General features: G+C 72.6%; 46 protein-coding genes and 1 pseudogene (1 of these 47 running past the window's edge). 27 read left to right on the top strand and 20 right to left on the bottom strand.

The window, feature by feature from the left end:
- On the bottom strand, positions 1–304 hold the 5' portion of the coding sequence (locus ACWCV3_RS18230) for a hypothetical protein (protein WP_451224688.1). The gene continues 176 nt to the left of window position 1, outside the view; only the first 304 of its 480 coding nucleotides appear in the window; it begins with the start codon at positions 302–304; its stop codon lies off the left edge, out of view.
- 159 nt (positions 305–463) lie between these two features.
- Positions 464–743 (bottom strand): annotated as a pseudogene (locus tag ACWCV3_RS18225) (DUF6158 family protein).
- Positions 744–864: 121 nt separating this feature from the next.
- Here ACWCV3_RS18225 and ACWCV3_RS18220 point away from each other — a divergent pair.
- Both ACWCV3_RS18220 and ACWCV3_RS18215 read left to right on the top strand, forming a co-directional pair.
- Positions 865–2,361 (top strand): phosphatase PAP2 family protein, encoded by a 1,497-nt coding sequence (locus tag ACWCV3_RS18220; RefSeq protein ID WP_451224685.1) that lies wholly within the window; start codon positions 865–867, stop codon positions 2,359–2,361.
- A gap of 123 nt (positions 2,362–2,484) precedes the next feature.
- The gene (locus tag ACWCV3_RS18215; protein WP_451224682.1) at positions 2,485–3,306 is read left to right on the top strand and encodes a methyltransferase domain-containing protein; all 822 of its coding nucleotides are present in this window, start codon (positions 2,485–2,487) and stop codon (positions 3,304–3,306) included.
- A 71-nt stretch (positions 3,307–3,377) separates the two neighbouring features.
- Here ACWCV3_RS18215 and ACWCV3_RS18210 read toward each other — a convergent pair whose 3' ends face one another.
- Positions 3,378–5,312: a transketolase gene (locus ACWCV3_RS18210; protein ID WP_451224680.1), complete on the bottom strand. Its 1,935-nt coding sequence runs from the start codon at positions 5,310–5,312 to the stop codon at positions 3,378–3,380.
- A gap of 168 nt (positions 5,313–5,480) precedes the next feature.
- Here ACWCV3_RS18210 and ACWCV3_RS18205 point away from each other — a divergent pair, with 168 nt between their 5' ends.
- Complete coding sequence (locus tag ACWCV3_RS18205; RefSeq protein ID WP_451224677.1) at positions 5,481–5,831, top strand: VOC family protein; 351 nt, start codon at positions 5,481–5,483, stop codon at positions 5,829–5,831.
- Between the two features lie 8 nt (positions 5,832–5,839).
- Here ACWCV3_RS18205 and ACWCV3_RS18200 read toward each other — a convergent pair whose 3' ends face one another.
- The 9 genes from ACWCV3_RS18200 to ACWCV3_RS18160 form a co-directional block, all read right to left on the bottom strand.
- A complete protein-coding gene (locus ACWCV3_RS18200) occupies positions 5,840–6,385 on the bottom strand; it encodes a GNAT family N-acetyltransferase (RefSeq protein WP_451224674.1) in 546 nt (181 codons plus the stop codon).
- Between the two features lie 33 nt (positions 6,386–6,418).
- The gene (locus tag ACWCV3_RS18195) at positions 6,419–7,342 is read right to left on the bottom strand and encodes a S66 peptidase family protein (protein WP_451224671.1); all 924 of its coding nucleotides are present in this window, start codon (positions 7,340–7,342) and stop codon (positions 6,419–6,421) included.
- Positions 7,339–9,303: a prolyl oligopeptidase family serine peptidase gene (locus ACWCV3_RS18190; protein WP_451224668.1), complete on the bottom strand. Its 1,965-nt coding sequence runs from the start codon at positions 9,301–9,303 to the stop codon at positions 7,339–7,341. The genes ACWCV3_RS18195 and ACWCV3_RS18190 overlap by 4 nt, the downstream gene beginning before the upstream one ends.
- A 4-nt stretch (positions 9,304–9,307) precedes the next feature.
- The gene (locus tag ACWCV3_RS18185; protein WP_451224665.1) at positions 9,308–10,612 is read right to left on the bottom strand and encodes a M20/M25/M40 family metallo-hydrolase; all 1,305 of its coding nucleotides are present in this window, start codon (positions 10,610–10,612) and stop codon (positions 9,308–9,310) included.
- Positions 10,605–11,438, bottom strand: a complete 834-nt coding sequence (locus tag ACWCV3_RS18180; protein ID WP_451224662.1) for a M55 family metallopeptidase — start codon at positions 11,436–11,438, stop codon at positions 10,605–10,607. Before ACWCV3_RS18180 ends, ACWCV3_RS18185 begins: the two co-directional genes overlap by 8 nt.
- Positions 11,439–11,571: 133 nt before the next feature.
- Positions 11,572–12,291 carry a class I SAM-dependent methyltransferase gene (locus ACWCV3_RS18175; protein WP_451224659.1) on the bottom strand — a complete coding sequence of 240 codons (720 nt, stop codon included), beginning with the start codon at positions 12,289–12,291 and terminating at the stop codon, positions 11,572–11,574.
- Between the two features lie 76 nt (positions 12,292–12,367).
- Positions 12,368–14,785, bottom strand: a complete 2,418-nt coding sequence (locus ACWCV3_RS18170) for a SpoIIE family protein phosphatase (RefSeq protein ID WP_451224656.1) — start codon at positions 14,783–14,785, stop codon at positions 12,368–12,370.
- 141 nt (positions 14,786–14,926) lie between these two features.
- On the bottom strand, positions 14,927–17,335 hold the full coding sequence (locus tag ACWCV3_RS18165; protein ID WP_451224653.1) for an MFS transporter: 2,409 nt from the start codon (positions 17,333–17,335) through the stop codon (positions 14,927–14,929).
- A gap of 155 nt (positions 17,336–17,490) precedes the next feature.
- Positions 17,491–17,934 carry an SRPBCC family protein gene (locus tag ACWCV3_RS18160; RefSeq protein ID WP_451224650.1) on the bottom strand — a complete coding sequence of 148 codons (444 nt, stop codon included), beginning with the start codon at positions 17,932–17,934 and terminating at the stop codon, positions 17,491–17,493.
- A gap of 133 nt (positions 17,935–18,067) precedes the next feature.
- Between ACWCV3_RS18160 and ACWCV3_RS18155 the strand changes: the two genes are divergently transcribed.
- From ACWCV3_RS18155 to ACWCV3_RS18145, 3 genes are all read left to right on the top strand, one after another.
- Entirely contained in the window at positions 18,068–19,114 is a 1,047-nt protein-coding gene (locus tag ACWCV3_RS18155) for an Rv2578c family radical SAM protein (RefSeq protein WP_451224647.1), read from the top strand.
- Between the two features lie 142 nt (positions 19,115–19,256).
- Positions 19,257–20,813, top strand: coding sequence for an alpha/beta hydrolase (locus tag ACWCV3_RS18150; RefSeq protein ID WP_451224644.1), 1,557 nt, complete (start codon positions 19,257–19,259; stop codon positions 20,811–20,813).
- Positions 20,814–20,895: 82 nt separating this feature from the next.
- A complete protein-coding gene (locus ACWCV3_RS18145; RefSeq protein ID WP_451224641.1) occupies positions 20,896–21,405 on the top strand; it encodes an N-acetyltransferase family protein in 510 nt (169 codons plus the stop codon).
- Here ACWCV3_RS18145 and ACWCV3_RS18140 read toward each other — a convergent pair.
- Positions 21,375–21,971, bottom strand: a complete 597-nt coding sequence (locus tag ACWCV3_RS18140; RefSeq protein ID WP_451224638.1) for an adenylosuccinate lyase — start codon at positions 21,969–21,971, stop codon at positions 21,375–21,377. The genes ACWCV3_RS18145 and ACWCV3_RS18140 overlap by 31 nt on opposite strands.
- A gap of 346 nt (positions 21,972–22,317) precedes the next feature.
- Here ACWCV3_RS18140 and ACWCV3_RS18135 point away from each other — a divergent pair, with 346 nt between their 5' ends.
- The 9 genes from ACWCV3_RS18135 (at position 22,318) to pssA (ending at position 33,250) form a co-directional block, all read left to right on the top strand.
- The gene (locus ACWCV3_RS18135; protein ID WP_451224635.1) at positions 22,318–24,123 is read left to right on the top strand and encodes a 3-hydroxyacyl-CoA dehydrogenase family protein; all 1,806 of its coding nucleotides are present in this window, start codon (positions 22,318–22,320) and stop codon (positions 24,121–24,123) included.
- Positions 24,124–24,271: 148 nt separating this feature from the next.
- On the top strand, positions 24,272–25,081 hold the full coding sequence (locus ACWCV3_RS18130) for a TetR family transcriptional regulator (RefSeq protein WP_451224634.1): 810 nt from the start codon (positions 24,272–24,274) through the stop codon (positions 25,079–25,081).
- Between the two features lie 421 nt (positions 25,082–25,502).
- Complete coding sequence (gene ccrA, locus ACWCV3_RS18125; protein ID WP_451224631.1) at positions 25,503–26,843, top strand: crotonyl-CoA carboxylase/reductase; 1,341 nt, start codon at positions 25,503–25,505, stop codon at positions 26,841–26,843.
- Between the two features lie 10 nt (positions 26,844–26,853).
- A complete protein-coding gene (locus tag ACWCV3_RS18120; protein ID WP_451224628.1) occupies positions 26,854–28,899 on the top strand; it encodes a protein meaA in 2,046 nt (681 codons plus the stop codon).
- Positions 28,896–29,855 carry an HpcH/HpaI aldolase/citrate lyase family protein gene (locus ACWCV3_RS18115; RefSeq protein WP_451224626.1) on the top strand — a complete coding sequence of 320 codons (960 nt, stop codon included), beginning with the start codon at positions 28,896–28,898 and terminating at the stop codon, positions 29,853–29,855. The genes ACWCV3_RS18120 and ACWCV3_RS18115 overlap by 4 nt, the downstream gene beginning before the upstream one ends.
- A gap of 2 nt (positions 29,856–29,857) precedes the next feature.
- On the top strand, positions 29,858–30,370 hold the full coding sequence (locus ACWCV3_RS18110; protein ID WP_451224891.1) for a MaoC family dehydratase: 513 nt from the start codon (positions 29,858–29,860) through the stop codon (positions 30,368–30,370).
- 3 nt (positions 30,371–30,373) lie between these two features.
- Positions 30,374–31,579, top strand: a complete 1,206-nt coding sequence (locus ACWCV3_RS18105; RefSeq protein ID WP_451224623.1) for an acyl-CoA dehydrogenase family protein — start codon at positions 30,374–30,376, stop codon at positions 31,577–31,579.
- Between the two features lie 170 nt (positions 31,580–31,749).
- Positions 31,750–32,409 (top strand): phosphatidylserine decarboxylase, encoded by a 660-nt coding sequence (locus ACWCV3_RS18100; protein ID WP_451224888.1) that lies wholly within the window; start codon positions 31,750–31,752, stop codon positions 32,407–32,409.
- Complete coding sequence (gene pssA / locus ACWCV3_RS18095) at positions 32,396–33,250, top strand: CDP-diacylglycerol--serine O-phosphatidyltransferase (RefSeq protein ID WP_451224620.1); 855 nt, start codon at positions 32,396–32,398, stop codon at positions 33,248–33,250. The genes ACWCV3_RS18100 and pssA overlap by 14 nt, the downstream gene beginning before the upstream one ends.
- A gap of 197 nt (positions 33,251–33,447) precedes the next feature.
- Here pssA and ACWCV3_RS18090 read toward each other — a convergent pair whose 3' ends face one another.
- A complete protein-coding gene (locus ACWCV3_RS18090; protein WP_451224885.1) occupies positions 33,448–34,551 on the bottom strand; it encodes a glycerate kinase in 1,104 nt (367 codons plus the stop codon).
- A gap of 122 nt (positions 34,552–34,673) precedes the next feature.
- Between ACWCV3_RS18090 and ACWCV3_RS18085 the strand changes: the two genes are divergently transcribed.
- Positions 34,674–35,168, top strand: coding sequence for an NUDIX domain-containing protein (locus ACWCV3_RS18085; RefSeq protein ID WP_451224617.1), 495 nt, complete (start codon positions 34,674–34,676; stop codon positions 35,166–35,168).
- Between the two features lie 438 nt (positions 35,169–35,606).
- Here the strand turns inward: ACWCV3_RS18085 and ACWCV3_RS18080 are convergent, their stop codons facing one another.
- From ACWCV3_RS18080 to ACWCV3_RS18070, 3 genes are all read right to left on the bottom strand, one after another.
- Positions 35,607–36,116 carry a methylated-DNA--[protein]-cysteine S-methyltransferase gene (locus ACWCV3_RS18080; protein ID WP_451224614.1) on the bottom strand — a complete coding sequence of 170 codons (510 nt, stop codon included), beginning with the start codon at positions 36,114–36,116 and terminating at the stop codon, positions 35,607–35,609.
- A 10-nt stretch (positions 36,117–36,126) separates the two neighbouring features.
- Positions 36,127–37,626, bottom strand: a complete 1,500-nt coding sequence (locus tag ACWCV3_RS18075) for a DNA-3-methyladenine glycosylase 2 family protein (RefSeq protein ID WP_451224612.1) — start codon at positions 37,624–37,626, stop codon at positions 36,127–36,129.
- Between the two features lie 64 nt (positions 37,627–37,690).
- A complete protein-coding gene (locus ACWCV3_RS18070) occupies positions 37,691–38,557 on the bottom strand; it encodes a methylenetetrahydrofolate reductase (RefSeq protein WP_451224609.1) in 867 nt (288 codons plus the stop codon).
- 214 nt (positions 38,558–38,771) lie between these two features.
- Between ACWCV3_RS18070 and ACWCV3_RS18065 the strand changes: the two genes are divergently transcribed.
- Positions 38,772–40,841, top strand: a complete 2,070-nt coding sequence (locus ACWCV3_RS18065) for a hypothetical protein (RefSeq protein WP_451224606.1) — start codon at positions 38,772–38,774, stop codon at positions 40,839–40,841.
- A gap of 5 nt (positions 40,842–40,846) precedes the next feature.
- On the opposite strand, the gene ACWCV3_RS18060 is transcribed toward ACWCV3_RS18065, so the two are convergent.
- On the bottom strand, positions 40,847–41,521 hold the full coding sequence (locus tag ACWCV3_RS18060) for a TetR/AcrR family transcriptional regulator (RefSeq protein ID WP_451224604.1): 675 nt from the start codon (positions 41,519–41,521) through the stop codon (positions 40,847–40,849).
- A gap of 209 nt (positions 41,522–41,730) precedes the next feature.
- Entirely contained in the window at positions 41,731–45,471 is a 3,741-nt protein-coding gene (locus tag ACWCV3_RS18055) for a type I polyketide synthase (RefSeq protein WP_451224602.1), read from the bottom strand.
- Positions 45,472–45,781: 310 nt separating this feature from the next.
- On the opposite strand from ACWCV3_RS18055, the gene ACWCV3_RS18050 reads away from it, so the two are divergent.
- From ACWCV3_RS18050 to ACWCV3_RS18020, 7 genes are all read left to right on the top strand, one after another.
- The gene (locus ACWCV3_RS18050; RefSeq protein ID WP_451224599.1) at positions 45,782–46,774 is read left to right on the top strand and encodes an aldo/keto reductase; all 993 of its coding nucleotides are present in this window, start codon (positions 45,782–45,784) and stop codon (positions 46,772–46,774) included.
- Between the two features lie 58 nt (positions 46,775–46,832).
- On the top strand, positions 46,833–48,497 hold the full coding sequence (locus ACWCV3_RS18045) for a GH3 family domain-containing protein (RefSeq protein ID WP_451224596.1): 1,665 nt from the start codon (positions 46,833–46,835) through the stop codon (positions 48,495–48,497).
- A 16-nt stretch (positions 48,498–48,513) separates the two neighbouring features.
- A complete protein-coding gene (locus ACWCV3_RS18040; RefSeq protein WP_451224593.1) occupies positions 48,514–49,395 on the top strand; it encodes an alpha/beta hydrolase in 882 nt (293 codons plus the stop codon).
- The gene (locus ACWCV3_RS18035) at positions 49,388–50,575 is read left to right on the top strand and encodes an enolase C-terminal domain-like protein (RefSeq protein ID WP_451224592.1); all 1,188 of its coding nucleotides are present in this window, start codon (positions 49,388–49,390) and stop codon (positions 50,573–50,575) included. The genes ACWCV3_RS18040 and ACWCV3_RS18035 overlap by 8 nt, the downstream gene beginning before the upstream one ends.
- 19 nt (positions 50,576–50,594) lie before the next feature.
- Positions 50,595–52,337, top strand: coding sequence for a thiamine pyrophosphate-binding protein (locus ACWCV3_RS18030; protein WP_451224589.1), 1,743 nt, complete (start codon positions 50,595–50,597; stop codon positions 52,335–52,337).
- A gap of 68 nt (positions 52,338–52,405) precedes the next feature.
- Entirely contained in the window at positions 52,406–53,266 is an 861-nt protein-coding gene (locus ACWCV3_RS18025; protein ID WP_451224586.1) for an FAH family protein, read from the top strand.
- Complete coding sequence (locus tag ACWCV3_RS18020) at positions 53,263–54,492, top strand: hypothetical protein (RefSeq protein WP_451224584.1); 1,230 nt, start codon at positions 53,263–53,265, stop codon at positions 54,490–54,492. Before ACWCV3_RS18025 ends, ACWCV3_RS18020 begins: the two co-directional genes overlap by 4 nt.
- Here the strand turns inward: ACWCV3_RS18020 and ACWCV3_RS18015 are convergent.
- On the bottom strand, positions 54,477–54,830 hold the full coding sequence (locus ACWCV3_RS18015; protein WP_451224581.1) for an ArsR/SmtB family transcription factor: 354 nt from the start codon (positions 54,828–54,830) through the stop codon (positions 54,477–54,479). The two genes, ACWCV3_RS18020 and ACWCV3_RS18015, sit on opposite strands and share 16 nt — an antisense overlap.
- A gap of 194 nt (positions 54,831–55,024) precedes the next feature.
- Here ACWCV3_RS18015 and ACWCV3_RS18010 point away from each other — a divergent pair, with 194 nt between their 5' ends.
- Genes ACWCV3_RS18010 through ACWCV3_RS18000 form a run of 3 tightly spaced genes read left to right on the top strand, consistent with a single transcriptional unit; the run spans position 55,025 to position 57,573 of the window.
- Positions 55,025–56,446, top strand: coding sequence for an MFS transporter (locus ACWCV3_RS18010; RefSeq protein WP_451224578.1), 1,422 nt, complete (start codon positions 55,025–55,027; stop codon positions 56,444–56,446).
- Between the two features lie 15 nt (positions 56,447–56,461).
- A complete protein-coding gene (locus ACWCV3_RS18005) occupies positions 56,462–56,860 on the top strand; it encodes a 5-carboxymethyl-2-hydroxymuconate Delta-isomerase (RefSeq protein ID WP_451224575.1) in 399 nt (132 codons plus the stop codon).
- Entirely contained in the window at positions 56,857–57,573 is a 717-nt protein-coding gene (locus ACWCV3_RS18000) for an SDR family oxidoreductase (protein WP_451224573.1), read from the top strand. The genes ACWCV3_RS18005 and ACWCV3_RS18000 overlap by 4 nt, the downstream gene beginning before the upstream one ends.
- The last annotated feature ends 98 nt before the right edge of the window (positions 57,574–57,671 follow it).

Genomic DNA, 57,671 nt, shown 5'->3' with positions numbered 1-57,671 from the left:
CCCGGTCCTGGGCGTCCTGCTCCGCGTCGCCCCAGGCCGAGTCCTCCCCGTCCTGGCCCGTCTTCCCGGCCGAGCCCTCCGCGCAGTCCTTCGTGCCACCGCTGCGCGCCGGGCCGGTGGGCGGCGCGCTCAGGTACGGCGCTCCGGGCAGCGGGGCGCCGTGGGAGTCGCCCGGCGACCTGGGCGCGGAGGCGGCGGGGTCCCCGCAGGGCGCGGCCGACTCGGCGGACGCGGGGCCGGCCATGACGAGCGCGGCGCCGGCCAGGGCGGCGGCGGTGGAGAGGGCGCTAACGGTGCGGCGCATGGGGCGGGCTCCTCGGCGGTACGGCGGTCGGGGCACGCGTGCCGTGCCCTCGCTGCCATCAGAGCCCCCGGAGCGCCGCCCCGCCCGCCGCCGGACCCCATTCGCGGGACACGGACGCCGCCCAACGGGTGACACCGGCCCCGGGAGCCGCTCCGGATCTCACGCCTGCCCCGGCTCCCCGCAGCCGCGCTCGCGGGCGCCCTCACGGGTGCGGCCCGCGCTGACCAGGCGGCGCGGATTGCGGCGCAGGTACTCGCCCTCCAGCTGGGCCATGCGTTCGTTGTGGGCGCGCAGGGCGTCGTTCGAGCCGTACAGCAGGGTGTCGTGGCGTGTGCGGTGGATCGTCTCCAGCTCTTTCATGAGCTGCTGGTCGTCCAGTCGGCTGGGGTCGACTCCGGTCATGGTGGTGCCCCCGCTCGTCGTGTCCGCGGTCCTTCAGGTCCTGGTTGCAGGTCCACTGGTCCTGAGCTCCACTGTACGAAGATCCCGCTCCCGCGGCCTCCGCGCGGGTACCCCGACGGCGGCACAAGAAGAGCGCGCTTCGGGGTAGGGGGTCGAGCATGAGCGCAGATGTCGACCTCACCGCTGTCCAGGCCACCGGCCGCAACGTCCTGCGCCGGCTCCTCACTGCCGACGCCCGGCTCTTCGAGGCGGCCGCCCGGCGGAACTGGCCCGGCGCGCGCAAGGTGCTGCCCCGCCTGAGCCGGAGCGCCAACCACGGCGTGCTGTGGTTCGCGGCGGCCGGCGCGATCGCCGCCACCCGCACCCCGAGGGCGCGCCGGGCGGCCGTGCGGGGCCTGGCCTCGCTGAGCCTGGCCTCGCTGACCGTCAACACGCTCGGCAAGCGGTCGGTGCGCCGCACCCGCCCGGTGCTGGACCCGGTGCCGCTGTCCCGCCGGCTCAAGCGGCAGCCCATCACCACCTCCTTCCCGTCGGGCCACTCCGCCTCGGCCGCCGCGTTCGCGGCCGGGGTGGCGCTGGAGTCCCCGGCGTGGGGCGCGGTGGTGGCGCCGGTGGCGTTCTCGGTGGCGACGTCGCGGGTGTACACCGGTGCGCACTTCCCGAGCGACGTGCTGGCCGGTGCGGCGCTCGGCATCGGGGCGGCGTTCGTGGTGCGCAAACTGGTGCCGACTCGGGCGGCGGCCCGTCCGGTGGCCCGGCCGCGGGCGGACGCCCCGGCGCTGCCGGAGGGCGAGGGCCTGGTGATGGTCGCCAACCGCGCCTCGGGCACCGCGGACCGGGTGCGTGCGCTGCACGACGCGCTGCCGCTGGCGGAGATCGTGGAGTGCGAGCCGGCTCAGGTGCGGGCCGAGCTGGACAAGGCGGCGGCCCGGGCGCGCGTTCTCGGGGTGTGCGGCGGCGACGGCACGGTGAACGCGGGCGCCGAAGTGGCCCTGCTGCACGGGCTGCCGCTGGCGGTGCTGCCCGGCGGCACTCTGAACCACTTCGCGTACGACCTCGGGGTGGAGGACACGGCCGGGCTGGCCGCCGCCGTCCGCGCGGGCGAGGCGGTGCAGGTCGACGTCGGCAGGTTCACCGCCGACGGCCGCTCCGGAGTCTTCCTGAACACGCTGAGCCTGGGCGTCTACCCGGAGCTGGTGCGCGAGCGCGAGCACTGGTCGCCGCGGATCGGCGGCTGGGCGGCCGGGGTGCTGGGCGCGGTGAAGGTGCTGCGCGCGGACCGGCATCCGCTGGTGGTCGAGGCGTCCGGCAAGCGGCATCCGCTGTGGATGCTGTTCGTCGGCAACGGCGTCTACCGCCGCAGCGGCCTGGGCGCCGGGCGTCGTACGGAGCTGTCGGACGGCCCGCTCGACGTGCGGGTGGTGCACGGCAGCGGCTGGCCGGCGCTGCGTCTGCTGGCGGCTGCCGTGGCGGGCCCGCTCAGCCGGTCGCAGGGCCACGCGGCGGTCCAGCTCGGCCGGCTGCGCCTGTCGTGCCTCGCGCCGGGCACCCCGCTGGCGTACGACGGCGAGGTCACCTCGGTGTCCGGCACGGTGACGGTGGAGAAGCTGCCGGAGATCCTCACGGCGTACAGCCCCCGCCCGCACGTCTCCTGACGATCCGTCAGTCCGTATCGCGAAACGCGGATCTCAGTATCCGGTTCACAGGCGTACCGTTCGGCGTATCACGGCCGCGGTGTCCTCCGCCGCCGCGGCCGAATCGCCGAAGGGGCTGACGTCATGCCGGAGACCCGCGAGACCGCCGTCTACACCCATGGGCACCACGAGTCGGTGCTGCGTTCGCACACCTGGCGCACCGCCGCCAACTCGGCCGCCTATCTGCTCGGTTCGCTCGAACCGGGCATGCGCGTCCTCGACATCGGCTGCGGCCCCGGCACCATCACAGCCGACCTCGCCGCGCTGGTCCCCGACGGCCGGGTGACGGGCGCCGACCGCGCCCCCGGCGTCCTGGAGCAGGCCCGCGCCACCGCGGCCGCGCGAGGTCTGACCAACGTGGACTTCGAGGTCGGCGATGTGCACGCTCTCGACCACCCCGACGGCACCTTCGACGTGGTCCACGCCCATCAGGTGCTCCAGCACGTGGGTGACCCGGTGGGGGCGCTGCGCGAGATGGTCCGGGTGACCCGGCCCGGCGGGCTGATCGCGGTGCGCGACGCGGACTTCGCGGCCATGGCCTGGTACCCGGCCGTACCCGGCCTGGACGACTGGCGGGAGCTGTACCGGCGGGTGGCGCGGGCCAACGGCGGTGAACCGGACGCCGGGCGGCGCCTGCGGAGCTGGGCGCTGGCGGCCGGGCTGAGCGACATCGCGGCCACCTCCGGCACCTGGACGTACGCCACCTCCGAGGAACGCGCCTGGTGGAGCGGGCTGTGGGCGGACCGTACGCTCGCCTCCGCCTACGCGGACCGCGCGGTGGAGGGCGGCCACGCCACCCCCGAGGAGCTGCGCGCGGTGTCCGGGGCGTGGCGGGAGTGGGGGCGGCGGGAGGACGGCTGGTTCGCGGTCCTCAACGGCGAGATCCTGTGCCGCAAGCCCGCCTGAGCACGACGGCGGGCGCCGCGTTACGCGACGCACGCCGTCGGCAGGTTCCGGCCTGATCCGGACGAGAGGCCCTAGCTCACCACGGCCTCGCCGACCAGCAGTCGCGCGGTGGCCGCGATGTTCGCGGCGTCGATGCCGGCCGCGTGCAACTGCTCGTCCGGCGCGGCGGAACCCGGCATGATCCGGACCGCGAGGCGGACCAGGCGCGGTACCGGACGCCCGTCGGTGAAGGCTTCCATGACCGCGTCGCCGATGCCGCCCTCCTCGTGGTGGTCCTCGACCGTCACCAGCAGTCCGGTGTCGTCGGCGGCCCGGCGCAGCGTCTCCACGTCGACGGGCTTGACCGAGTACAGGTCGACGACCCGGACCCTGATGCCCTCCTCCGCGAGCCTGTCGGCGGCCGTCAGCGCCTCCCGCACGGTGACCCCGGCCGCCACGATCGTCAGCCGGTCCTCCTCGCTGGAGCGCAGCACCTTGCTGCCGCCGACGGGGAACTCCTCGTCGGCGTCGTAGATCACCGGGCTCTCGCCGCGCGAGGTGCGCAGGTAGCGGATGCCGTCCAGGTCGGCCATGGACGCGACGAGACGGGCGGTCTGGTTGGCGTCGCAGGGGTAGAGCACGGTGGAGCCGTACACGGACCGGAACATCGACAGGTCCTCAAGGCCCATCTGCGAGGGCCCGTCCTGCCCGATGGCCGCGCCCGCGTGCGAGCCGACCAGGTTGATCGAGGCGTCGCTGATGGAGGCCATGCGCACGAAGTCGTGGGCGCGGCTGAAGAAGGCCGCGAAGGTGGACGCGTAGGGCTGCCAGCCGCGTGCCGACATGCCGACCGCCGAGGCGACCATCTGCTGCTCGGCGATGAAGCACTCGAAGAAGCGCTCGGGGTGCTCCTCGGCGAAGACACCGGTGCGGGTGGAGTCGCCGACCTCGCCGTCCAGGGCGACGACGTCGCCGCGCGCGGAACCGAGTGCGGCCAGCGCCTTGCCGAAGGCGTCGCGGGTGGCGACCTCCTCGCCCTTGTCGAAGCGGGGCAGGGTCAGCGGCCCGTGCTCCCGCTTCCGCCCGGTCGCGGCGGGCGGCTCGCTGACGTGGACGCGGAGGTCGCGGGGACCGCCCAGCTCCTGGACGGCCTCCTCGGCGTCGGGCAGCGGCTTGCCGTGCTTGCCCTCCTGGTCCTCCACCGCGGCGACGCCCTTGCCCTTGAGGGTGCGGGCGATGATCGCGGTGGGACGGCCCTTGGTCGACTCGGCCTCGCCGTAGGCGCGGTCGATCGCGGCGACGTCGTGGCCGTCGACCTCCACGGTGTGCCAGCCGAACGCCTGGAAACGGCGGGCGTAGGCGTCCAGGTCGTGGCCGTGCCTGGTCTGGCCGCGCTGGCCGAGCCGGTTGACGTCCACGATGACGGTGAGGTTGTCCAGCCTGTCGTACGCGGCGGCCTCCGCGGCCTCCCAGACCGAGCCCTCGGCCATCTCGCTGTCACCGCACACCACCCAGACCCGGTAGTCGCAGTGGTCCAGCCGCTTGCCCGCGAGCGCGATGCCGACACCGACCGGGAAGCCCTGGCCGAGGGAGCCGGTGGCCGTCTCCACCCAGGGCAGCCGGCGCGGGGTCGGGTGGCCCTCGAGGCGGCTGCCGAGCTTGCGGAAGGTGAGCAGTTCGGCGTCGTCGACGGCACCGGCCGCCTTGAAGACCGCGTACATCAGAGGGGAGGCGTGTCCCTTGGAGAGGACGAAGCGGTCGTTGGCGGGATGGTCGGGGCGTTCGAAGTCGTAGCGCAGATGGTTGGCGAGCAGCACGGCCATCAGGTCGGCGGCGGACATCGAGGAGGTGGGGTGTCCGGATGCCGCGGCATCCGCGGCGCGGACGCTGTCCACCCGCAACTGCTGCCCGAGTTCGGCGAGTTCGTCGTTGTTCATGGGTCTCCTTTCCGCGGGTCCGAGTCGACTCGGACGGTCCTCGGCACACCGGGCGGGCCGCCCGGCCCCCGGCGAACCCCGGACCGTCACGCTCTGTGACCGACTGTGGGCGCCAGGGTGGCGTGGTTCGTCCGAGGTCTTCCGCGTAACCGGGGTGACGGCACCCAAACCACCTCCGCGTCACCCGGCCGCCGCGCGGGCCCGCGATGCGCGGCGACGGCCTGTGCGCACCCCGCCGGCCCAACTAGGCTCCTGGACATGGAGATTCTTGGCGCCACCCTGCGCATCTGCGTCGACGACCTGGAGACCGCGGTCCCGTTCTACGAGCGGCTGGTGGGCACGACAGCGCTGCGCTTCGAGCGCGGCGGGGTGCGAGTCGCCGCCATCGGATCGTTCCTGCTGATGAGCGGGCCGGAGGCGGAGCTGGAGGTGCTGCGCAAGGTGACGGCGACGATCGCCGTGAAGGACGTCGAGGAGGCGCACCGACTGCTCGACGACCTGGGCGCGCAGATCGTCGCGGGCCCGGTGCCGACTCCGGTGGGCCGGAACCTGCTGGTGATGCACCCGGACGGCACCATCTTCGAGTACGCCGACCAGTCGGGGGCCTGAGCGGGGACTCAGCTGCGCATCTCGGTGGTGAGGGCCCATCGCTCGTGGTCGCGCCACTCGCCGTCGACCTGGAGCATCGCGGGCGAGAACCCCTCCAGCCGGAACCCGGCACCCCGCGCGAGCGCGATGGACGCGGTGTTGCCGGGCTGCACGTTGATCTCCAGCCGGTGCAGCCCGAGCGGCCCGAAGGCGTACCCGATCACCAGCTCCAGCCCCTCCCGCATCAGCCCCCGCCCGGCCGCGTGCGCGAACGCCCCGTACCCGAGCGCCCCGCACTGGAAGCCGCCCCGGACGATGTTGTTGATGTTGATGAACCCGGCGATGCCCCCGCCGGCCCTCTCGCACACGAGGAACCCGGCCCGTCCCGGGTCCCCCGTCAGCCGCCCGGCGTAGGCGGCGTAGGCCTCGTCGCTGTCGGGCACCACCAGCCACGGCCGGTGCAGATCCTTGCTCTCCCTGGCCCGCGCGGTGAACTCGTCCCCGTCCTCCGGCCGGAACCGGCGGACGGCCACGCGGTGGCCCTGGGCGAGGTAGTGGGGTGCGGTGTGGGGCATCGGGCCAGCCTACGCCCGCCCCCTGGCCGGAGGTCACCGCAGCGCGGGCTCCTCCAGGGTCAGGGTGGCGGCGTCCGCGTCCAGTTCGGCCGCCATGCCGAAGGGGATCGTCAGGGCGTCCCGGCAGTGCCCGAACCCGGCGTCCTCCAGCACCGGGACGCCCAGCGGAGCCAGCCGGTCGGCGAGCATCGGGCGGAGGGAGTCGTAGGGGCCGCAGTCCTGCCACGAGCCGAGGAGGACGCCGCGGACCTCGTCCAGCCAGCCGGCGCGCAGGAGCTGGGTGAGGTAGCGGTCCAGGCGGTACGTCTCCTCACCGACGTCCTCCAGGCAGAGCAGTCCGCCGCGGGCACAGGGGCGGGCGTGCGGGGTGCCGAGCTCCGCCGCGAGGAGCGAGAGACAGCCGCCGAGGGTGGTGCCCCGGGCGCTTCCGGGGACGAGGGGTTGGCCCTCGGTGGTGATCCGCTGGACCTTCTCCGGGGCGAAGAGGGTGGCGTGCAGGTGGTCGCGGGCGCGTGCGCTGCCGATGAAGTCGATCCCGGCGGCCATCGGCCCGTGCAGGGTGACGAGGCCCAGGCGGGTGGCGAACGCCTCGTGCAGGGCGGTGATGTCACTGAAGCCCACGAACACCTTGGGGCCGGCCGCGCGCATCGCCTCCCAGTCGAGCAGGCCGGCCATCCGCTGGGCGCCGTAGCCGCCGCGCGCGCAGAGCACCGCGTCGACCGAAGGGTCGCACCAGGCCCGTTGGAGGTCCTCGGCCCGGTCGGCGTCGGTGCCCGCGAGGTAGCCGAACTGGCCGTGCCGGTCCAGCACATGGGGGGCGGCGACCGGGTCGAGGCCCCAGCCGCGCAGCACGGCGAGACCCGCGCGCAGCCGCTCCTCGGGCACCGGCCCGCTGGGCGCGATCACGGCCACCCGGGCGCCGGGAGCGAGCCGGGCCGGGCGGAGGAGTTGCTTCACGTGCCGAGCTCCAGTTCCGGGACGCCGGGCAGGTCGAATCCGAACACCTGCGCGTACAGCGAGAGTTCGGCTTCCAGCGCGCGGACCATGGTGTCGGCGCGGCGGAAGCCGTGGCCCTCCTGGGCGAAGGTCAGGTAGGCGTGCGGGACGCCCCGGCCCGCGACGCGGTCGAGGAAGTGCTCGCACTGCTCGGGCGCGCAGATCACGTCGTCCAGCCCCTGGAGGAGCAGGAAGGGGGCGGTGAGCCGGTCGGCGCGGTTTGCGGGCGAGCGCTCGGTGTAGCGGTCGGGGACCTCGGCGAAGGGGCCGACCAGGGACTCCAGGTAGCGGGACTCGAAGTCGTGGGTGCGGCCCGGGCCCCAGGTGGTGAGGTCCAGGATCGGGTAGCTGATCGTGCCGCAGGCGTAGACGTCGGTGCCGGTCAGGGAGGCGGCGGTGGTCCAGCCGCCCGCGCTGCCGCCCCGGATCGCCAGCCGGTTCCGGTCGGCCGTGCCCTCCTCGGCCAGCGCGAGGGCCACCGCCGCGCAGTCCTCGACGTCGACCACGCCCCACTGGTGCCGCAGCCGCTCGCGGTATGCGCGCCCGTACCCGGTGGAGCCACCGTAGTTGACCTCGGCGACGCCGATGCCGCGCGAGGTGAAGGCGGCGATGGCGACGTCCAGCACGAGCGGGACGCGGCTGGTCGGGCCGCCGTGCGCCCAGATCACGTAGGGCGGCAACTCGTCGTCGGGGCCGGTCGCTCCGGGGTTCCGGGGCGGGTGGACGTACGCGTGCACCTCGCGGCCACCGGGTCCGGTGAAGGTGCGGACCTCCGGCTCGGGGTAGTACGCGGGGTCGACGGGGTCCCGGTGCCGGGCGCCGACCGTGCGGGCGCGTCCGGTGCCGGTGTCCAGCTCGATCACCTCGTACCCGGTGCGCGGACTCGCGCCGATGGCCGCGACCCGGCTGCCGTGAGCGGCGAGGGAGGAGTCGAACTCGGTCCAGGGACCGGCCGCGTCGGCGATCTCGCCGGTCTCCGGGTCGAGTATCCCGAGCACGGCGGACCCCCGTCCGTGCAGCACCGCGAGCAGCCCGTTCGCCAGCGGGACGAACCAGCGCTGGCCGGGCTTCCACAGCGGTCCGCCGAACTCCTCCTGGCGCGGGCACAGCGGGGCGCCGTCCCGGTACAGGTTCCACCAGCCGTCCCGGTCGCTCACGTACAGCAGCCGTCCGTCCGGCGCCCATTCCACCTGCGCGACGGCCTCGGCAGCGCCGCCGGCGACCGTGCGCACGTCCCGGAACCTGCCGTCGTCGCCGATCTCCGCGACGAGCAGTTCGGTGCCGTCCCAGGGCATGCGCGGATGGTCCCAGGCGAGCCAGGCGGCCCGGCGGCCGTCCGGGGACACCCGAGCTCCGGTGACGAACCGGTGCCGCTCGGCGGTGAGTTCACGCACCGCCGAGCGGTCCTCGGCGGCCGACCCGTCCAGCGGTACGGCGGCCGGCACGCGCCGTACGTCGCCGCTGCCCTCGCCGGTGAACTCCTCCATCACGCACCGGACTTCGCCGCGCTCCGGGTCAAGCTCCGGTTCCGACCAGCGCAGTCCGCCGCCGACCGGGGAGAGCGGGGTCAGCGGCACCGGCTCGCCGCCGGGCTCGTAGCGGTAGAGCCGCTGGTCGGCGAAGTGGGTGAAGACGACCAGCGGGCGGTCCGTGCCGGGGGCGGCGGTCCAGGGGCGGCCGCCGTACTCGTGGACGCGGTTGCGCACGTTCCACGGCGGCCGCAGCACCACCTCCTCGGCGCCGGCGGCCGTGCGGCGCACCAGCGCGCGGCGGCCGCCCTCGGCCGGCCGGGGCTCGGTCCACCAGACCTCGTCCCCGACGAACCCCACCCACTCGGGGTGTCCGTCGTGCGCGGCGGCGAGCTCCGCGTCGATCGGCGACGGCCACGATCCGTACGGCAGGACCCTCATCTCTTCCCCCATGTCGTCAGGCCGTCCGCAGGAAGCGGTCGAGGACGCGGACGCCGAACCGGAGCGCCTCCACGGGCACCCGCTCGTCCACGCCGTGGAACAGTGCCTGGTAGTCGAACCCCTCGGGCAGCCGCAGCGGGGCGAACCCGTAGCCGGCGATGCCGAGCCGGGAGAACTGCTTGGCGTCGGTGCCGCCGGACATGCAGTACGGGACGACGTGCGCACCGGGCGCGAACTCCTCGACGGCGGACCGCATCCTGCCGAACAGCGGCGCGTCCACCGGGGCCTGGAGGGCGACCTCGCGGTGCACGTACTCCCAGTCGACGTCCGGTCCGGTGAGCCGGTCCAGGGTGGACTCGAACTCCTCCTCGCCGCCGGGCAGGAAGCGTCCGTCGATGTGCGCGTGGGCCTCGCCGGGGATGACGTTGACCTTGTAACCGGCTTCCAGCATGGTCGGGTTGGAGCTGTTGCGGACGGTCGCCTCGACCAGCCTGGCGGCCGGGCCGAGCTTGTCCAGCAGCCGTTCGATGTCGTCGAAGTCGGCCTCCACGCCGTACAGTGCGGCGAGTTCGGTGAGCGCGGCCCGCACGGTCGGGGTGATCCGCAGCGGCCACCGGTGCTCGCCGATGCGGGTGACGGCGGCGGCGAGCCGGGTCACCGCGTTCTCCTGGTTCACCTTGGAGCCGTGCCCGGCGCGGCCTCCCGCGCTGAGCCGCAGCCAGCCGGTGCCCCGCTCCCCCGCCGCGACGGGGTAGATCTCGCGCCCGGTGCCGTCGTGGAAGGTGAAGGCGCCGGACTCCCCGACGGCCTCCGTGCAGCCCTCGAACAGTTCGGGGTGCCGGTCGGCGAGGAAGCCGGAGCCGTCCTCCGCGCTGGCCTCCTCGTCGGCGGTGAAGGCGATGACGAGGTCCCGGCGCGGCCGCACGCCCTGCCGGGCCCAGCCGCGCAGCACGGCCAGGATCATCGCGTCCATGTTCTTCATGTCGACGGCACCGCGCCCCCAGACCACACCGTCGCGGACCTCGCCGGAGAACGGGTGCACGCTCCAGTCGGCGGCCTCGGCGGGCACCACGTCCAGGTGGCCGTGGACCAGCAGCGCGTCGGCGGACGGGTCGGTGCCCGGCACCCGGGCGACGACGTTGCCGCGCCCCGGCGTCCGCTCCAGCAGCAGCGGTTCGAGCCCGGCATCGGCGAGCCGTTCGGCCGCGTACTCGGCGGCGGGCCGCTCCCGGCAGTCGCCGCCGCCCCGGTTGGTGGTGTCGATCCGGATCAGTTCGGAGGTGAACTCGACCACCTCGTCCAGCGCGCGCTGGTCAGCCATACTGCTCCTCCACGGCGGCCGAGGCGATCGTGGTGACCGCCTTGAACGTGCGAATTGCATCGAACATCGTGCCGTTGGTGTAAGCCACCTTCCGCTCCCCGATCCGCGCGACCCCCGGCACCACGGTGACGGCCATCGCCAGGTGCTCGGCGTCGAACTCCACGGCGACGGTGAACGGCCCCTGGTCCGAGGGTTCCTGGCGCACCGCGAGCCGCGCAGCCTCCTTGGCCGCCGCGCGGATGCCGGCGGCGGTGCGGGCCGGGGTGCGGCAGACGGCCGCGTACCGCGACACGTGGTCCTTGACCGCGACCTTCAGCGCCCCGGGCGCGTAGCCGAGCGCGTCCTCGCAGGCCAGGTCGTCCCCGGTGACCAGGACCACGGGCACCCCGTACTCCGCGACGACATACGCGTTGAGCAGGCCCTCGCTGGCGCGCACGTCGTTCAGCCACACACCGGTGATCTGGTTGGCGAGGTAGGTGTGGGCGAGGACGCCCTCCATGCCGGCGCCCGCGTGGTAGCCGATGAACGCGATGCCGTCGACGTCACCGTGCTGGACGCCCTCCACCATGGAAAGCGCCTTGTGACGGCCGGTCAGCATCTCGACCCGCTCGTCCAGCTTCTCCAGCAGCAGGTTGCGCATGCTCCAGTGCGCCTCGTTGACGAGCACCTGGTCGGCCCCGCCGTCGAAGAAGCCCTGGGCGGCGGCGTTCACGTCGGAGGTGAACATTCCCCGGCACCGCTCCCACTGCGGCGTCCCCGGCAGCACGTCGGCGGGCCAGGTGACCCCGGTGGCGCCTTCCATGTCGGCACTGATGAGGATCTTCATGCCGCGCAGGTTACGCGCCCGGCCCGGCGGCGGCTACGACCCGGTCCCCGCCGCCCGGCACCAGGGCCTCTCGTCCGGATCAGGCCGGGCTCGCGGGGTCCGGCCTGATCCAGGGGAACAACCCCGCCGGTCCTCACTCGCGCGCGAGCACGAACCATCTGGCCGGCAGGTCGATGCGGGTGCCGTCCGGGAAGTGCTCGGTCTGCGGCAGGACCGTCTCGCCGGTGGCCAGGATCTTCAGGCCCGCCTCGGCCAGCAGGCGGGGGATCTCCTCGTCCCCCGCGTCCGCGGGCTTGAGGTGGTGGTGGAGGACGCGGCGGAGCTTGGGCGGCGGTCCGTCGGGGCCGGCGGCCGCCCGCTGGAGGACGTCACGAGAGGCGGAGGTCAGTTCCACGACGAAGGCGCGGCCCTCCTGCCCGAGCAGCTCGGCCACGGCGGCGGCGACCAGGGGCCGGGCGGCGGGCTCGCTCTGGTGGATGACGGCGCGCATGTAGACGTTGCTGTCCCCGAGCCGGTCGTGCAGGTCTCGCACGGCGCCGGTGTCGGTGAGGTCGAGCTGCTCGAACTCGGCGGCGGCGCCCGCCGTGGCACGGCGGGCGTGGTCGATCGCGGCGTCCGAGAGGTCCACGCCGACCGCGCGGGCGAACCGGGTGGCGAGGTGGCGGGTCTGGGTGCCGTTTCCGCAGCCGAGGTCCACGATGACGCGGCCGGCCTCGGCGTGCGGCAGGAGGAGATCGCTGTGGGGCTCGGCGGTCAGCGAGGGGTCGGAGTCCCAGATCGCGTCCCCCCGCTCCTCGGAGGTCTCCCGCCAGTAGCTCTCCCAGTTGGAGCGGTAGTCGTCGGAAACGTTCACTGCGATCTCCCCGGGGTCGGTGCCATGATCGGGATACCGCGCCTACTGCCCCCGGGCAAGGGGTCCAAGGGCGCTTCTACGGGATCAGCGCCTGCTCGAACCACACCGTCTTGCGGTGCCCGCTCGTCGTGGCGCCCCACTCCTTCGCCAGCCGGTCGACCACGCCGAGCCCCCGGCCCGCCTCGTCGTCCGGTCCGGCGGTGCGCATGCCGGGCAGCTCCGGCTCCCCGTCCGTGACCTCGAACAGCAGGTCCCCGGCACGGACCACGCGCAGCCCGACCGGTCCTGTCCCGCCGTGCCGCACCGCGTTGGTGACGACCTCGCTGACCAGCAGCAGCGCGGTGTCCACCGCCTGAGGCAGCCCCCATTCCAGCAGGCGCTCGCGGACCAGGTGCCGGGCGCGGGACACCTCGCGCGGGTCGGACTCGAGGTGCCACCGGGCCACGTGGTCGTCGGGGATGCCGTTGAGCCGGGCCATCAGCAGGGCCACGTCGTCCTTGCGGCCGCCACGGGTGTTGAGGGCGCGGATGATGGTGTCGCAGGCGGCGTCCATGGAGGCGGCCGGGTGCGCGGCGGACTCGCAGAGCGCGGCCAGCCCCTCCCCGATGTCGGAGCCGCGCACCTCGACCAGGCCGTCCGTGCACAGCACCAGCCGGTCGCCGGGCGCGACCCGTACCGTGACCGCCTCGAAGGGCACCCCGCCGACGCCGACGGGCGCGCCGGTGGGCAGTTCGAGCAGTTCGCTGCCGCCGTCCGCCGCGCGGACCAGCACGGGCGGGATGTGCCCGGCGTTGGCCATCCGCAGCTCACCGCGGATCGGGTCGTAGACGGCGTAGAGACAGGTGGCGAGGTAGTTCTCGCCCAGCCGGCGGGCCAGGTCGTCGAGGTTCCGCAGCAGTTGGGCGGGCGGGGTCTCCATGGCCGCCATGGTCTGCACCGCGGTGCGCAACTGGCCCATCATGGCGGCCGAGTGGAGTCCGTGACCCATCACGTCACCGACGACCAGGGCGGTGCGCGAACCGGGCAGTTTCACGGTGTCGAACCAGTCGCCGCCGATCCGGCCGAGCAGGGTGCCGGGCAGGTAGCGGGTAGCCACGTCGCACCCGGCCATGCGGGGGGCGACCTGCGGCAGCATGCTGTCCTGGAGGGTCTCCGCGACGTTCTCCTGGTACGTGTACATGCGCGCGTTGTCGAGTACCAGCCCGGCGCGTGCGGCGAGTTCGGCGCCGGTGGTGCGGTCCATGCCGTCGAAGGGCAGCCGGTCGGCGCGGCGCAGCAGCACCATGAAGCCGAGGACCACGTTGCGCGCCTTGAGCGGGACGATCAGCAGGGAGCGGCCGTTGATGAGCGGGCGGAGGTCCCGCTTCTCGAACTCGCCGGAGATCCGGTCGCCCAGCTCGTCGCTGATCCTCGGGATGAGCACCGGTTCGCCGGTGACCATGCACTGGTAGAACGGGGTGTGCTCGGGGAAGGCGAACGCCTCGCCGACCGGCACGGTGTCGTCCCAGCGGCCGGGCTCGTCGTTGTGCTCGACCCAGACCCGGTGCATCAGGGTGCTGGCGTCGGGCGGCCCGTCGGGGAAGCCCTCGCCCGCGAGGACGGCGGAGCGCAGATGGGTGCCGGCGAAGTCCGCGAACCGGGGTACGGCCGCGCTGGTGACCTCGCGGATCGTCTCCCCGAGGTCGAGGGAGGTGCCGATGGCGGAGCTGACCTCGTTGAGGAACTCCAGCCGCTCCCGTACGGCCGCGTACTCAAGGTCGGCCAGGGCGTCGGCCGGTATCAGGGGCTCGGGGCGGGGGCGCGGGACAAGGCTGTCGGTGCGGCCGGGGCGCCGCGGCACTCCCCAGTACGGGGTGACGGGCACCCGCTCGGACTGGCTGAACTCCATTACCGGATAGCCGAGTTCGAGGATCTGGGAGACGATGCGGGCGCTGAGTCCGGGGCCCATGTTGGGCAGGATCTCGGGGAGCCTGCGCTCCAGGTCCGCGGCGGTGGGCAGTTCGGTGTGGCGGGCGAAGCCGGGCGCGATGCGTTCGGCGCTCTCGTCCGGGTGGCCACGCGCCTCGCGCAGCCGGGTGGCGTCGGCGGCGAGCACCAGCAGCCGCGAGGGGCCCGGCCCGACCAGCGGATAGGCCCACCACAGCACGTCGAGCCGCTCGTCGCCCCCGCCCCCGGCAGGGGTGAGCCGGGCACGGCCCGCGGTGGGGTAGCCGGTGTGGACGCCGAGGGAGGTCTCCAGGCCGGGGCCGTCGACGTCGTCGGGCGTGCCCTCCTGGAGGTCGTCCGGCAGGGCACCGGTGACGGGCAGCAGGTCGGCCACGGGCTGCCCGACGGCCGCCTCCCGGCCCGGGCCGAACATCCGCCCGGCCCCGCTGCTCCAGTGCGACACCAGGCCGGCGCGGTCGACGATCACCACGGCCAGCGGAATCCGGCCCGCCGCGGGGTTCTCCGCACCACGGCCCGGCGACGCGTCCCGCTCGCTGCCACGGTCCATGACCAAGGCCCTCTCCCCCCACGGCTGTACGCGAACGATCAGTGCCGCCCGCCACTACGGTACGGGGGAGTCATGTCGCCGTGTGTGGCAAACCGCGAATTCCGTCCCGGGGACACTCGCCGGTCCGGGAGGGCCCTGTCCTCAGTCCTCGTGCCCCAGCTGCAGGTCACGCTCGGTGCGGCCGCCGCCCGCGACCTGGAGGACCGTGGCGACCGGCGGGTAACCGGCCGCGATGACGGTGTACTCGCCGGAGGAGAGGTCGACGAAGCGGAAGGTGCCGTCGGGCCCCGTGGTGAGGGTGTCCACCACGTTCCCGGCGGCGTCGAGCAGGGTCACCCGGGCGTCCTCGACGGCGCGCCCTCCCCCGGCCCGGACGGTGCCCTTCAGCACCGCGCCGCCCGCGAGTTCGACGTCCTGCCGGGTCTCGCGGGACGCCTGGACGGTGACGGGGAGGGCGGCCGGACGGAAGGCGGGGGCGCTGGCGGCGAGGGTGTACTCCCCCGCGACCAGCTCGCCGATGACGTACCCGCCCTCACGGCCGCTGCGGGTGGCGGCGACCACCTCGCCGTGCACGTTGGTGAGCGTGACGGTGGCGTCGCGTACGGGGCTGCCGTCGGCGGTGAGCACGGAGCCCGCGAGGCGGCCGGCGCCGCCGAGGACCACGTCCAGCTCGACGGGGCGTTCGCCGACGGTGACGGACACGGCCTGCGGCTGGTGTCCGCCGGCCGCGGCGATGAGCACGTAGGAGCCGGCGCCGGGGGTGGCCAGCGCGTAGCGGCCGTCGTCACCGCTGGCGCCCCGGCCGATCTGCACCCCGCCGACGTCGATGAGGGTGAGCGCGGCACGGGGCACCACGGTGCCGTCCGGGTGCTGGACCGTGCCGCAGACCGCGATCCCGGCCGTGTGCTGCGCGCGGATCTGGGGCGGTACGGGGATGCCCGGCACGGTGTCCGGGTCGGTGGCGGTGGGGGCGTGCTGGGACACCAGGGGTTTCTCCTTGAGGAAGAAGGCGATGATCAGGCCGAGGACGAGCACCGGGACCAGGTACAGGAAGATCCGCGGCATCGCGTCGGCGTAGGCGTGGATGTAGGCGTCCCGCAGCGCCGGGGGCAGCGCGTGCACGAGCTGCGGGGTGATCGCCTCGGGGTCGGGCAGCGCGGCCGAGGCGTCCGGCGGGAGGTCCTCGCGCAGCGCGTCGCCGAGCCGGTCGGCGAAGAGGGTGCCGAAGATGGCGGCGCCGACGCTGCCGCCGATCTGCCGGAAGTAGTTGTTGGCGCTGGTGGCGGTGCCGAGGTCGGCGGGGCGTACGGAGTTCTGCACCGCGAGCACCAGCACGGGCATGACCAGGCCGATGCCGGTGCCGAGGACGCCCATCCAGACGCTGTACGACAGCCGGGGGGTGTCGGTCTCCAGCCGGGACAGCAGCCACATGCCGAGCGCGGCGAGCGCGGCACCGATCACCGGGTAGACCTTGTAGCGGCCGGTGCGGCTGATGAGCTGGCCGCCCACGACCGAGGCACCCACGATGCCCGCCATCATGGGCAGCATCAGCAGGCCGGACTCGGTGGCGCTCGCGCCGTCGACCATCTGGAGGAATGTCGGCAGATAGCTGGCCGCGCCGAACAGGGCGACCCCGATGACCAGTCCGACCAGGCCGGCGACGTTGAAGACCGAGTCCCGGAACAGTCTTGGCGGGATGAGGGGTTCGGCGGCGAACCGCTCCGCCACGACGAACAGGATCACCGCGGCGAGCGCGCCCGCGCCGAGGCCGATGATCTCCCTGGAGTCCCAGGCGTACTCGGTCCCGCCCCAACTGGTCAGCAGGACCAGGCACGTCGAGGCGGCGGCGAGCAGCAGCGCACCGGGCACGTCGAGCCGGGCGCGCTTCCTCGGCCGGGGCAGCTTCAGCACGGCGGCGACCACGGCGAGGGTGACCAGGCCGAAGGGGACGTTGATGTAGAAGCACCAGCGCCAGGAGAGATGATCGGTGAAGTAGCCGCCGAGCAGCGGTCCGGCCACGGAGGCGAGACCGAAGGCGGCGCCGATCAGGCCCATGTAGCGGCCGCGCTGCCGGGGCGGCACGATGTCGGCGATGATCGCCTGGACACCGATCATCAGGCCGCCCGCGCCGATGCCCTGCACCGCGCGGAAGGCGATCATCTGGTCCATGCTCTGCGCGCGACCGGCGAGCGCGGAGCCGATCACGAAGACCAGGATGGCGAACTGGAAGACGCCCTTGCGGCCGAAGAGATCACCGAGCTTGCCGTAGAGCGGAAGACCGATGGTGGAGGTCAGCAGGTAGGCGGTGATCGCCCAGGACATCCTGTCCAGGCCGTGCAGCTCGCCGACGATCTTCGGCAGCGCGGTGGCCACGATCATCTGGTCCAGCGCGGCCAGCAGGAGCGCGAGCATCAGGCCGACGAAGACCAACCGCACCTGGCGGGCGCCGAGTTCGGGTTCCGCTGCGGGCGGTGGGTCCAGATGTCCCACCGGAGCCGGCGGCACCTCCCCGGTGACCGGCTCCTCGCTCACCAGCGTCGTTCCGCCCACGTACCGCTCCCCTCGCTCACACCTGTCGCACATCCCGCGTTACGCGACAACTGCGAACACATACGGCGAGTTACGGCATGAATCCGGTCTCGGCGGAGATCACTCGAACCGGTGAGAGGGGCGACGCCCCCCGCACCGGCCGGTGTCTGCGGGGATCAGCTCTCGACCTGGGCGGCGAGCCGGTCGAGCACCGAGTCGTAGATGCGGCCGAGGCCCTTGGGGGCGAAGGTGCGCTCGAAGAAGCCTCCGATGCCGCCGGCGCCCTTCCAGGTGGTGGTGGCCACGACACGGGAGCGGCCCTCGCCGGCGGGGGTGACGCGCCAGGTGGTGACCATGGTGGAGTTCCGGTCCTTCTCGACCAGCTCGCCGGGGGCCGGCTCGGTGACCTCCATCAGGCAGTCGCGCACGCGCTTGCTGGTGGCCTGGAGCTTCCAGTGGACGAGGGTGCCCGCCCCGTCGCCGCCCTCGCGGACCTCGTACTCGCTGAAGTGCTCGGGGAGCAGCTTCGGGCGGGTGGTCCGGTAGTCGGTCAGCGCGTCGAACACCCTGTCGGCGTTCGCCGCGACGACTCGTTCCGTAGTGGCCTCGACCTGCGCCATCGCTCTCCTCCACGACCTGATCTACAGCGTTTCGGATCAGCCAACCACCCCGGCACCCCGGCTCCAAATCCGGGTTCGCCCGATCATGGGAACAGATGTTCTATTGTGGGGGCGGAGCTACCGAGGAGGCGTCATGCGCTGGGAGAACCTGACCGACGAGTCCGGTGGTCACGGCCGGACCCCCGACGGCGCGCTGTTCGGCGCGGGCGCCGTGGTCACCCGTACCTTCGACACGCCCGAGTTCGCGGGAATCACCTTCCACGAGGTGCGGGCGCGTTCGATCCTGAACCGGGTGCCGGGCGCGTCCCGGATGCCGTTCGAGTGGACGGTGAACCCCTATCGGGGCTGCTCGCACGCCTGTGTCTACTGCTTCGCCCGCAAGACGCACAGCTATCTCGACCTGGACACGGGCCTCGGCTTCGACTCGCAGATCGTGGTCAAGGTCAACGCACCCGAGGTGCTGCGCCGCCAGCTGGCCTCGCCGCGCTGGGGCGGGGAGCACGTGGCGATGGGCACCAACGTGGACTGCTACCAGCGCGCGGAGGGCCGGTACCGGCTGATGCCGGGCATCATCGACGCCCTCGCCGAGCGGGCCAACCCCTTCTCCGTCCTCACCAAGGGCACCCTGATCCTGCGCGACCTCGACCGGCTGGTGCGCGCGGCCGAGGTCACCGACGTCGGCATCTCGGTCTCCGTGGGCTTCACCGATCCCGCGCTGTGGCGCTCGGTGGAACCGGGCACACCGGCACCCGAGCGGCGGCTGGACGTGGTGCGCACGCTCGGACGGCACGGGATCGGCTGCGCGGTGCTGATGGCCCCGGTGATCCCCTTCCTCAGCGACCGGCCCGCCCAGCTGCGCGACACCGTCCGCGCCATCGCCGAGTCCGGGGCCACCTCGGTGACCCCGCTGGTGCTGCACCTGCGGCCCGGCGCGCGGGAGTGGTTCATGCGCTGGCTGGGCGAGCACCATCCGCACCTGGTGGCGCGTTACCAGCGGCTGTACGCGGGCGGCTCCTACGCCCCCACCTGGTACCAGCGCCGGGTCACCCGCCAGGTGCACGAGCTGGCGCGGGAGTACGGCATCGGCCCGACCCGCGCGGGCGCCACCCGGCGCATCGGCCCGGCCCGGCACGAGGAGCGGCCGGCGGCGCGGGAGCCGACGCAGCTCACCCTCATGTGAGCGCGTCGGAGGGCATCCGGCGACCCGTTCGGGTCAAGCACGGGGCGGGCTGGCTGGAGGGGGCGGGGATTGCGGGGACGATGCCGCGAGGACCGCGGCCCCCGGGGTCCTCGCCATCCTCCGTCCCGTGGAGTTGCCACGCATGAGAACACGCGCAGCCGTGCTGAGCGCGACGGCCGTCCTCCTGGCGGCCTCGGCCACCGCCCTGCCCGTCCAGGCCGCCCCCGCCGCGCCGGCCCTGACCTGGAAGGACTGCGGCACCGGCGACTACCCGACCCTCCAGTGCGCCTCCCTGAAGGTCCCGCTGGACCACGCGCGGCCGGCCGGGCGGCAGATCTCGCTCGCCCTGTCCCGCGTCCCGCACACCGCCAGGACCTCCCAGGGCCCTCTGCTGGTCAACCCCGGCGGCCCCGGCGGCAGCGGGCTCGGCCTCGCCGGGTACATCGCCTCCGCGCTGCCCGCGAAGGTGGCCGCGCAGTACGACGTCATCGGCTTCGACCCGCGCGGTGTCGGCAGGAGCACGCCGGCACTGAACTGCTCCCCGGACCACTTCGAGCCGGTACGCCCGGACACCGTCCCGGCCACGCCCGAACTGGAGCGGCGGAACCTGGACCGGGCGCGGTCCTTCGCCGCCGCCTGCGGCAAGGCGCACGCGGACGTGCTGCCGTACATCGACACCGTCTCCGCCGCCCGCGACCTGGACTCGGTCCGCGCGGCCCTGGGCGCCGACCGCCTCAGCTACTTCGGCTACTCCTACGGCACCTATCTGGGCGCCGTCTACGCCAAGCTCTTCCCGGCGCGGGTGCACCGCCTGGTGCTGGACTCGATCGTGAACCCGACCGGTGTCTGGTACGAGGACAACCTCACCCAGGACCACGCCTTCGACGCCCGCCACAAGGCCCTGATGGCGTGGATCGCCCGGCACGACGAGGCGTACGGACTGGGCACCGACCCCGCGCGGATCGAGGCCGACTGGTACGCGCTGCGGGCCGCGCTGGCGAAGGACCCCGCGGACGGCAAGGTGGGCGCCGCCGAGCTGGAGGACACCTACATGCCGGGCGCCTACTACGACGGCTACTGGCCCTACCTCGCCGAGGCACTGGCCTCCTGGGTGCACGACAAGGACACCGGGCCACTGGAGCAGGCGTACGAGAACTTCGCCGCCGTCGACGCGGGCGGGGACAACGACTACAGCGTCTACACGGCCGTCCAGTGCCGGGACGCCCCCTGGCCGCGCGACTGGCGCCGCTGGTCGCGGGACACCTGGGCGGCCCACCGCAAGTCGCCCTTCATGACCTGGAACAACGCCTGGTACAACGCGCCCTGCGCGTTCTGGCCCACGCCCCCGCGCGAGCCGGTCGGCATCGCCAACGGCCAGCTCCCCCCGGCCCTGCTCTTCCAGGCGACGAACGACGCGGCGACCCCGTACTCGGGCGGCCTGACGACCCACCGTCTGCTGGCCCGCTCCAGCCTGGTCGTCGAGCAGGGCGGTGGCAACCACGGCGTCACCCTCACCGGGAACTCCTGCCTGGACGACCACCTCAGCGCCTATCTCACCGACGGCACGGTTCCCCGCGGCCGCGGCGAGGTGGACGCGGTCTGCGACAGGTCCCCCGCCCCTGAACCGCTGGACGCCAGGACGGCCCCCGCCACCTCGAAGGGCACCACCCTCCACGGCCTCCTCGGCTTCCGCCCCTGACCCCCACCGGTGCCCGCCCCTTCCGGCGGGCACCGGGAAAACCCGGGGACGCCGGACGTCGCTCCTCCGTACGCTCCCCGCCGTGGACACCCTTACCATCCGCCGGATGGCCCTCTCCGACTGCGACCGCGTGGCGGAGATCCGCGTGACGGGCTGGCGGCACGCCTACCGGGGTCTGATGCCCCAGGCCGACCTGGACGAGCTGAGCGTCGCGGCGGACGCCGAGCGCCACCGCGCCCACCTCACGCGCCCCGACGACCCCACCACCCACCTGGTCGCCGAACGCGCGGGCCAGGTCGTCGGCTGGGCGGCGGTGGGACCGTACCGGGACGGCGAAACCCGCACGCCGGACGCCGAGTTGTACGCCCTCTACGCCGACCCCGCCCACCTCGGCACCGGTGTCGGCCGGGCTCTCCTCGCCGAGGCCCTCGCCCGCAGCGTCGCCCACCCGCGCATGCTGCTCTGGGTCCTGCGGGACAACACCCGTGCCCGCCGCTTCTACGAACGGGCGGGCTTTCGGCCGGACGGCACCGAGGACGGCACGCCCGTTCCCGAGGTGCGCTACGTCAGGTCTCGACTCCGCCGCCGCTGAGGCGGGATGAGTCCCAGCGCGGTCACCGCGGCCTCCGCGAGGGCCGGGTGGGCGAGCGCCTCCGTGAGCACGCGTTTGGCCCGGGGGTCGGCCAGGGCACCGAGGCCCTGCACGCAGGCGAGGGCCACCCGGCGGTAGGGGTCGTGGGGGCGGAGGCGGCGTTCGAGGGTGGTGATGAGGGCCGGGACCGACTCGGGGGCGCGCAACCGGACGAGCAGGCGCACCGGCTGGAGGGCGTAGGCGACGCGGAGCTCGTTGGTGGCGAGCGCCGCCGCCGCCCGCGCGGTCCGCGGGTCCCCCAGCATGGCCAGCGCCTCGGCCGCCGCCGCGCACCGGGGCGGATCGCGGTGGTTGAGGAGCAGCACCAAGGACTCGAAGGCCCTCCGGTCCCCGGCGGCTCCCAGCCTGTAGGCGGCCAACTCCCGGGCCCACAGCGGCTGGCCGGGCGCGGTGAGGACGTCGGCCAGCTCGTCGTGATCCCCGGTGCCCACCAGCCTCTCGTAGGCGGCTCCGCCCCGCGACTCCTGCCGTAAGCGTTCCGTGAGCACTCGCAACTCTTCGTCCACACACCCAGCGTAGGGGCGTGATGACGGTGAAGGGAGGTACATCACAAAGCGAGTTGGCGCCCGGCACTGGCGCGCTCGTTACTCACTGGTTAAGCTCAGACGAGCGAGTTACCCACTCGCGCTTCGGCTGGCGACGGTCTGGTGACGCAACCGTCGAGAGCACGACCCGGCTCCGGGACAGGGCCGGTCGGCAATCTGGACCGTCCTGGGCGCGTGCGCGCCCGTCACGACGGCACCGGGCGTGTGCGCTTCGCAGCCCGGCAACACCCGCATCCCCGCGCCCCGGCACGCGTCCTCGCGCGTGCGGCGCGTTCCTCGTCGTCACCACTCTTCCTGGAGTTCCGCGATGGCCACTCCCCTGTCCCACACCCCTCCCTCCCCGCTGCGGACGATCGCCGTGGTCGGCCTCGGCACCATGGGCACCGGTCTCACCGAGGTCCTCGCGCGGGCCGGCCGCGACGTGGTCGGCATCGACGTCGACCCGGCCCAGGCCGCCACCTGCGTACAGGCGCTGGAGCGGTCCACCGCCCGCGCCGTGGAGCGCGGGCGGCTCACCGAGCCCGAGCGCGCCGCCCTGCTGGGCCGGGTCACCACCGCCACGGACCTCGCCGCGGCCGCCGACGCCGACCTCGTGATCGAGGTGGCTCCGGAGTCGTACGAGATCAAGCAGCAGATCTTCGCCGAACTGGACCGCGTGGTGCGGCCGGAGGCGATCCTGGCCACCGGCACCAACGCGCTGTCCGTCACCCGGCTCGCCGCCGGCTCGGAACGCCCCGAGCGCGTCCTCGGCCTGCACTTCTTCAACCCGGTGCAGGCGATGAAGCTGGTGGAGGTCGTCTCCTCGGTACTGACCGCGCCGCAGGCCGTCACCGCCGTCACCGACCTCGCCGTCGAGCTGGGCAAGGAGCCGGTCGCGGTGGGCGACCGCCCCGGATTCGTCGCGGACGGGCTGCTGTTCGGCTACCTGAACCAGGCCGCCGCGATGTACGAGGCGCGCTACGCCTCCCGCGAGGACATCGACGCCGCGATGCGGCTTGGCTGCGGTCTTCCGATGGGCCCGCTCGCCCTTCTCGACCTGATCGGCGTGGACACCGCCCGCCGGGTCCTGGAGGCGATGTACGCCGAGTCCCGCGACCGGCTGCACGCCCCGGCGCCGATCCTGAAGCAGCTCAGCCAGGCGGGCCTGACCGGCCGCAAGGCGGGCCGCGGCTTCTACACATACGCGGCTCCGGGCAGCGCCGAGACCGTCCCGGACGCCCTCACCCCGGCGCCCGGCGACACGGCGGCGGCGGGCCGTGCGGTGCGCTCGGTGGGCGTCGCCGGCTCCGGCACGATGGCGTCGGGCATCGCCGAGGTGTTCGCCAAGGCCGGGTTCGAGGTGGTCCTGGCCGCGCGCAGCGAGGAGAAGGCGCAGGCCGCCAAGGCGCGGGTCGGCAAGTCGCTGGACCGCTCGGTCGCCAGGGGCCGGCTGACCGCCGAGTCGGCGGCCGGGATGCTGGAGCGAATCACCCCGGCGGGCGGCTACGAGGCGTTCGCGGACGTGGACCTGGCCGTGGAGGCCGTCGCGGAGGACCTGGAGGTCAAGCGGCAGCTCTTCCAGGCGCTGGACAAGGTCTGCAAGCCGGGCGCGGTCCTGGCCACCACCACGTCCTCGCTGCCCGTCGTCGCCTGCGCCCGCGCCACCTCGCGCCCGCAGGACGTGATCGGCATGCACTTCTTCAACCCGGCCCCGGCGATGAAGCTGGTGGAGGTGGTGCGCACGGTGCTCACCGCCGACGACACCCACGCCACGGTCCGAGAGGTCTGCGCCCGGCTCGGCAAGCACCCGGTGGACTGCGGCGACCGCGCCGGCTTCATCGTGAACGCGCTGCTGTTCCCGTACCTGAACAACGCGATCAAGATGGTCGAGGAGCACTACGCGACCCTGGACGACATCGACGCGGCGATGCGGCTGGGCGGCGGCTACCCGATGGGGCCGTTCGAGCTGCTGGACGTGGTCGGTCTCGACGTCTCGCTGGCCATCGAGAAGGTGCTGCACCGCGAGTTCCGCGACCCGGGTCTCGCTCCGGCGCCGCTGCTGGAGCACCTGGTGGCGGCGGGCTGCCTGGGCCGCAAGACCGGCCGGGGCTTCCGCGAGTATGCCCGCCGCTGACGGCGGCGGTCTCCGGGACGGACCGGAGTGGGGCGGCCTGCTCGAACCGGGCGGCCTCACCCCGCCCGGCCGGACCCCGGGCCACCCCGGGGACGAGGGCCTCCCGGCGCCCGCGCGGGGCACGGCGTCCATGCAGTACGTTCGGGTCATGTCCCAGCCCGTCAGGTCCTCACGTACATCCGCAGCCTCCGACGCACCGGAGAGCGCCGCGGGCGGCCGCGCCGCCGCCCAGCGACTGAAGATGCGCCGGGAACTGGCGGCGGCCGCGATGGAACTCTTCGCGTCCAAGGGGTACGAGGCGACCACGGTGGACGAGATCGCGGCGGCGGCCGGGGTCGCCCGGCGCACGTTCTTCCGCCACTTCCGCTCCAAGGAAGAGGCGATCTTCCCCGATCACGACGACACCCTGATCCGGGCCGAGGCGGTGCTCAACGCGGCCCCGGCGCACGAGCATCCGCTCGACACCGTGTGCCGCGGGATCAAGGAGGTCATGAGGATGTACGCGGCCCAGCCGGAGATCTCGGTGGCCCGTTACCGGCTGACCCGCGAGGTGCCGACGCTGCGCGAGGCGGAGATCGCCTCGGTGGCCCGCTACGAGCGGCTGTTCACCCGCTACCTGCTGGGCCATTTCGACGAGCGGGCGCACGCGGACGACGCCAACGACGATCCGCTGCTGGCCGAGGTCGCCGCGTCCGCCGTGGTCACCGCCCACAACCACGTGCTGCGGCGCTGGCTGCGGGCGGACGGCCAGGGCGACGTGGAGGCGCAGCTCGACCACGCCTTCGCCATCGTGCGCCGGACCTTCGGCACCGGCATCGGAGCCGGCCGGGGCACGGCCTCCGCGCCCGCTCCGGCGACGGTCTCCGCGCAGGGCGAGGTGCTGGTGACGGTCGCCCGCACCGACGCCCCCCTGGACGAGGTCATGCGGACCATCGAGCAGGCACTCAAGGAGCGCTGAGCACGCTCCCTTCCGCTGTGACGACGGCCACCCCCCGGGGTGGCCGTTTTGCCATGTCCGGGCCCGTTTTCCGGTGCCGCCGAGAGCCCGTTCGATCGATCATCGCTCATTTGTTACGTAAAGATTTCATGTGAGAGCAATTTCTGGCACTCAGTGCCTTGCCGCCTGACACGCGGTGTCATACGTTGAGAGTGTCCGGACGGCCGGCGCGCAGCGAGATCCCGCGAGCCGGCTGTCCCCGCAAGCCACCCGGCTCGCGCGTCCGGACGCCTGCGTCACAGGCAACCTCCCGCGCCACAAAGCGCCGCCGAAGCACCCGCCGCCAACCGACGGCACCCCCTCGCACCCCCGAGCGCACTTCCCGCACCGACGAAACCCCAGCGCCCCTCCCTCAAGGGCGCTCACCGCCGGAGGCAATACCGTGACCGTGAAGGACATCCTCGCCGCGATCCAGTCGGACGCCACGTCCGCCGACTTCGCCGCCATCCCGCTGCCCGAGTCGTACCGCGCGATCACCGTGCACAAGGACGAGACGGAGATGTTCGCGGGCCTCGAGACCCGCGACAAGGACCCCCGCAAGTCCACCCACCTCGACGAGGTGCCGCTGCCCGAGCTGGGCCCGGGCGAGGCCCTGGTGGCCGTCATGGCCTCCTCGGTGAACTACAACTCGGTGTGGACCTCGATCTTCGAGCCGCTGTCCACCTTCGGGTTCCTGGAGCGCTACGGCCGCACCAACGAGCTGGCCAAGCGGCACGACCTGCCATACCACATCATCGGCTCCGACCTGGCGGGCGTCGTCCTGCGCACCGGCCCCGGGGTGAACGCCTGGAAGCCGGGCGACGAGGTCGTCGCGCACTGCCTCTCCGTCGAGATGGAGTCCTCCGACGGCCACAACGACACGATGCTCGACCCCGAGCAGCGCATCTGGGGCTTCGAGACGAACTTCGGCGGACTTGCGGAGATAGCCCTCGTCAAGTCCAACCAGCTCATGCCGAAGCCCGGCCACCTGAGCTGGGAGGAGGCCGCCGCCCCCGGTCTGGTCAACTCCACCGCCTACCGCCAGCTCGTCTCCCGCAACGGCGCCGGGATGAAGCAGGGCGACAACGTGCTGATCTGGGGCGCGAGCGGCGGACTCGGTTCGTACGCCACCCAGTTCGCCCTGGCCGGCGGCGCCAACCCGATCTGTGTCGTCTCCAGCGACCAGAAGGCCGACATCTGCCGCTCGATGGGCGCCGAGGCGATCATCGACCGCAACGCCGAGGGCTACAAGTTCTGGAAGGACGAGCGGACCCAGGATCCCAGGGAGTGGAAGCGCTTCGGCAAGCGCATCCGCGAGCTGACCGGCGGCGAGGACATCGACATCGTCTTCGAGCACCCCGGCCGCGAGACCTTCGGCGCCAGTGTCTTCGTCACCCGCAAGGGCGGCACCATCACCACCTGCGCCTCGACCTCGGGCTACATGCACGAGTACGACAACCGCTACCTGTGGATGTCGCTCAAGCGCATCATCGGCTCCCACTTCGCCAACTACCGCGAGGCGTGGGAGGCCAACCGCCTGATCGCCAAGGGCAAGATCCACCCCACCCTGTCCAAGGTGTACTCCCTGGAGGACACCGGCCAGGCCGCGTACGACGTGCACCGCAACCTCCACCAGGGCAAGGTCGGCGTGCTGTGCCTGGCCCCCGAGGAGGGTCTCGGTGTACGCGACCCCGAGCTGCGCGCCGAGCACATCGACGCGATCAACCGCTTCCGGAACGTCTGAGGAGCGAAACGTGACAGAGCGTCAGGCGCCCGAGGCGCGCCAGAAGGACCGTCCGTGGCTCATGCGGACCTACGCCGGGCACTCGACGGCCGAGGCGTCCAACGAGCTGTACCGGCGCAATCTCGCCAAGGGCCAGACCGGTCTGTCGGTGGCGTTCGACCTGCCCACCCAGACCGGCTACGACGCCGACCACATCCTCGCCCGCGGCGAGGTCGGCCGGGTCGGCGTGCCCGTCTCGCATCTGGGTGACATGCGCAGGCTGTTCCAGGACATCCCCCTGGACCAGATGAACACCTCGATGACGATCAACGCCACCGCCATGTGGCTCCTGGCGCTCTACCAGGTCGTCGCCGAGGAGCAGGGTGTGGACATCACCCGGCTCCAGGGCACGACCCAGAACGACATCGTCAAGGAGTACCTCTCGCGCGGGACGCACGTCTTCCCGCCGGGGCCCTCGCTCCGGCTGACGACGGACATGATCGCGTACACGGTGTCCCACATCCCGAAGTGGAACCCGATCAACATCTGCAGCTACCACCTCCAGGAGGCCGGCGCCACGCCGGTCCAGGAGATCGCGTACGCCATGTCCACCGCCATCGCGGTGCTGGACGCGGTGCGCGACTCGGGCCAGGTGCCCGAGGAGCGCATGGGTGACGTGGTCGCCCGCATCTCCTTCTTCGTCAACGCGGGCGTCCGCTTCGTCGAGGAGATGTGCAAGATGCGGGCGTTCGGCCGCATCTGGGACCAGGTCACCCGCGAGCGGTACGGCATCGAGAACCCCAAGCAGCGCCGGTTCCGCTACGGCGTCCAGGTCAACTCGCTCGGCCTGACCGAGGCGCAGCCGGAGAACAACGTCCAGCGGATCGTGCTGGAGATGCTGGCCGTCACCCTCTCCAAGGACGCACGCGCGCGTGCCGTGCAGCTGCCCGCCTGGAACGAGGCGCTGGGCCTGCCCCGGCCCTGGGACCAGCAGTGGTCGCTGCGCATCCAGCAGGTGCTGGCCCACGAGAGCGACCTGCTGGAGTACGAGGACATCTTCGCCGGCTCGCACGTCATCGAGGAGAAGGTGTCCGCCCTGGTGGACGACTCCTTCGCCGAGATGGCCCGGATCGAGGAGATGGGCGGCGCGATGGCCGCCGTCGAGTCCGGCTACCTCAAGGCCCAGCTGGTCGCCTCGCACGCCGAGCGGCGGGCGCGGATCGAGTCGGGCGACGAGAAGATCATCGGCGTCAACATCTTCGAGACCACCGAGCCGAACCCGCTCACCGCGGACCTGGACACCGCCATCCAGACGGTCGACCCGGCCGTGGAGAACCGGGTGATCGAGGCCCTGGGCACCTGGCGGGACACCCGCTACCAGCCGCCCTTCAACCACCCGCGCCCCTGCAAGGCGCTGGAGAGGCTGAAGGAGGCCGCCAAGGGCACCGCCAACCTCATGGAGGCAACCCTGGAGTGCGCCCGTGCCGGGGTCACGACCGGCGAGTGGGCGGGGGCGCTGCGCGAGGTGTTCGGCGAGTACCGGGCGCCCACCGGTGTCTCCTCCGCCCCGGTGGCGGTGCCCGCCGAGGCCGGCTCCGCGATGGCCGGGGTGCGGGCACGGGTCGACGCCACCGCGCGCGACCTGGGCGTGGGCAAGCTGCGCTTCCTGGTGGGCAAGCCGGGCCTGGACGGGCACTCCAACGGCGCCGAGCAGATCGCCGTACGCGCCCGTGACGCCGGGTTCGAGGTGGTCTACCAGGGCATCCGGCTGACCCCGGAGCAGATCGTGGACGCCGCCCTCGCGGAGGACGTGCACGCGGTGGGCCTGTCCATCCTGTCCGGGTCGCACGCCCAGCTGGTGCCGGACGTGCTGGACCGGCTGCGCGAGGCCGGGGCGCACGACATACCGGTGATCGCGGGCGGGATCATCCCGGGTGCCGACGCCGAACAGCTGAAGTCCGCGGGCGTGGCCGCCGTGTTCACCCCGAAGGACTTCGACATCACCGGAATCATCGGCCGTATCGTCGACGAGATCCGCACAGCGAACAAGCTCGACCCCCTGGAGGTCCCCGCATGACCGTCAACCGTCTGCGTCCGCGCCGCTCCTGTCTGGCGGTGCCGGGGAGCAATCCGCGGTTCCTGGAGAAGGCGCAGGGCCTCCCGGCCGACCAGGTCTTCCTCGACCTGGAGGACGCGTGCGCGCCGCTCGCCAAGCCGGAGGCGCGGCACACCATCGTCAAGTTCCTCAACGAGGGCGACTGGACGGGCAAGACGCGGGTCGTGCGGGTCAACGACTGGACGACCGAGTGGACGTACCGCGACGTCGTGACCGTGGTCGAGGGCGCCGGCCCCAACCTCGACTGCATCATGCTGCCCAAGGTGCAGAACGCCCAGCAGGTGGTCGCCCTGGACCTGCTGCTGACGCAGATCGAGAAGACGATGGGCTTCGAGGTCGGCCGCATCGGCATCGAGGCCCAGATCGAGAACGCGCAGGGTCTCAACAACGTCAACGAGATCGCGCAGGCCAGTCCCCGCATCGAGACGATCATCTTCGGTCCCGCCGACTTCATGGCGTCGATCAACATGAAGTCGCTCGTCGTGGGTGAGCAGCCGCCCGGCTACCCGGCGGACGCCTACCACTACATCCTGATGAAGATCCTGATGGCGGCCCGCGCCAACGACCTCCAGGCGATCGACGGCCCCTACCTCCAGATCCGCAACGTCGACGGCTTCCGCGAGGTCGCCGGCCGCGCCGCGGCTCTCGGCTTCGACGGCAAGTGGGTGCTGCACCCCGGCCAGGTGGACGCCGCCAACGAGGTCTTCTCCCCCTCGCAGGAGGACTACGACCACGCCGAGCTGATCCTGGACGCCTACGAGTACTGCACCTCCGAGGCGGGCGGCAAGAAGGGCTCGGCGATGCTGGGCGACGAGATGATCGACGAGGCCAGCCGCAAGATGGCCCTGGTCATCGCGGGCAAGGGCCGCGCGGCCGGGATGCGGCGGACCTCCAAGTTCGAGATTCCGGAGGCGTGAGCATGCAGTTCGGGCGCACCTACGAGGAGTTCGAGGTCGGGGCCGTCTACAAGCACTGGCCCGGCAAGACGGTGACCGAGTACGACGACCACCTCTTCTGCCTCCTCACCATGAACCACCACCCGCTCCACATGGACGCCAACTACGCCGAGAGCACCACCGACTTCGGCAAGAACGTGGTGGTCGGCAACTACGTCTACTCACTGCTGCTCGGCATGTCGGTGCCGGACGTGTCCGGCAAGGCGATCGCCAACCTGGAGATCGAGTCGCTCAGGCACGTGGCGCCGACCTTCCACGGCGACACGATCTACGGCGAGACGACCGTGCTCGACAAGTGGCCGTCGAAGTCGAAGAACGACCGCGGGATCGTGCACGTGGAGACCAAGGGCTACAAGCAGGACGGCACCCTGGTGTGCGTCTTCCGCCGCAAGGTCATGGTGCCGACCGAGACGTACATCAAGGAGCGCGGCGGCGAGCAGCCGGGCCGCCCGGAACTCAAGCAGCAGGAGAAGTAGGCCATGGCCCGACTCGCCCAGACCGCCGGTCTGACGGACATCCAGCAGGAGATCCTCTCCACCGTCCGCGACTTCGTGGACAAGGAGATCATCCCGGTCGCCACGGAGCTGGAGCACCGCGACGAGTACCCGCAAGCGATCGTGGACGGCCTCAGGGAGCTGGGGCTGTTCGGTCTGATGATCCCCGAGGAGTACGGGGGCCTGGGCGAGTCGCTGCTCACCTACGCGCTGTGCGTGGAGGAGATCGCCCGCGGCTGGATGTCGGTCTCCGGCATCATCAACACGCACTTCATCGTGGCGTACATGCTCAAGCAGCACGGCACGCAGGAGCAGAAGGACCACTTCCTGCCGCGCATGGCGGCGGGCGACATCCGGGGCGCGTTCTCGATGTCGGAGCCGGCGCTGGGCTCCGACGTGTCGGCCATCACGTCCAAGGCGGTGAAGGACGGCGACGAGTACGTCCTCAACGGCCAGAAGATGTGGCTGACGAACGGCGGGACGTCCTCGCTGGTGGCCGTTCTGGTCCGGAGTGACGAAGGACACCCCGAGGGCACCGCGCCGCACAGGTCCATGACGACCTTCCTGGTGGAGAAGGAGCCCGGCTTCGGCGAGGTCCGCCCCGGTCTCACCATCCCCGGCAAGATCGACAAGATGGGGTACAAGGGCGTCGACACCACCGAGCTGATCATGGACGGCCTGCGCGTTCCGGCCGACCGGGTGCTCGGCGGCGTCACCGGCCGGGGCTTCTACCAGATGATGGACGGCGTCGAGGTCGGCCGCGTCAACGTGGCGGCGCGCGGCTGCGGTGTCGCGCAGCGCGCCTTCGAACTGGGCGTCCGGTACGCCCAGCAGCGGCACACCTTCGGCAAGCAGATCGCCCAGCACCAGGCGATCCAGTTCAAGCTGGCCGAAATGGCCACCAAAGTCGAGGCCGCCCATGCGATGATGGTGAACGCCGCACGCAAAAAGGACTCCGGGGAGCGAAACGACCTGGAGGCCGGAATGGCCAAGTACCTGGCCTCCGAGTACTGCAAGGAGGTCGTCGAGGACGCCTTCCGCATCCACGGCGGCTACGGCTTCTCCAAGGAGTACGAGATCGAGCGCCTGTACCGCGAGGCGCCCATGCTGCTGATCGGTGAGGGTACCGCCGAGATCCAGAAAATGATCATCGGTCGCCGCCTGCTCGAAGAGTATCGATTCCAGGGCTGATTGTCCGGAGACGGGGTGTTATCGCCGAGAAGAAGATCACACCCCGTCGACGGTCTTCGGCCGCCGACTCGGCTTCTTGGCTTGCCCAGTTGCGGGCCACGCCCGGTACGATCCCCGGAAAGCCGCCGTCCCCCGTCAGTGCGCGGCATCATCCGCTACGAAGGTCATCCATGCCCCACAGCCAAACCTCTGCACCCAGCGACAGCCGAGCCGGCGGCGTACGCCTCGCGCGCGGAGCATCGCCGTGGCTCCTCCCGACCGTCGCCACCGCGGCCCTCAGCCTGGCACGGGCCCGCCGCTCGGGCGCCGCCAAGGCCGTCGCCGTGCCCGCCACCGCTCTCGCGGCGGGCATGCTGTGGTTCTTCCGCGACCCGGAGCGCGAGATCACCGCGGGCCGTGTCATCTCGCCCGCCGACGGCGTGGTGCAGAGCATCATGCCGTGGAAGGACGGCCGCACCCGGGTCGCCATCTTCATGAGCCCGCTCAACGTCCACGTCAACCGCGCGCCGCTGGCCGGCACCGTGACGTCGGTCGAGCACATCCCCGGCGGCTTTGTTCCGGCTTTCAACAAGGAGAGCGAGAACAACGAGCGCGTAGTCTGGCATTTCGACACCGAACTCGGCGACATCGAGATGATCCAGATCGCGGGTGCTGTGGCCCGCCGCATCGTGCCGTACATCCCTGAGGGCACGAAGGTCGAGCAGGGCGACCGCATCGGTCTGATCCGCTTCGGCTCGCGTGTCGATCTCTACCTGCCCGAGGGCGTGGAGGTCGACGTCGAGGTCGGTCAGAAGACCGTGGCTGGGGTGACTCGCATTGACCGTGATTGATCCAGAGACACAGGCGGGCTGGGTGCCCGAGGCAGACGAGGCGGGCGACGAGGAGGAGATGCCCCTCTCCATGCGCCTGTCGATAGCGGACACGCTCACGCTCGGCAACGCGACCTGCGGCTTCATGGCGGTGTACTTCACCACCACCGGCATCCTCATCCCGCACCTCACCGGCAGTCAGGAATCCGGCATGGCCCGCCACAGCGCGGCCACGGCGGTCATCCTGATGCTCTGCGCGGCGGTGTTCGACCTGTTCGACGGGCTGGTGGCGCGCAAGCTGCGCTCCTCCCCGATGGGCGCGGAGCTGGACAACCTCTCCGACCTCATCAGCTTCGGCCTGGCCCCGGCGTACTTCGTCCTGGTCTACGGCATGGTCGCGGACGACGCGCACCAGCGGGTGGCGGCACTCGGGGCGATCGTGGTGCTGCTCGCCGTCGTGCTCCGGCTCGCGCGGTTCTCCTGCGTGACGCTGAAGGACGGCATGTTCCAGGGCATGCCCTCGCCGTTCGGCGCGCTGACGGTCGTCTCCATCGTGCTGCTGGAGCTGCCGTTCCCGGCGACCCTGCTGGCCATCGTGGGTATCGCCTGGCTGATGGTGAGCCGGGTCGAGTACCCGAAGCCGCGCGGCCGCCTCGCCGGCGCGATGCTCGGCTGGATCGTCCTCTCCATGGGCCTGCTGGCCGCCTGGGCCTTCGACGCCCCGGGCGGACAGCTCCTCCTCCAGACGGGCTGCGCGCTCCAGCTCGTCATGGGCGCGGTCATCCCGCTGTTCGCCACGGCCCGCCGGGTGAACAACTTCCGCGACAACCGCCGGGAGGCGCGGACGGCGCAGCTGCCGTAACCCGCGATCGCTCTGCTTCGGGGCCCCGGACCTTCCTGGTCCGGGGCCCCTTTGCGCTGCCCTCGGGGGTCGGGGCGGGGGCCGCTCGGGGAGACGGCGTCCGGCCCGGGGCGTCGGCGCGCCGCGGTTCGGCGATGCGCGGCTCCGCTCGGCGGTGCCCGCTGCCGCTTCCTCGCCGCCCGGTCCCCGGGCCCGTGTCAGCCGCGGCGCAGATGCCTCTCGGCGATGCGGGCCGCCAGGTCTTCCAGCAGGGGGCCCGCCTGGGCCATGCAGGTGGCCGGGTCGGGTTCCAGGGCCGTGAGGGGGTAGGCGGCCGTGATGCCGGCGCGCTGGAGGGTCTCGGGGGGCAGGGTCAGCCGGCCGCACACCGCGATGACCTCCTTGCCCGCGGCGCGGGCGGCCGCGGCCACGCCGGCCGGGGCCTTGCCGCGGAGGGTCTGCTCGTCCAGCGCGCCCTCACCTGTGATGACCAGGTCGGCGCGGTCCAGGGCATCGGCGAAGCCGAGGACGTCCAGCACGACCTCGATCCCGGCGCGGAAGCGGGCGCCGAGGAGGAGGGCCGCGTAGCCGACGCCGCCCGCCGCGCCCGCGCCGGGACGGGACGCGAGGTCGGGGGCCAGGACGGCCGCGAGGCGGGTGAGGGCGGCGTCGAGGAGGGTCACCTCGGCCGGGGAGGCACCCTTCTGGGGACCGTAGACGGCAGCGGCGCCGTGCGGCCCGGTGAGGGGGTTGTCGACGTCCCCGGCCAGGATCAGGTCGACCGAGGCGAGGCGGGGGTCGAGTCCCGTCAGATCGGCCTCGCCGAGGTCCAGGAGTCCGCCGCCGCCCGGGCCGACCGGCTCCCCCCGCTCGTCAAGGAAGCGCGCGCCGAGCGCCGTGAGCATTCCGGCCCCGCCGTCCGTCGTGGCGCTGCCCCCGACACCCAGGACGACGGTACGGGCGCCCGAGTCCAGCGCGGCCCGCAGCAGCTCGCCGGAACCGTGGGTGGAGGCGGTCAGCGGGGCGAAGGTCCCGGCCGGGAGGCGGCGCAGTCCGCTCGCCTCCGCCATCTCCACCACCGCCGTGTCGCCGCGTACCGCGAAGGCGGCGGTCACCGGGCGCCCGAGGGGACCGGCTACCTCCGTCTCCCGCCGCTCGAACCCGGCCGCGACGGCCGCGTCCACGGTCCCGTCCCCGCCGTCGGCCACGGGCAGCGTCTCCACCGCGACGCCGGGCACGGCCCTCCGCAGCCCGGCCGCCACGTGTGCGGCCACCTCCGCCGCCGTCAGCGACCCCTTGAACTTGTCCGGGGCGACGAGCACCCCGCGACCCGCACCGTCCCTCACCACGCGTCCCCTCACCGCTCGCTCCGCCGTCCCCCTGCGGGTCGGCGCGGCGTCCACCCTAGGGGCCGTCGTGCAACGCCCTTGGCTACCCTGCGTGGATGACCACCTCTGACGGCTTCGCCACCTACATCGCGGGCCTGCCGCGCGTCCTGTCCGCCGCGGCGACCCTGTTCCGGGACGCGGAGGGCCGGGTCCTGCTGGTCGAGCCGAACTACCGGCCGGGGTGGGGCCTGCCGGGCGGCACGATCGAGTCGGACGACGGTGAGACGCCCCGCCTGGGCGCCCGCCGCGAGACGCTGGAGGAGATCGGCCTGGACCGCGCGCCGGGCCGCCTGCTGGCCGTGGACTGGGTACCGGTCCCCGGCCACATGCCGCTGGTCGCCTACCTCTACGACGGCGGCATCCTCACCGAGGCCGACCTCAAGGCCATCCGCCTCCAGGAGGAGGAACTCCTCTCCTGGCGTCTCGTCCCCCGCACCGACCTTCCCGAACACCTCCCCCCGCCCCTGGGCCGCCGGGTCCTCGCCGCCCTGGACGTGCTGGAGGACGGAGACGGCCCGGCGGAACTGGAGAACGGGCACCGGGCGGTCTGACGGCGCCCGGCCCCTCCCCCGCGGACGGCGACCGCCGCTGGATCGCGGCGGTGTCCGCCGTGCCCGTCGTCCTGCTGACCCTGGTCTCCGCCTGCCTCTGCTGGACCGCGCTGACCATCCGGCCGTCCGGGGCCTGGGACGACGACGCGTACGCGGGGATCGTGCCGGCGTGTGCGACGAGTGTGGGGGGCGTCGGGGGTGGCCGCGGTGGTGTGGGCGCTGCCGTCGGTGCGGCGGGTGCCGAGGTGGGGGTGGGTGGTGCCGGCGCTGGTGCTGGGGGTGGTCGCGGGGGTGCGGGGGGGGTGCGGGGGGGGCGTCGGGGGGGGCGTCGGGGGTGAGGGGTGTACCCGCCGCTCGGGCGGGGCGGGACCGGCCCGGGGGCCTCTCGTCCGGATCATTCCGGGCTCGCGAGGTCCGGTCTGACCCGAACGAAAGACCCTAGAACAGCACCCCCTCCTCGGCCCCCTCCGAGCCGCGCTCGAAGGCCAGCAGGCGCCGTTTGCGGTCCAGGCCACCGCCGTAACCCGTGAGGCTGCCGTCGGAGCCGACCACGCGGTGGCAGGGGACGATGATGCCAACCGGGTTGCGGCCGTTGGCGAGGCCGACCGCGCGGGAGGCGCCGGGGGTGCCGAGGGCCAGGGCGAGCTGGCCGTAGCTCCGGGTCTCTCCGTAGGGGATCTCGGTGAGCGCGTCCCAGACCCGGCGCTGGAACGGGGTGCCGTGCAGGCCGAGCCGGACGGTGAACCGCTGGTTCTCACCGGCGAAGTAGGCCGCCAACTGCTCCTGGGTCTCGCCGAAGACGCGCACGCTGTCATCGCGCGCGCCGAAGGTCTCCTCGGCCGGGCGGTGCCGCTGGCCGGTCATGTACAGGCCGCACAGGGCGCCGTCGGCGTCCGCGACGAGGGTCAGCGGTCCGTAGGGGCTGTCGGTCACGGTGTGGTGTCGCACGGAAGGTCCTTCAGGCCGGGAGGAAGTTGATCGGGTGGCTGTAGGTCGCCCACAGGTACTGCACGGCGTACGCCCGCCAGGGGCGCCACGCCTCCGCGCGGGCGGTGAGCGCGGCCGGGGTGGAGGGCAGGCCCAGGGACTCGGCCGCGCGCCGGACGCCGAGGTCGGTGGCAAGGAAGGCGTCCGGGTCACCGAGGGCGCGCATGGCGATGACGTCGGCGGTCCAGGGCCCCAAGCCGGGCAGCTCCAGCAGCCGGGCCCGGGTCTCGGCCCGGTCGGCCTCCACCCCCAGCTTCAGGGTGCCGTCCGCGAGCGCCCCGACCAGTGTGGTCAGCGTGGCACGGCGGCTGCGCGGCATGGCGAGCGTCCCGGGGTCCACGGCGGCCAGCGCGTCGGGGTCGGGAAACAGGTGGGTGAGCCCGCCCTCGGGGTCGTCCAGCGGCTTGCCGTGCGCGGTGACCAGCCGGGCCGCGTGAGTACGGGCGGCGGCCGTGGACACCTGCTGTCCGAGCACCGCGCGTACGGCGAACTCCGCCTCGTCCACCGTGCGCGGCACCCGGCGCCCGGGCCCGGCGTCCACCAGGGGTGCGAGCAGCGGGTCGGCGCGCAGCCGCTCGTCGACGGCCACCGGGTCGGCGTCCAGGTCGAGCAGCCTGCGGCACCGGCTGATGGCCACGGTGAGGTCGCGCAGGTCGCTGAGGGTGATCCGGCAGCCGACGTGGGCGGCCCCGGGCGTGAGGGAGACGACGCCGTGGCCGTACGGCAGCCGCAGCGTGCGCCGGTAGGCGCCGTCCCGCCACTCCTCCACGCCGGGTACGCCGGTGGCGGCGAGGTGGCCGAAGAGGTTGTCGGGGTTCAGCGGGGCACGGAACGGCAGCCGGAGCGTGAGCGTGCCCGCGGTTCCGGCCGTCCGGGCGCGGGGTGCGCGGGCGCGCAGGTCGCAGGGGGCGAGGGCGAAGACCTCGCGGACGGTGTCGTTGAAGGTGCGGATCGAGGAGAAGCCGGCGGCGAAGGCGATCTCCGCCATGGGCAGCGCGGTGGTCTCGATCAGCAGCCGCGCGGTCTGGGCGCGCTGGGCGCGGGCCAGGGCGAGGGGTCCGGCGCCGAGCTCGGCGAGGAGCTGGCGCTCGATCTGGCGGGCGGAGTAGCCGAGCCGGGCGGCGAGCCCGGGTACGCCCTCCCGGTCCACGACCCCGTCCGCGATGAGCCGCATGGCGCGGGCGACCAGGTCGGCGCGGTGGTTCCACTCGGGGGAGCCGGGAGCGGCGTCGGGCCGGCAGCGCTTGCAGGCGCGGAACCCGGCGCGCTGGCAGGCGGCGGCGCTCGGGTAGAAGGTCATGTTCTCGGCCTTGGGGGGCACGGCGGGGCAGCTCGGGCGGCAGTATATGCGGGTGCTGAGCACCGCGGTGAAGAACCAGCCGTCGAACCGGGCGTCCTTGGACCGGACGGCGTGCACGCGGTGCTCCCGGTCGAAGGAGGGGGCCTGGGCGCTGCTGGTCTCGTTCCGCATGCTCCAAGCATCGGGCAGTGGGACGCCCGGGGCTGGCGAGTTTCCGACATGTACGTCGAAGGGGTCAGCCGCGTTCCCCCCGGTACCGGGTGATCCACTCGGCGGTCGTCCGGAGCCCGCCGAAGGTGTAGAAGTGCAGCTTGACGGTGCCGTGGCGGGCCGGTTCGTAGCCGGCGGCGAGGTCGTCCAGGAAGCGGTCGGGGCCCGCCGAGCCCATGAGGTTGGTCAGCGACAGCCCGTACTTGCGGGCGACCGTGGCGCCGGTGCCGACCCCGAACCGCGTCGCGTACCCGAGCAGCCGCCGTACCCCCGCCGGGCCGGGTACGCCGACCCGCACCGGCAGGTGGACCCCGCGTCCGCGCAGGGCCTCCAGCCAGGTGAGGACGGCGTCGGCGTCGAAGCCGAACTGGGTGATGACGTCACCCGCGAGCCCCGCCTCGTGGAGCGCGGCCGCCTTTTCGGTGAGCGCGGACCACAACACGTCCTCAGCGATCGCCGGGTGCCCCTCCGGGTAGCCGCAGACGCCGACGTGCCGTACGCCGTACCGCTGCAGAAGCCCGCCGCGGATCACGGAGAGCGCGTCCTCGTAAGGACCCTCGGGGCGGGCGGGGTCGCCGCCGACCACGAACACGTCCCGCACGGCGCCCGCCTCGGCGAGTCCCGCGAGGAAACGTTCCAGCTCGGCGCTGGAGGGCAGTCGCCGGGCCGACAGGTGCGGCACCGGAACGAGCCCCTGCTCCCGCACCGCGCGCGCTGCCGCGAGCCGCATACCGGCGTCCTCGCCCGCGAGGTAGGTGACGTTGATCCGGGTCCCGCCGTCCAGCGAGGCACGCGCCTCCGTCAGCCGGGGCACGTCCTTGCCGGTCATCTCCAGGGAGGCGCCGTCGAGCAGCGCCCCGGCCCGGCCGGACACCCCGAGAACTCTCTCCATCGCCCTGCGCGCCCCTTTCTTCCTCACCACCCCGGCCGATGATGCCATGGCGCCGGAGCGGGCCGGATCACAGGTCCCGCTGGTCGGGAGGGCCCGGCGGATGGGAAAGCACGGCGGTACGTGACCGGGGGTACGGCCGGTCGTTGGCTGTTCGTGCGCCGGGGTCGTTACCGGTGCCGCGTGTCCCGTCGTGCGAACAGCAGGAGCTCCCACCGTGCCCCTTGCCGGCCTCCTCCCGAGGATCTGGACCCAACTCCCCGCACTAGGCGCGATATTCAGCCTGTTCCTGCTTTTCGCCGCACAGTTGGCCGGCGCACTGCTTCCGAACACCCCGCTCCTCGTCGCCTCCGGCGCGGCCGGTCTCACCCTGGACGCCTGCCTGCTGCACCGGCGCCCGGCCCTGCTGTCCCCGCTGAGCCGCATCCGACTGGACGTGACCGTGCGGCAGTTGCTGCGGGACATGCTGATCGTGGTGGCGCTGCTGCGGATCGACGGGATCGATCCGCAGCGCGAGATGCCGCCGCTGCTCGGCGCGCTGAGCACGTTCTACGTCCTGCACTTCGCCTGCCAGGCGGTCTCCCTGCTGGTGCGCCGCGTCCGGACCCTTCCGGTCGTGACCCGCAACATCGACGTCTCGGCACTGAACCCGACCGCCGCCCCACCGCGCATCCTGGCCCGCCGGCCCGGTCACCGCCTGCTGGCGTTCTCCGTCCCGGCGACGGCGGGCCTGCTGGCCACCGCCCTCACCGCGCACGGCCGTTGGGGCGCGATCGGCCTCGCCGCCTCCCTCACCCTGATCGGCATGGGTGTCGCCCGCCTGGCCACCTGGCTGCTGCCGGAGAAGCGGGCCGCGAGCGACGCCCGGGTCATGGAGTGGGTGGACGACTGGCTGGCCGAGTACCGCCCGACCGTGGCGATGTACTTCTCCGGCGGTGCCTCCTCCGCCTACCAGGCCAACATGTGGCTCTCCACGCTGGCCGGTCTGGAGCGGCCGCTGCTCGTGCTGCGCGAGCGGTTCATGGTGCAGCGAATCGACGCGACGGACGTCCCCGTGCTCTGCCTACCCAAGGTGACCACGCTGTTCGCACTGGAGAACTCGACGCTGAAGGCGATGCTGCACCCGGCCAACTCCGGCAGGACGTCCCAGGTGCTGCGCATCCCCGCCATCAAGCACGCGTTCATCAACCACGGCGAGAGCGACAAGCTGTCCTCCTGCAACCCCTACGCCAAGGCCTACGACGAGGTCTGGGTGGCGGGACCGGCCGCGCGGGAGCGGTACGCGCTCGCGGACGTCGGTGTGGACGACAGGGACGTGGTGGAGGTCGGCCGGCCCCAGCTGACACCGATCAGGCCGTACTCGGGCCCGCCGGCCGGTACGTACACCACCGTGCTGTACGCCCCGACCTGGGAGGGCTGGGACGGCAACCCGGGCAACACCTCGGTCGTCCTCGCGGGCGAGCACATCGTCGGCCGGCTGCTCGACGATCCCCGGGTACGCGTCCTGTACAAGCCGCACCCGATGACCGGCTCGGTGGACCCCCGCGCGGGCGCGGCCGACGCGCGCGTCCGGGCGATGATCCGCGAGGCCAACGCCAAGCGCTCCGGCCCCCGGCCGGCTCCGGAAGCACAGGCCGAACTCCTGCGACGCACGGCAGAGCTGGAAAGCCTCACCTCGACCGCCTTCCGTGGCGCGGCGGACGAGCTGGAGCGGATGATGCTCCAGGGCACCCCCGACGGCGACCGCCCGTCCCGGATCGCGCGGGCCACGGCCGCCTGGGAACGGGCGTACTGGGCGTCGTTCCCCGAGTGGGAACACCGGATCGTGACCGGCACCCGGCCGGCGCTCTACGCCTGCTTCAACGTGGCCGACCTGCTGATCAGCGACGTTTCCAGCGTGGTCTCGGACTGGCTGAGCAGTGAGAAGCCGTACGCCGTGACCAACACCTCGGGACTGTCCGAGGACGACTTCCGGGCCGCCTTCCCCACCGTGTCGGCCGGCACCGTGCTGACCCCGGACGCGACGACCCTGCCGTGCCTGCTGGACGAGGTGCGCGACCCGCGCCAGGACCGGCACGCGGCCGGCCGCGCCGAGCTGAAGGAGCACCTGCTCGGCCCGGCCGACCCGCCCTCCCCCTGGCGATTCGCCGCGGCCGTCGAGGAGTTGTGCGCGAAGTCCGACGACCGCCGGGCCCGCGCGAACGCCCGCCCCTCCCCGGCGATCCCCGCGCCCCGCACAGCGGGCGACCGGGCGTCGGCGCGCCGGGGAATGGAACCGGACGCGTAGGAGCGTCAGTTGACGGCCGCGGCTTCGGCCGGGGTGGGACGGGCGGCACCGTGCCGGGGGTAGGAGAGGACGCCGGTGAGCGAGATCCGCAGCAGGGCGCGCAGTTCGACGTGGAGCGGGATGCTGTCGCATGTGGACTGGCTCCACCGGTAGAGCAGCCCCAGGTAGGCGTCGCGCAGCATGTTGCCGGCCAGCACGGGGTCGATGTCGGGGGCGACCTCGCCCTGCGCCTGCCCGGCGAGGATGGCTCGCACGAAGACGTGCCCGGCGTACTCGGGCTCCTCCTGGAGCGGCTGGCCAGACCTGACCCAGGCGGCCAGCATGACCTGGGTGAGGTTGCGCTCGGCCTCGTTGAAGTCGGCCAGCGCGGACATGCAGCGCTCCAACTGGACGGTGGTGTCGTCGTCCTGGTGGGCGAGGGACTTGTCCATGTAGATGCGCAGCTTGTCCTGACGCTGCTGGGCCCAGGTGGTGACGAGGTCCTCCTTGCGCTGGAAGTGGTTGAAGAAGGTGCCCCTCGCCACGTCCGCGCGCTCGGTGATCTGGTCGATGGTGGTGCGTTCGTACCCCTGCTCGGCGAACAGTTCCAGGGCGGAGGTGTACAGGCGGTCGTGAATGCGCTGCCTGCTGCGTTCCCGGCGTCCAGGAGGGCGGACCAGCTCGGTTTCCTCGGTCGTCATCGGCTCTCTCCAACTCTCGGCCCCGTTCGAGGCGTCTCCGAGACACCTCCCGCAATCCGGCGGTGGCATGGCTGCCGCCGCCTCACCAGGTCCGCGTCCACGGCGACGACGTTTTCTATACCGTAGTGCATCGATACATCAGGGTTCCAGAACGGCGTCGTGCGGCCGTTCCCCGTCAAGGGGCGGCCGCACGTGGGCGGGTGGCGCGGTCAGGCTCCTGCCCCAGCAAGCCCGGCCGCTATCGCCGCCGCGCTCTCGTCGCCCAGGAGCCGGCTGGTGGGGACCTCGACCCCGAAGTCCTGCTTCAGGATGCGCCGGAGCTGAACCGCCATCAGCGAGTCCAGCCCCAGGTCACGCAGCGGGCGCCGGGGGTCGACCCGGTCGACGGTGGTGCCGAGGACCGTGGCGGTGTGGATGATGAGCCGGTCTGCCACGGGGGGCGTCTCCCGGCGTACGGGCGGCGCGGTGCGAGGGACCTCCGCGACGCTCACCGGCGCGCCCTCCGACCGAAGCAGGGCGATCCCTTCGAAGTCGGCCAGCACACGGCCGTCCGCGCCCGTGAGGACGACGTCGCACCGTCCGCCCTCCCCGTCGGCGTCCGGCGCGAACCGGGCCGTGCTCCAGAACTCGCCGGGGGGCTCGTCGGCCAGCAGGACCCGGTCGAAGGAGAGCGGCAGATAGGTGTCCTGGGCGGCGCCGCCGCCATGCGGCCAGGAGGCCGGCATGGTCAGGAGCGCGGCCTCCAGGGCGCCCACGGCTCCGGCGTGCCCCGCGGGCATCCGGAGCCGGGCCACCGCCTCGCCCTCGCGCCGCCACATCTGCTGTACGGCGCGCAGCGGCGGGGCGACGGAGTAGCCGCGGGCCTCGGCCCGGCGGTAGAACTCGGCGCCGGGCACGTACTCGGTGCAGCGAGTGAGCGCGGTGTCCAGGGTGACGGACGCGGGCGCGTCCGCCCCCGGCCGTGCGAGGGTCCTGCCGGTCACGCAGGACAGCGGTCCGGCGGAGCCGTCGGTGAGGGCGGTCACCCGGAACTCGTAGGCTCCGTCAGCCCCTTGGTCCAGCCCGATCACCAGCGTCGTGGCGGGGGCCTCCGCGAGGGACGGCAGGGCGTCGCCGATCCGCACGTCCCGCAGCTCCACCGGGCCCGCGCCGATCAGGTCGCGCAGGGTCTCGGCGACCGCGTGGAGGTACAGCACGGGCGGTACGAGGGAAGCGCCGCGCGCGGTCACGCCCGTACCGAGCGCCGCGACCCCGAGCCGGGAGAGCCTGACCCGGCGTTCCCCGAGGCCGTCCGGTACGGCGGGCGCGGGCGCGGCGCGGTACTCCTCGGTGTCCCAGGCGTAGGAGGGCAGCGGTACGCGCGGGCCCTCGTCGCCGTAACGGCGACGCCAGTCGACCGGGGCGCCCACGGCGTAGGCGCGGCCGAGGGCGCGGGCGGTGGCCGTGGCCTCACTCTGCTGCCTGACCAGCGTGGTCACGACGGTGGGCGCGACCCCCGCGTCCGACTGGACGTCCTCGATCGCCCGGCCGAGCAGCGGATGCGGGCTGACCTCCACGAAGACCGGCCGGCGTTCGCGGACGACCTGCCGTACGGAGTCCGCGAAGCGCACCCGCTGCCGCAGGTTGTCCGCCCAGTAGCCGGCGTCCAGGACGGCGCCGTCGACGGGGGCGCCGCGGACGGTGGAGAACATGGGCGTGGCCGGCGCGGCGGGCGTGACCTCGGCGAGCCGGATCAGCAGATCGTCGCGGATCTCGTCCATCAGCGGGGAGTGGGAGGCGACGTTGACCTTGACCGTGCGGCACAGCACCTCGCGGCGCTCCAGCTCCCGTGCGATGTCGGCGAGCACGTCGGGGTCACCGGCCAGGACGGTGGCGCTCGGGGAGTTCTCCACGGCGACGCAGACCTTGTCGCCGTACGCCGTCACGAGGTCGCGGGCCTGGTCCGGGGAGAGTTCGGTGGCGAGCATCGCGCCGCGTCCGGCGAGGCGTTGCATCAGGTCGCTGCGGCGGCAGATGACACGCGCGGCGTCCCGCACGGACAGTGCGCCCGCGACGCAGGCGGCGGCCACCTCGCCCATGCTGTGGCCCACGCAGACGTCCGGGTCGACGCCGAGGGCGCGCCAGTGGGCGGCGAGGGCGACCTCCATGGCCCACAGGACGGGCTGCACCAGCTCGACCGCGTCGGCCGGCCGGGCGCTGTCGTCCAGGAGAAGGTCGAGCACCGACCAGCCCGTCTCGGCACGTACCGCTTCGTCGCACTCGGTGAGGGCGGTGCGGAACGCCTCGGAGGTGCGCAGGAGTTCGCGGCCCATGCCGGGCCACTGCGAGCCCTGGCCGGGAAAGACGAAGGCGACCTCGCGGGGGCCGTCGAAACCGGCCTCGTGCAGTCCGCCGTCCGGGGTCGGGCGGCCATCGGCCAGGGCGCGCAGTACATCGGCCAGGGCGTCATGGGTGTCGCCGACCGCCCAGAGGCGGAAGGGGTGGTGGTCGCGGCCGGTGGCGGCGGAGCGGCAGATGTCGCCCAGTGAGTACCGACGGCCGGGGCCCTCGGGGGCGAGATGGGCCGCGTGGCGCAGGGCGAGCCGGCGCAGGGCCTCGGGGGTGCGGGCGCTGAGCACGAGCAGGTGCGGGCCGGCTTCGGCGGCCGGTGCGGCGGGGCGCGGCTCGGGCACGAACTCGCCGATCACCGCGTGGGCGTTGGTGCCCGAGATACCGAAGGAGCTGACGCCGAGCACGGCCCGCTCTCCCTTGGGCCGCAGCGCGGTGTTGCGGTCGGCCACGGCCACGGGGGCGTCGGTGAGCCGGTCCTGCGGCGCGGTGAGGTGGAGCGAGGCGGGGATCGTGCGGTGCTCGGCGACGAGCACGGCCTTGATGAGCCCGGCGATCCCGGCGGCGGCCTCGGCATGGCCGATGTTGGTCTTCACGGACCCCACCGGAACGGGCGCGCCGGAGTGGCCCAGGCCGTTCAGCACCTCGGTCAGCGCCCGCAGTTCGACCCCGTCCCCGACGGTGGTGCCGGTGCCGTGGGCCTCGACGTAGTCCACGTGGTCCACTCCGGCGCTGCGCCAGGCCGTGCGGAGCATGGCGGCCTGGCCGGAGACGGCGGGCTGGAGCAGCAGGCCGCTGCCGTCACCGTCGTTGGTGACCGCGCTGCCGAGCAGGAGGGCGCGGACCGGGTCGCCGTCCGCGAGGGCGTCGGAGAGCCGCTTGAGGAGGACCACGCCCACGCCCTCGCTGCGCACGAACCCGTCGGCCGAGCTGTCGCCGAACTTGCAGCGGCCGTCCGGCGACAGCATCCGGCCCTGTGAGTAGGCGACCGCGTCGGTGGGTGACAGCACGGCGTTGACCCCGGCGGCCACGGCGAGGTCGCACTCGCCGGTGAGCAGGCTCTGCCGCGCGTTGTGCACGGCGACCAGGGAGGACGAGCAGGCGGTGTCCAGCACCACGCTGGGTCCGCGCAGGTCGAAGGCGTACGAGACCCGGCCGGAGGTGACGGCCCGCAGCCGGCCGCCCGCCATCGCCCGTACGTCGCCGGCGACGGACCGCCCGGCGGCGTCGGCGTACTCGGCGGTGGCCTGTCCGACGAACACCCCGCCGGCGCTCCCCCGGACCGTGGACGGCGGCACCCCGGCGTCCTCGAACGCCTCCCAGACGGTGTGCAGCAGCAGCCGTTGCTGCGGGTCCATGGTGCGGGCCTCACGGGGTGAGATGCCGAAGAAACCGGCGTCGAATTCGTGCAGCCCGTCCAGGAACCCGCCGTGCCGCGAGATCAGCCGGTCCGGCGTGCCGGGCTCGGGGGCGTACCAGGCCCCGACGTCGAACCGGTCCGCCGGTACCGGGATCACCGCGTCGGTGTTGCACTCCAGCAGGGCCCAGAACTCCTCGACCCCGGCCGCCCCCGGAAATCTGCATCCCATGCCGATGATCGCGATCGGTTCCCCAGTGGTCATCACAAGTCTCCTCCCCCAGTCGGTGGTTCAAATCTATACCGAAGAACAAACTTGTGCCGGGGTCTCGATGATGAAGTCGTCGTTACAGCGGCATCACACACCCGCCGCCACCTGCGATCTCCAACTCCCGCAGTTCAAAGGGTTTTACGTGACGATGACCCGTCGGGTGCGCGACGTTCATCCGCCGTACGACAGGGTGATCACTCGACCGCAGTCGTCTATTGAACTCCAGTACATGATTGTGCTTCAGTTGCGTCGCCAGCCGCCGGGAACGCCTGCCGGCGGGGATCGTCAGATGCGAGGAGTAGGCATGCTGAAGACGCGCGAGCTGGGCCGCCGGGGACTGAAGGTCTCCGAACTGGGCCTGGGCTGCATGGGGATGAGCCAGTGGTACGGCACCCCGGACGACCGGGAGTCGGTGGCGACCATCCACCGTGCGCTGGATCTCGGGTACTCCCTGTTCGACACCGCGGAGGCGTACGGGCCGTACGACAACGAGGTGCTGCTCGGCCAGGCGCTCGCCGGACGCCGCGAACAGGCCGTGATCGCGACCAAGTTCGGCTTTCCGATGAAGCTGAAGGACGGCACGACCGCCGAGGCCGACAGCCGGCCGGAGCACATCGTGGAGGTGGTCGAGGCGTCCCTGAAGCGTCTCGGCACCGACTACATCGACGTCCTCTACCAGCACCGCCTGGACCCGAGGGTGCCGATCGAGGACGTGGTCGGCGCCATGGCCGGCCTGGTGCAGCAGGGCAAGGTCCGCCACCTGGGCCTGTGCGAGGTGGGCGAGCGCACCATCCGCCGCGCCCACGCCGTGCACCCCCTGTCCGTGGTGCAGAGCGAGTACTCGGTGTGGGAGCGGAACCTGGAGGACGGGGTCCTGCCGGTGCTGCGCGAACTGGGCATCGGCCTGGTCGGCTTCTGTCCGCTGGGCCGGGGCTTCCTCACCGGCGGTGTCCGGCGTGCCGAGGAGTACCCGGAGGACGACTTCCGCCACCACGACCCCCGCCTCCAGGGCGCCAACTACGACCAGAACACGTCGATCGCCCGGAAGATCAGCGAAGTCGCCGCACGCCACGGCCTCACCCCGGCCCAGCTCGCCATCGCCTGGGTGCTGCACCAGGGCGACGACATCGTGCCGATCCCCGGCACCAAGCGGCGCACCTATCTGGAGGAGAACACCCGTGCCGCCGAGGTCCGCCTCGACGCCGACACGCTCGCCGAGATCGAGGTCGCCGTGCGCGCCGACGCGGTCGCGGGACCCAGGTACAACGACCGGATGATGGCGTACATCGACCGCTGATCCTCCTGTCCGGCCCTGTGACCACTTCCACCTTCTTCAGGCTTCCTCAGGAGCGACTGTGGACATACCTCACTGGCAGAAACACTGGCAGGCCCGCCGGGACCCGTTCGCCAAGGAGTGCCGCCAGGCACGGGACGCCCTGCTGACCGACCTCAAGCAGCCGGCCCTGGCCCAGCGCCGGGTGCTGGAGGACGTCATCGACATGAGCGCGGGTTCGGTGCACTGGCGGGAGAAGGGCTACTCGGCCGTCGCCGACGACCCGGACCGCTTCCGCTCGCTGCTCCCCGTGATGCGCTACGACGACTTCGTGCCCGAGATCCAGCGGGAGACCCGGACCAAGGGCGGCACCCTGACCTGCAGCCCGGTGCTGCGCTGGCTGAAGACGAGCGGCACCACCGGGGTGCCCAAGCTGGTGCCGTACACCCTGCACTGGCTGCTCACCTACCGCATCCCCGCGATGAAGGCGATGTGGGGCACGTACCTGGAGTACCACCCGGAGCTGCTGGCCCATCCCTGGGCGACGCTGGACACGCAGACCGTGCGCGAGGACGTGTTCGACTTCGTGCACGGCATCGGCCACCAGGCGATCAGCAACCGGCACCCGCAGATCAACAGCCAGGACTGGAACCCGCCCTGGTACGAGTCCCCCTGGTTCGGGCCCGAGGTGCCCAGCGGCCACGAGGGCCGTATGTACCACCGCATCCGGCACCTGATCGGCAAGGACCTGCACTACATCTCGTCGATCAACCCCAGCACCCTGATCTCGCTGCGGGAACTGCTGGCCCAGCACGGCGACCGGCTGGTACGGGACGTGCGGGACGGGACGCTGGAGGGCCGCCCGTACACGGAGCCCGACGCGGAGGGCGCCCGCAGGCTCGAAAAGGTCCTGCTGAACCGGGACTTCAGCCTCAAGGACGTGTGGCCCTCGCTCACGCTCTTCACCTGCTGGCTCTCCGCGTCGGCCGGGCTGTACGCGGCCAAGCTGGAGGCGGTGCTTCCCCAGGTGGCCAGGCTGCCGTTCATGAGCTGCGGCACCGAGGGGGTCACCACCATCCCGGTGGACGACTCGCTGCACAGCCAGCCGCTCGCGGTGGGGCAGGCCTTCTTCGAGTTCGTGCCGGCCGAGGTGCCGCTCGGCGATCTGGTCGCGGCCGGCGAGCAGGTGGAGACGCTGCTGTTCGACGAGGTGGAGCCGGACCGTGACTACCACCTGATCATGACGCAGGGCAACGGCCTCTACCGCCTGTGGACCGGTGACGTGTACCACGTGGACCGGATCGTGGACGGCACTCCCTGGGTGCACTTCGTCCACCGGGACGGCATCTTCCACTCCTTCACCGGCGAGAAGATCACCGAGTCCCAGGTGACCGGCGCCATCCAGCGCGGCCTCGCCGCCCACGGACTGGGCACCGGACTGTTCATGTGCGGCCCGCGCTGGGCGGAGCCGCCGTACTACGTCGTCGTCGCGGAGGTCCCCGAGCCGTCCGCGTCGCTGGACGCGAAGCTGTCCGAGGCGGTGGACGCCGCGCTGCACGGGATCAACATCGAGTACGCCTCCAAGCGGGACAGCGGACGGCTCGGCGCGCTGGAGGTAGTCACCGTGCCTCACGACGCCATCGCCGCCTACGTCGAGAGCCGTCGCCAGCAGGGCAACGCCACCCAGTACAAGTACAAGCCGTTCCAGCGGGACGTCGACTTCGTCGCCGCGCTCACCCGACGCTGACCGAAGGGAACCGGACGTGATCGAGACCAAGAGGCCACCGCAGAACATCCGCCGCGAGATAGCCGGTATCCCGGTCGACGGCGCCGAGTTGGCACTGCACCTGTGGCGCCCGCGCGGCCCGGTCAAGGGAGCGGTGTTCTACTTCCACGGACTCCAGTCGCACGCGGGCTGGCTGTGGGAGGTCGGCCCGCAGTTCGCGGACAACGACATCGCCTTCTACGTGCTGGACCGCCGGGGCTCCGGCATCAGCGGCGGCGACCGCCAGGACCTCCCCGACGCGGACACCGTGCTGCGGGACTACATCACGGCCCTGGAGCATGTGCGCGCCGCCATCGGCGACGAGGTGCCGCTCTCCCTGTTCGGGCACTGCCTGGGCGGCTCCTTCATGGCGGCGCTGATGCACCACCCGGACCTCACCACCCGCTACGACGCGGCGATCTTCTGCTCAACCTGGCTGGGCAAGCTGCACGCCACCCTGGACGAAGACCAACGGCACGCCCTGGCCTCGGAGTCGGGCACGGAGCTGTGGGACGCGGGCCTGCGGTCGGAGGACTTCACCGACGAGGTCCGCCACCGGCACTTCATCGACAACGACGACCTCGCGGCCCGCGCCCTGACCCGCCGCTCCAGAGGCGTGCTGCTCGCCCTGGAGTCGCTCTACATGCGCTCCGACCGGCCGCTTCCCCCGGTGCCGGCGGCCTACGTCTCCGGGGTCGGCGACCCGATCGTGGACCTGGACGACGCCCGCGCCACCTTCCGCCGGATGACCGGCTCGCACGGCGCGCTGATCCAGTTCGCCACCGACAAGCACTACCTCTTCTACACCGACGTCCGGGCCCGGCTGGTGGACTGGGCGTCCACCTTCACCCTGCTCCAAGGGCTGAAGCGCGATGCCTGAACCGGCCGGCGCCACGCTGTACCGGGTCGAGCTGCCCATGGCGGTCGGCTTCGACCACCCGGCCAAGCGCCGCTCCGCCTCCGACAGTCTCATGCTGCGGCTGACGGTGGGCGGTGCGACCGGGCTCGGAGAGTGCGCGCCCCGGGCCTATGTCACCGGTGAGACCAGCGACTCGGTGACGGCTGCGCTGCGGGAGGTGCCGCTGGACGCGGTGTTCGCCCGGCTGCGATCGACCGAACCCGCCGTTCTGCTCGCCGAGTTGCTTCGTTCGGGAGTTGCCGGCACGTTCGGCCTGCGGGGCGGGGGCAACCTGCTCTGCCTGCTGGAGACGGCGCTGCTCGACCTGCTGGGTCGACGACTGGGCTCCTGCGCTTCAGCGCTGGTACCGGGCGGAGACACACCCACTCCCCCGGCTCTCCCGGTGTCCCAGGTCCTCGATCTCAGTCTCGATGTGGACGAATTCCTGGACACCCGGGGCCCGTTCCACTTCGTCAAGATCAAGGCGGCCGACGACATCCGGCGCGATGTCCGCACCGTGGCCGCGATCCGGGCCCGGCTGGGCGACCTGGTACCGGTGATGGTGGACGCCAACATGAGCTGGTCGCCCGAAGAGGCTCCAGGCCACATGGAGGCGCTGCACAACGCCGGTGCCGACTGGGTGGAGGAGCCGCTGGCCAAGGGCTCCTGGTCCGAGCTGGCCAGGCTGCGGGGTCGCAACGGGCCGCGCGTGATGCTGGACGAGTCGGTCTGCACGCCGAAGGACGCCGAGCAGGCGATCGCGGCCGGGGCGTGCGACGCCTTCAACGTCCGCGTGTCCAAGAACGGCGGACCGGTGACCGCGAACCGGCTGATCGGCCTCGCCCGCAGCGCGGGACTGGCGTTCCAGGTCGGGGTGCAGGTCGCCGAGATCGGACCGCTGATCAACGCGGGCCGCGCCCTGGCCTTCGCCCACCCGGACGCCCTCACCGTCGAGGCCGGCCAGTCCGACCTGTTCTTCCCGGAGATGGTCGTGGCACCCCGCCCGGCCGTGGACCGGCGCACCAACACCGTCGCCCCGCCGCCCGGGCCCGGCTTCGGACTCGCCCTCACCGACCTCGCCGCCCGCTTCGCGACGGCGCACCGCACCGAGGGCGACCCGGTCTGGCGCCCGGTCGCCGCCCGCCCCCACGCGCACACATGAACCGTACGAAGGATCACGCATGACGACGTCCTACTTCTCCGACCTGCTGGTCGAGTTCCTCAACCAGCAGGGCATCGACAAGGTCGCCTTCAACCCCGGCGCGTCCTTCCGCGGTGTCCACGACTCCCTGGTCCACGCTTCCGAGGCACCCGACATCGTGATGGCGTGCCACGAGGAGATCGCGGTGGCACTGGCGCACGGCTACCACAAGGCGAGCGGTGGGCACATGGCCGTGTTCGTGCACGCCAACGTCGGTCTGCTGCACGCCTCGATGGCCGTCTTCAACGCCTGGTGCGACCGCGTCCCGCTGTTCGTGCTCGGCGGCAACGGGCCCGTGGACGCGGGCAAGCGGCGGCCGTGGATCGACTGGATCCACACCTCGCAGAACATCGAGTCCGTCGTCAAGGACTATGTGAAGTGGTGCGACCAGCCCATCGGGCAGCGGGCCACCGTCGAGTCGCTCTACCGTGCCTTCAAGCTGATGAACACCCCATTGCAGGCGCCGGTGTTCGTGGCGCTCGACTTCGACGTCCAGGAGCAGGAACTGGCCGAGGGCGTCCGGCTGCTGCCCGCGGCCGCCACCGGACCGACCCGGCTTCCCGCGCTCGGCGGCAGCGAGCTGGACCACCTCGTGGGACGGCTGCGCGAGGCCCGGCTACCGGTACTGATCGTGGACTTCTCCGGCCGTGATCCGGAGACGGTCGCGCCGCTGGTCGCGCTCGCCGACGCGCTCGGTCTCGCCGTGGTGGACCGGGGCAACCGGATGAACTTCCCCAACACCCACCAGCTCAACGTCAGCAACACCGGCCTGCTGGACGCGGCCGACCTGGTGATCGCGCTGGAGGTGCAGGATCTCGTCGGCGCGCTGGGCTCCTTCCTCCCCCTTACCGACGAGGGGTTGCCGGCGAACGGCGCCGAGGTCGTCACCCTCGGCTTCAACGAGCTGCTCACCAGCAAGTGGGCCGCCGACTACCAGCAGTTCGTCCCGGTGAGCCTCGCCGTGGCCGCCGACACCGGCCAGTCCGTGGCCGCGCTGCGCGAGGTGGCCGCGGATCCCGAAGGGCCCTTCACGGCAGCCGAGTTCATCGAGCGCCGGGAGGAGCGGGTCAAGGCCCTCTCCGCGCTGCACACCGAGGCGCGGGCCGAGTGGGCGCGCCAGGCGGACGAGGCGCGGGACCGGGAGCACATCCAGGTGTCCACGGCCGTCCAGGAGATCCACCGCGCGGTGCGGGACGAGGAGTGGGTGCTCACCAACACCGGCAGCCTCACCATCGACGGCTGGGTGAAGAAGCTCTGGCCGCTGGAGCGCCCCGGCAGCTATCTCGGCCTCAACGGCGGCGGCGGTCTCGGCTACGGCCTGGGCGCCTCGGTCGGGGCGGCGCTCGCCCACCAGGGCGACGGCACGCTCTGCGTCGACCTCCAGGCCGACGGCGACTTCCTCTACACCCCGAGCGCCCTGTGGACACTGGCCGCCTACGACGTACCGCTCCTGGTGATCGTCATGAACAACCGGCTCTACCTGAACTCCACCCAGCACGCCGAGCGCATCGCGGACAACCGCGACCGGGACACCGGCCGCGCGCACATCGCCACCAGCTTCTACGACCAGCCGGTCGACTTCGTCACCCTGGCCGAGTCCTACGGCGTGCACGCCCTGCCCAGAGTGGAACGGATCGAGGCCGTGGAGCCGACCGTGCGGGAGGCCGTGGCCCACATCAAGGAGCACGGCAAGCCCGTCCTCGTCGAGATCCTCATGGACTGACCGAGCCCGTACCGCCCCCTGTCCGACCTGGCCCGTACGGGCCGTGACCTCTCAAGGAGGTGTCCACCATGACGGTGGTCTTCGAATGCGTCCACGCGGGCGAGCGCCACTTCGGCCTCGGCCTGCCCGAGCCGGGGTCTCCGCTGCGCCTGTACCCGCTGGGCGGTGAGACCCTGGCCGCCCTGGCCTCCGCCTCGGACGGCACGACCGAGGCCCTGCTCGACCGGCTGACCCGCGACCGCGCCCCGGTCGAGGCCGACCGCGACGAGGTGCGGATGCTTCCGCCGCTGCTCCCCGCGCACCTGGGGGACGCGCTGGTCAGCGGCTTCATGATGACGCACAACGTGAAGGTGGACGCCGAGGTCCCCGAACAGCCCAACTGGTTCGTCAAGGGCCTCGGCGATGCCCTGAAGGTCCCCGGCGAACCCCTCTGCGTACCCGCCGACGCCGTCCACGTCTGCGAGGAGGCCGAGGTCGTCCTGGTCCTCGTGGGAGACAGCCGGGGCGTGCCGAGGTACGCGGGCTACACCTTCGGCAACGATCTCACCGACATCGGCCGCTTCAAGCAGCACGCCGGGCACCTGTCGTACGCCAAGCTGTGCGATGCCGGGGTGGCGCCCTGGCTGCACCTCGGCGAGCCGCCGCGCTCGGTGACCGGCGAGGCGACGATCGAGCGGGACGGCGCCCCGGCGTGGAAGGGCACCTTCACCACCGGCTCCGACGCCCTGCACTACGAGTTGCCGGCCCTGATGTCCCGCCTCTTCGCCTACCGCGCCCTGCACCACCCCGGCCGGGTGCACTACGTCTACCTCGGCGCCGACCGGAGCAGCTTCCACGGCGGCTTCCGCACGGCCGACGGCGACCGGGTCACCCTGGACTTCACCAGTCACGGTGTCCGGCTCTCCCACCCGCTGGCGTGGTCGTCGTGAACGCGGTGCGCGAACTCTCGGACGGGGAGGCGGCGTTCGCGTACACCCACGCGCTCATGCGCGGCACGACGCAGGTCACCACGCAGGTGACGGTGCGCGAGGACATCGCCCCCGCGCCGCTGCACCGGGCTGTCGAGCAGTGGGCGGGTGAACTGCCCCTGCTGTCCTTGCGCATCGAGGAGCGCGCAGGCACCCTGTGGTTCGCCCGGGGTCCCGGCGTGCTGCCCGGCCAGATCCGCCACTCCACGCTGGCCCCGCCCGACTCCCCCGACGACGTGCTGCGACGCGAACTGAACGAGATCCTGGAGACCGACGGGCCCCTGTGGCGACTGCACGCCGTGAGCGATGCGCGGGCCGGGGCGACACACCTGTACTTCACCCGCAACCACGCGATCTCCGACGGGCATTCGACGGGCGCGGTGATCAGGGCGCTGCTGGACGCCCTGTTTCCCCCGTCGGAGCCCAGCCCGTACGACGTACGAAGGCTGCCGCCGGACGCGGACCGCCTCACCTACCGGCCACCGGCGGGACGAGACTTCGTCCCGCCTCCGTCCGGGCGACTGCCGTTCGCGGAACATCGCCCATGGCCGGAGCGCGGCGCCGACTTCGTCCCGTGCGCGCTCACCCGGCCGGAGAGCCTCGCTCTCAAGGCGTGGTGCAAGCGACAGGGCGTGACGGTCAACCAGTTCTTCGCCGCCGCGCTCGCCGAGTCCTACGCGGAGGCCACCGGCCGTTTCGAGGTCGGCATGTTCACCGCGGTGTCACTGCGGCAGCGGTACGCGGACCTTCCGGACGTGGGCTGCTTCATCAACGTACTGCGGGTGTCCATGCGGCCGGGCCGGGGCCCACTGACAGAGCTGGCAAGGGAGTACGGTACCGCTCTGACGTCGGCCGACGCGGCCTGGCGACCCCCCGTCCGCTCGCACGCGGCGATCCGGCGCGCGGTCGAGGAGACGGCGGCCGCCGGATCGGCGCCCGGAATCTGCCTGACGAACGTGGGAGTGGCCGATCCGGCTCTCGGCCCGCACCTGGAACGGGTCAGCGGCTACCGGACCATCGTGAACCGCACCGGCGCCAACTACGGCCTGGTCCTCCATCTGGGCACACTGGATGGCACGTTCAGCCCGGTGCTCGCCTTCGGCACCCCTGCCTCGGACCGCTCCCTGGTACTGGACGTGGCGAAGGGGCTGCACGACCGGGCCGTGCGCCCTCAGGGGGCGGCGTGACCGAGCACCAGGTCCAGCAGGCCGGGGAACCGGGCGTCGAACTCCGGCTTGCGCAGCCGGTTGAGCCGCTTCGCGCCGGCGTCGCGCTGCTCCAGCAGCCCGGCCTCGCGCAGGACCGAGAAGTGGCGGCTCAGGGTGGCCTTGGTGACCGGTACGTCGAAGCTCCCGCAGGACCGCTCCCAGTCCGCGGCGCCGGCCAACTCCCTCACCAGGGTCTGCCGTACGGGGTCGGCGAGGGCGAGCAGGGCCGTCTCCAGCGCGACCTCGTCCGGGGCTGTGTGCACCGGCGGGGTGCGGTGGCTCGCCGCGTCCTGCTGCCGAGGGTTGTGTGCCGCCATGGCTGATCGCTCCGTCCCGTCTCACTCGATCCGTACCCACCGGGCGCGTACGGATTGCAGAGTGTTCGATGATCTGCGTACACTCTGACTGTTCGCTCATCGACGAACAGTCTACCGGAGCCGGTGGCCTACCGCCCTGCTCCCGGACCCCGGCCTCCCCCGCGCCCGCCACGGCACGCATGGAAGGAAGACCCGTGCCCCAGACCTCACCGCACAAGGCCCGCCCAGGACTGACCCTGTTCGCGGCATGCCTCGGTTTCGTCGTCGTCATCCTCGACGTCAGCGTCGTGAACGTCGCCACCAAGGCCCTCGGCGCCGAGTTCGGCGGCAGCCTCTCCGGCCTGGAGTGGGTGATCAACGGCTACACCCTCACCTTCGCCGCCTTCCTGCTGACCGCCGGCGCCATGGGCGACCGCTACGACCCCAAGCAGATCTTCATGTGGGGCTTCGCGCTCTTCGCCGTGACGTCGCTGATCTGCGGCGCCGCCCCCACGCTGGTCGCGCTGATCGCCGCCCGGGTCCTCCAGGGCGTGGGCGCCGCGATGATCGTGCCGTCGTCGCTGTCCATCGTGAACACCAACTTTCCCGACCCCCACGAGCGCACCCGCGCGGTGAGTCTGTGGGCGGCGGCCGGCGGCCTCGCGCTGGCCCTCGGCCCGGTGGTCGGCGGCCTGCTGGTGGACGCGCTCGGCTGGCGCTCGATCTTCTTCGTCAACGTCCCGATCGCAGCGCTCGGCATCGTCCTGGTCCGCGCCTACGCCCGCCCGGCGCCCGCCCGTGACGTCTCCGTGGCCCGCTCGCTGGACCTGCCGGGCCAGCTCCTGGCCGTCGTCGGCCTGGGCGCGCTGACCGGGGCGATCGTGGAGGCGAACGCGCGGGGCTGGACCTCGGCCACCGTGCTGACCTGCCTGGTCGTCTTCGTGCTCGCCCTGGCCGGCTTCTTCGCCGCCGAACGCCGTACCCACGACCCGATGCTGCCGCTGCACCTGTTCCGCCGGCACGCGTTCTCCGCGACCTCGCTCATCGGCGTCCTGCTCAACTTCGCCTTCTACGGCCTGATCTTCGTCTTCAGCCTGTTCTTCCAGCAGGTCTGGGACTACTCGCCGATCACGGCGGGCCTGGCGTTCCTGCCCATGACCGCCGCCATCATGATCGCCAACCTGTCCTGCGGCCCGCTGGTCAGGAAGTACGGCGCCCGGTCGGTGCTGATCACCGGCAACCTGCTGGCCGCCGTCGGCTACCTGGCCACGATCCCGGTCGTCGGTTCGGACGCGTACGTGCGGATGGCGGTGCAGTTCGTGGTCGCCGGGTTCGGGATCGGCCTGGTGGTGCCGTCCATGACCAACGCCATGCTCGGCTCGGTGGACCCCGCCAACGCGGGCATCGCCTCCGGAGTCCTCAACGCCTCGCGCCAGCTGGGCGGGCTCATCGGGGTGGCCGTGATGGGACTGCTCGTGGGACAGGCGTCCTCCGGGCACTTCCTGACCGGGCTGCGGGCGTCCCTTGTCGCGGCGGTGGCCGCGCTCGTGGTCAGCGCGGGACTCAGCACCTTCGGCCCGCGCAAGCCCCGGCCGGTGCCCGCGCCCGTCGACCGTCAGCCGGCCGAGGCCCACTGAACACCTGGGAGCGTCATGCCTCACCTCGTACTCGAATACTCCGGCAACGTCCGCGACGACGTCGTTCCGGCGGCCGTGTTCGGCAAACTCCACAACACCCTCGTGGAGGCGGGCGGTTTCCGCCTCCAGGACTTCAAGAGCCGCGCGGTCCCGATGGACCGGTTCCTCATCGGGGACGGCAGCTACGAGCAGTCCTTCGTGAACCTCGACATCAGGACGTTCGCCGGCAAGTCCGCCGAGGCACGCGCCGCCATCAGCGAGGCGGCCCTCGCGGTACTGACGGAGTTCTTCCCGGCCACCCTGCGCGAGACGGCCTGCGACATCTCCGTCCAGGTGACCGAACTGGACCGCGCCGGCTTCGCCCGGACGCGGTCCGGCGACCAGACCAACCTCCAGGAGCGGAAACAGTCATGAACGCATACGCGGACCAGCGCGTCCTTGTCGTCGGCGGCACCTCGGGGGTCGGCCTGGCCTCCGCCCGCGAGTTCGCGGCCCAGGGCGCGGACACGGTCATCGTCTCCCGCAACCCCCAGCGGATCGACGAGGCGGTGGCGGCCCTGTCCGGCCTCGCCGGCCCGGTCACCGGCCAGACCCTCGACATCCGCTCCGACGACGAGGTGGCCGAGTTCGCAGCCTCGGCCGGCGAGTTCGACCACGTCGTGGTCACGGCGGGCGAGACCCCGATGGGCCGCGTCGACACCCTGCCGCTCGAGGACGCGTACGCGGCGATGGACAGCAAGTTCTGGGGCGCGTACCGCATCGCCCGCGCCGTCCGTCCCACCCGCTCCCTCACCCTCGTCTCCGGCTACCTCTCCCAACGCCCCGGCCGCGCCTCCGCCCTCCAGAGCGCGATCAACGCGGCGCTGGAGGCTCTGGTACGAGGGCTGGCACTGGAGGCAGCACCGCTTCGGGTGAACGCGGTGTCGCCGGGGCTCCTCCGTACTCCGCTGTGGGACGGGCTCGATGCTGCGGCTCGGGACACCATGTACTCCTCGGCCGTGCAGCGGCTGCCGCTCGGGCGGGTCGGGGAGGCGTCGGACGTGGCGGAGGCGGTGCTGTTCCTGGCGGGGAACGGGTACGCCACCGGGACGACTGTGTTCGTGGACGGCGGGGGGATGATCGCCTGAGGCGGGGCCGGGTACCGCTCCCTGGAGCCACCAGGCGCAGGCTGGTGCTGTGACCGGAAAGCTCGCGGCGTCCGGCAAACCTTTCCGGTCACAGCACC

Source organism: Streptomyces sp. NPDC001781 (assembly GCF_053596035.1).
This window is presented reverse-complemented; position numbering and strand designations above follow the sequence as displayed.

What these genes read in the sequence shown, in the direction of transcription:
- ACWCV3_RS18220 (WP_451224685.1), top strand. Translation starts at nt 865, where the DNA reads ATGAGCGCAGATGTCGACCTCACCGCTGTCCAGGCCACCGGCCGCAAC.
- ACWCV3_RS18215 (WP_451224682.1), top strand. Translation starts at nt 2,485, where the DNA reads ATGCCGGAGACCCGCGAGACCGCCGTCTACACCCATGGGCACCACGAG.
- ACWCV3_RS18205 (WP_451224677.1), top strand. Translation starts at nt 5,481, where the DNA reads ATGGAGATTCTTGGCGCCACCCTGCGCATCTGCGTCGACGACCTGGAG.
- ACWCV3_RS18200 (WP_451224674.1), bottom strand. Translation starts at nt 6,385, where the DNA reads ATGCCCCACACCGCACCCCACTACCTCGCCCAGGGCCACCGCGTGGCC.
- ACWCV3_RS18190 (WP_451224668.1), bottom strand. Translation starts at nt 9,303, where the DNA reads ATGGGGGAAGAGATGAGGGTCCTGCCGTACGGATCGTGGCCGTCGCCG.
- ACWCV3_RS18185 (WP_451224665.1), bottom strand. Translation starts at nt 10,612, where the DNA reads ATGGCTGACCAGCGCGCGCTGGACGAGGTGGTCGAGTTCACCTCCGAA.
- ACWCV3_RS18180 (WP_451224662.1), bottom strand. Translation starts at nt 11,438, where the DNA reads ATGAAGATCCTCATCAGTGCCGACATGGAAGGCGCCACCGGGGTCACC.
- ACWCV3_RS18170 (WP_451224656.1), bottom strand. Translation starts at nt 14,785, where the DNA reads ATGGACCGTGGCAGCGAGCGGGACGCGTCGCCGGGCCGTGGTGCGGAG.
- ACWCV3_RS18160 (WP_451224650.1), bottom strand. Translation starts at nt 17,934, where the DNA reads ATGGCGCAGGTCGAGGCCACTACGGAACGAGTCGTCGCGGCGAACGCC.
- ACWCV3_RS18155 (WP_451224647.1), top strand. Translation starts at nt 18,068, where the DNA reads ATGCGCTGGGAGAACCTGACCGACGAGTCCGGTGGTCACGGCCGGACC.
- ACWCV3_RS18150 (WP_451224644.1), top strand. Translation starts at nt 19,257, where the DNA reads ATGAGAACACGCGCAGCCGTGCTGAGCGCGACGGCCGTCCTCCTGGCG.
- ACWCV3_RS18135 (WP_451224635.1), top strand. Translation starts at nt 22,318, where the DNA reads ATGGCCACTCCCCTGTCCCACACCCCTCCCTCCCCGCTGCGGACGATC.
- ACWCV3_RS18130 (WP_451224634.1), top strand. Translation starts at nt 24,272, where the DNA reads ATGTCCCAGCCCGTCAGGTCCTCACGTACATCCGCAGCCTCCGACGCA.
- ACWCV3_RS18115 (WP_451224626.1), top strand. Translation starts at nt 28,896, where the DNA reads ATGACCGTCAACCGTCTGCGTCCGCGCCGCTCCTGTCTGGCGGTGCCG.
- ACWCV3_RS18110 (WP_451224891.1), top strand. Translation starts at nt 29,858, where the DNA reads ATGCAGTTCGGGCGCACCTACGAGGAGTTCGAGGTCGGGGCCGTCTAC.
- ACWCV3_RS18105 (WP_451224623.1), top strand. Translation starts at nt 30,374, where the DNA reads ATGGCCCGACTCGCCCAGACCGCCGGTCTGACGGACATCCAGCAGGAG.
- ACWCV3_RS18100 (WP_451224888.1), top strand. Translation starts at nt 31,750, where the DNA reads ATGCCCCACAGCCAAACCTCTGCACCCAGCGACAGCCGAGCCGGCGGC.
- ACWCV3_RS18085 (WP_451224617.1), top strand. Translation starts at nt 34,674, where the DNA reads ATGACCACCTCTGACGGCTTCGCCACCTACATCGCGGGCCTGCCGCGC.
- ACWCV3_RS18075 (WP_451224612.1), bottom strand. Translation starts at nt 37,626, where the DNA reads ATGCGGAACGAGACCAGCAGCGCCCAGGCCCCCTCCTTCGACCGGGAG.
- ACWCV3_RS18070 (WP_451224609.1), bottom strand. Translation starts at nt 38,557, where the DNA reads ATGGAGAGAGTTCTCGGGGTGTCCGGCCGGGCCGGGGCGCTGCTCGAC.
- ACWCV3_RS18060 (WP_451224604.1), bottom strand. Translation starts at nt 41,521, where the DNA reads ATGACGACCGAGGAAACCGAGCTGGTCCGCCCTCCTGGACGCCGGGAA.
- ACWCV3_RS18055 (WP_451224602.1), bottom strand. Translation starts at nt 45,471, where the DNA reads ATGACCACTGGGGAACCGATCGCGATCATCGGCATGGGATGCAGATTT.
- ACWCV3_RS18050 (WP_451224599.1), top strand. Translation starts at nt 45,782, where the DNA reads ATGCTGAAGACGCGCGAGCTGGGCCGCCGGGGACTGAAGGTCTCCGAA.
- ACWCV3_RS18035 (WP_451224592.1), top strand. Translation starts at nt 49,388, where the DNA reads ATGCCTGAACCGGCCGGCGCCACGCTGTACCGGGTCGAGCTGCCCATG.
- ACWCV3_RS18030 (WP_451224589.1), top strand. Translation starts at nt 50,595, where the DNA reads ATGACGACGTCCTACTTCTCCGACCTGCTGGTCGAGTTCCTCAACCAG.
- ACWCV3_RS18025 (WP_451224586.1), top strand. Translation starts at nt 52,406, where the DNA reads ATGACGGTGGTCTTCGAATGCGTCCACGCGGGCGAGCGCCACTTCGGC.
- ACWCV3_RS18015 (WP_451224581.1), bottom strand. Translation starts at nt 54,830, where the DNA reads ATGGCGGCACACAACCCTCGGCAGCAGGACGCGGCGAGCCACCGCACC.
- ACWCV3_RS18005 (WP_451224575.1), top strand. Translation starts at nt 56,462, where the DNA reads ATGCCTCACCTCGTACTCGAATACTCCGGCAACGTCCGCGACGACGTC.
- ACWCV3_RS18000 (WP_451224573.1), top strand. Translation starts at nt 56,857, where the DNA reads ATGAACGCATACGCGGACCAGCGCGTCCTTGTCGTCGGCGGCACCTCG.